Raw genomic sequence first — 53,694 nt, forward strand, 5'->3', positions numbered from 1 at the left:
CGGTCGCTGCTCTTCAACGTGTTTTTCGTATAGGCTAACTGCGTAATCGAACGTAGCGAAAGCCCTTTGGCCAACTGTGTCCCGATGTTGGCCGATAGGTTGCTCCGATCCCAGGCACCGTTGTTGATGATGTTACTCTCCTGATGGCTGTTGGAAACCGACAGACTAAAATCGGCTTTCTGGCTCCCTCCCGAAATAGCGATGCTGTTGTTGATCGTATTAGCGGGTTTGAAGAAGTACGAGAAATGATCGTGGTATTGCAGATTCGCGTTATAAGGCTTACTGTTCGTAGCCGTCGGATCGGTTGAGTTATACTGTACGTTTTCAGTATAAATACCATTCGTCGCATCGAACGCAATGGGCTTACCCGACGATCCGATGATGTTATTGCTGGCATCCGTAACGAAAGCATGATATTGTGCTTTGCTTAAGCCGCCAACGTTCAGGTACGTATTCTGGGCAATGCTGGACGAAATATCAATGTTAAGCTGACCGTTTTTGCCTTTTTTAGTAAATAACTGAATAACGCCGTTAGCCCCTTGCGCTCCGTAAATCGTGGCCGCAGCTGCGCCCTGAACAACTTCGACCCGCTCGATGGAGTTTAAGTCGATGGTTTGCAGACTGGTAGCGCCCATCTGAATCCCATCAATCAGAATCATGGGTTGCGTACCCCGGTTGATGGTGTTGATACCACGTAGCAGAATATTCACATCGGCACCAGGTGTACCGCTCCGGCTGGTAATCTGTGCACCCGGAATTTTCCCGATAAGGGCCTGATCAACGGAGGCCGATGGCGTTTGTGGAAGTTCTTTCGCACTCACCGACTCAACCGAAATGGCAATTTTTCGTTTGTCGGTAGCTACCCCTACCCCGGTTACCACAATTTCGGAAAGCTGCTTGGTGTCGGTCGTCAACTTAACATCGATTACTGAACTGGCCCCGATTTCAATTTCCTTGGTGGCCATACCAATGAAGGAATATACTAGTGTCGCTTTCGCAGGAGCAGCTATAGAATACTTGCCTTCACCATCTGTAACCGATCCTGTCGTCGTTCCTTTCACAACAACCGATACCCCCGCCAACGACGTACCGTCTTCATTTGAAGTTACCTTACCCGTAATTTTTCGTTCCTGTGCCCAGGTAAAGGCACAGGCTGAGCATACCAGCAGGAAGCTCAATAGTAAATTTTTCGCCATACAACTGCTCAAATCATATTAGGTTATACTACTTACATCATAACATTCGGTAAAAATATGTTAACCCAGATTTAATTCAATGTTTAGTCCAAAGAAAAATCGAATATTGAAGGTAAAATTAACTTAATACCAAATAAAATATAATTTCACTATATAGATTATTTCCATACTTATCTATCTATATTAGTTTATATTTAAAATAAGATACGCATAAATACAGTTTATGTAGAATATAGAAGATAGAGGCTTCTGTCTGAATTCCAGTATATAATGTATATAAATAATTCAATTTCTATAGTATACACGTAGTTCTTTTCCACCACGTGTTGACACGTATAAATACCTAATACTTCGTTGATCAGAAACGGATAAATGGACACAGGTGCAGCAGCTAACGCAGGTCAGGCGTAGACAGATGTGATAAATCCTATTGTAATCTTATAGCCCTAAACCAAGATCATCGGTTTTTTCGGTGAGATAGCGCCAGTAGCGCCTGGGCACGTGCTGAAGATGCAGTTTTTTATTTTTGCGCTCGGCAATGTTAGTACTCCGAAAATAATCGTTCCATAACGTAGCGTATAACTGTTCGTGGCCATCCAGTCCTGCTTCCAGTACGTCATGTTCAGTTAGCGCCCTGGGCTTACTCGCCAGAACGACCTCGCAAACGGTACTACCATTGTAATAAATGCCATACTTACGTCGCTCGTCGTAAATAAGCCAAGGTTGGTCGGCGTACCGATCTTTAAAATGCGGACAGATTAGCGGCAATACGTTAAAATCAGGAGCGACCACGGCCATAAACAATCCATTCCGGTGTTTTTTGAAGCGCACAAACGCTTCCATCCGATGTTTCTCCCGGTGTACTTTCTGAGCAGCCTGCGCTATAGCCAGTACGTCGGCGTTTCCATAATTTTCGGCGAAACCAGCGGGGTTGCAGAATACGTATTGTGCGTACGTAAACAGAGACTTAAACACGGCTGGCTGCTCGGACAGAAACGCCTTATAAAACTGTTGCTGGCCTTCAGTTCCTACTTTTTTTTGCAGGCCAAGCCACACGCGGTTGGCTTTTTCACGTTCGGTATGAATACGTACCGACGTGTCAAAAAAGCTCGCTTCGAAGCGGCTTTCTTCCGTCAGCTTTACCTCATATTCTTTTCGCGCAAAGGATTCAAAAATAGCTGTCAGTAGGCCCCAAAAACTTCCATCGAAAATGTAGATGACCATCAGAATAAACTCAGTTGCTGGAATTGATTTTTGAGATATTTACTCTGGCTACTACGTAAAATTATTCGCTTAACAGTGTAAGGGTCTTTCTCGTTGAGTCGAAACGGCGTATCAGCGCATCGAATAAAATACTGGGCCTTGCTGTAAGAAATGCCAATTTTTTTCAATTGATCGATACGTAGCTTACCAAACCGCCGGGCTGCCACAATTTTCTGAGCCGACCTGACTCCAATGCCCGGCACTCGTAAAATCATTCGGTAGTCTGCGGTGTTGATATCAACTGGAAACAGTTGAAAATTACGTAGTGCCCAGCTCAATTTTGGGTCGACATCGAGATCAAGGTTCTGATACGTTTCATTCAGAATTTCCTCTACGTCAAAGCCGTATACACGTAGTAGCCAGTCTGTCTGATACAAACGATTTTCCCGAATCAGTGGTGGCGGGGTGCCAATCATGGGCATTCGGTTATCGGAACTGATTGGAATATAGCCACTATAGTACACGCGCTTCAGCGAAAACGCTTTGTAATACTCATTGGCGGTCTGCATTACGTCCCGGTCGGTTTCGGCGGTGGCACCAATGACCATCTGTGTACTTTGGCCAGCGGGTACGAAGGAAGGGGTACTTTTGATCAGCTTTCGTTCATCGGCGTATTGAATGGCCTTTGCCCGAACTACTCCTAACTCACGCTTTACTTCCGTATGCGATTTATCGGGAGCCAGTAGCTTAAGTCCGGCTTCGGTCGGCATTTCCAGGTTGATGCTCATCCGATCGGCGTATAAACCAGCTTCGGTCACCAATTCCCCGCTGGCACCCGGAATGGTTTTTAGATGAATGTAGCCGTGAAAATTTTCCTCCAGCCGTAGCTTCTTTACGATACGTAGCATGCGCTCCATGGTATAGTCGGCATCTTTGAAAATTCCCGAACTGAGAAACAACCCTTCGATGTAGTTCCGACGGTAAAAATTCATGGTCAGCGCTACGACCTCCTCGACTGTAAACGCGGCCCGTTTGACGTCATTACTCGATCGCGACACGCAGAAGGCACAATCGTAGATGCAGTAATTGGTGAGTAAAATCTTCAGCAACGACACACAGCGACCATCTTCTGTATAGGTATGACAAATTCCGGAACTGGCATTTCCGATTCCTTTTCCGTCATTTTTGCGGTTGCTGCCACTCGACGTACACGATACGTCATACTTGGCGGCATCAGCCAGAATCTTTAATTTCTCCCGGATTCTATCTTCCATATTACTTATGTTTCCTGCCTCTGCTTTGCGCATTGGGCGGCTATGTTCTAATCTGATCCTGCTGCCAAATATAAGGTGGCTTCGCTTTTTATTATACAACTAAAATAGTATATATTTTTCTTATAATATAGCGAAAAAATTATTCTACCCGAATTGGCGAATTCTAACATCTCTGCTTATCATTATGTGCATTGCATACTTTTTCGATAGACAATGATTCACTATACGCATACAAGCCGGATTCTGGTAGCACTCGACTGTATTATCTTCGGTTTTGATGGAGAGGAACTCAGCTTACTGCTCATCAAACGCAACTTTGAGCCCGAGCAGGGCAAATGGTCATTGATGGGTGGATTTCTTAACGAAAATGAAGATTTAGAGGAAGCTGCTCATCGCATTCTGTTTAATCTGACAGGCATCGACAATAACTACCTCGAACAATTGCAAACCTTTGGAGCCGTGAACCGAGACCCGGTTGAACGGACAATTTCAGTTGTTTATTACGCGCTGATCAATACGCAACAGCAGGACTTAAACGCGGCCAAAACACACAATGCCTCGTGGATTAGCCTGCGCAACAAACCAGATCTGATCTTCGACCACGACCAGATGGTTAAGCAGGCGTTGCAGCAGCTACGTTACAAAGCGGCCTTACACGCCATTGGTTTTGAACTGATGCCTGAGAAATTTACCATCCCACAATTACAAAAAGTCTACGAAGCGATCTACAGCAAACCCCTTGATCGTCGGAATTTTAGCCGAAAGATACTCTCCACCGATCTGTTGATTGACACGGGCGAGAAAGACACACATTCCGTTACCAAGAAGGGGAAACTGTACCGGCTTAACACCGAGAAATACCACCAATACCTTACCGACTACGTTAGTTTCTTCCCTGAACTAACTCTGTCATAGTTTCTTTACTTTGCAAAAAAATTATTGCAACTTCTTATGAAAAAAACACCATTATGCTGTAATATTGTGTCAGATAAACACTATTCTTAAAAAGGCGATTTTTCTCCATTCTTTAACCGGGCAAAAGCCAAGACTTTCGATCTGACAAGGACATCATCAAATGAATAATCAATACGTTATAGGCATCGACTTTGGCACGGATTCGGTGAGGGCTCTAGTCGTCAACGCGCACACGGGAGAGGCTATCGGAACACACGTTCACGAGTACAGCCGCTGGAAAAAAGGATTGTACTGCAATCCAGCAACCTCGCAGTTCCGACAGCATCCGCTCGACTATCTGGAAGGTCTGGAAGCGACTATCAAAGGGGCTTTAGCAGGTGCCTCTGATGACGTTCGCCAGCAGGTTGTTGGCATCTCGATTGATACGACTGGCTCGACACCCTGTGCTGTTGACAAAACCGGGCTGCCGCTGGCACTACGTTCTGATTTTGCCGAGAATCCGAACGGTATGTTTATTCTCTGGAAAGACCATACGGCCAATGACGAAGCCGAAGAAATAAATAACCTGGCCCATCATTGGGACACAGATTACACGAAATACGTTGGGGGCATTTACTCGTCGGAATGGTTCTGGGCTAAGATTCTACGCACGCTACGTGTCGATGAAGCGGTTCGGGAACATGCCTTTTCCTGGATCGAACACTGTGACTGGGTTTCGGCCGTTCTGACGGGAAACACAAATCCACTTTCGCTACGTCGGTCGCGTTGTGCAGCTGGCCATAAAGCGCTTTGGCATAGCGAATTCGACGGATTACCTTCTGAGGAATTTCTTACCAAACTCGATCCATTGCTGAGTGGACTCCGTAGCCAGTTATTCTCTGATACGTACACCGCCGACCAGTCGATGGGTAATTTATCGGCAGAATGGGCGGAGAAGCTGGGGCTGTCGACCAACGTAGTGATTGGTGTGGGGGCTTTCGATGCGCATATGGGCGCCATTGGTGCCGAAATTGAGCCTTACGCCTTTGTCCGCATTATCGGTACGTCGACCTGCGATATTCTGATGGCGCCGAATGAGGAAATTGGTCATCAACTGATTCGGGGCATCTGTGGCCAGGTCGATGGTTCGGTCGCGCCGGGTATGTTGGGTTTAGAAGCCGGGCAATCGGCGTTCGGTGACGTTTATGCCTGGTTTGCCCGGCTGATCACCAGTCCCGTTCGCGATTTACTGGGCGACGAAGCAGCTGATACGCTAAGCCGTCAACTGATCCCACACCTGTCTACCCAAGCCGCTACGTTGCCCGTTACGGAAAACGACGTCATTGCGCTCGACTGGATTAATGGCCGACGCACCCCCGACGCCAATCACACGCTCAAAGCCGCCATTGCTGGTTTGAGTCTGGGAACCGACGCTCCAAAAATCTTCAAGGCACTGGTCGAAGCAACGGCTTTCGGTTCACGTAGCATTGTCGACCGATTTATTCAGGAAGGGGTTCCGATCAAAAAAGTAATTGCGATTGGCGGAGTTGCGAAGAAATCCCCCTTCGTGATGCAAACCCTGGCCGACGTACTGAACAAACCCATTCAGGTAGCCAGCGCCGATCAGGCCTGTGCGCTGGGCGCAGCTATGTGTGCGGCTGTTGCGGCTGGCGTTCACCCTACGATGGAAGCCGCACAGCAGGCTATGGGTTCTGGCTTCGACGCTGAATATCAACCTCGTTCGGAACAGGCCGCTACATATGAAATCCTTTACCGGAAATACCTGAATCTGGGAAGATTTATTGAAAATAAACCGGAGCTTACTTCCTCCTTCACGGTGATGTCAGCTTCTCAAAACTGACATCACAAATAGAAAACGTCAATATCAAATAATGCTTGATCTAAAACAATTTGAAGTCTGGTTCGTCACAGGTAGCCAGCATTTGTACGGCGAAGAAACGCTTAAACAAGTTGATGCTCATTCGCTCATCATTGCTGAATTTCTGAATAAGGCGCAGCCAATGCCCGTGCGGGTTGTATTCAAACCGGTAGTAAAAACGCCTGACGAAATCTACGCCATCTGCCAGGAAGCGAACGTAGCACCCAATTGCGTAGGAATCATTACGTGGATGCATACGTTCTCGCCCGCTAAAATGTGGATTCGGGGATTGAGTGTATTGAAAAAGCCGATGCTTCATTTGCATACGCAATTCAACCGCGACATTCCCTGGGGAGACATCGACATGGATTACATGAACCTCAACCAGTCAGCTCACGGCGACCGGGAGTTTGGGTTCATCATGTCCAGAATGCGGCTGAACCGTAAGGTAGTTGTTGGTTTCTGGCAGCAGCCAGACGTAGTGGCTAAAATTGCTTCCTGGACGCGGGTGGCTGTAGCGGCTTATGAATTAAAAACGATGAAATTGGTTCGGTTTGGCGATAACATGCGTCAGGTAGCCGTAACGGATGGCGATAAAGTGGCGGCCGAAATGACCTTCGGTATGTCGGTCAATACGCACGGCATCGGCGATCTGGTGGCGGTTATCAATCAGATTAGCGACGCCGAAGTTGATCAGTTGGTGGCTGACTATGCGGATAGCTATACGCTGATGGAATCGTTACGTAAAGGCGGTGCTCAACACAACTCGTTACGTGATGCGGCCAAAATTGAACTCGGAATGCGGGCATTCCTGAAAGACGGTAATTTCTCAGCTTACACCGATACGTTCGAAGACCTGCACGGGATGGCTCAACTGCCGGGCATCGCGTCGCAGCGCCTGATGGCTGACGGCTATGGTTTCGGTGGAGAGGGCGACTGGAAAACATCGGCTATGGTTCGTACACTGAAAGTGATGGCAGCTGGTTTGCCCGGCGGCAATTCCTTCATGGAAGATTATACGTACCATTTCGACCCGGCTAATCCGCTGGTATTGGGCTCGCACATGCTCGAAATTTGCCCAAGTATTGCGGCCGATAAACCAAGTTGTGAGATTCATCCGCTGGGTATTGGCGGCAAAGCCGATCCGGTTCGGCTGGTATTCAACGCACCGGCTGGTCCGGCGATTAACGTATCGCTTATCGACATGGGCAATCGCTTCCGGCTGCTGGTCAACGAAGTCGAAGCGATTGCAGGCACTGAAGCATTGCCCAAACTGCCCGTAGCCCGCGCTCTTTGGAAACCGCTACCCGATATGCAGACTGGCTGTGCGGCCTGGATTCTGGCCGGAGGAGCGCACCATACGGTCTACAGCCAGAATTTAACAACCGATCACATCGAAGATTTCGCCGATATTTTCGGGGTAGAACTGGTCGTCATTGATCGGGATACTAAGCTGCGTCAATTGAAAAATGAACTGCGCTGGAGTGAAGCCGCGTATCGGCAATTTTAAAGAGCGAATGAGCGAAAGAGCGAATGGCTGACGCATGATTTTATTCACTCATTCATTCCTTCGCTCATTCACTCTTTCGCTCATTCATTCTTTCGCTCTTTCACCCTTTAGAAACATGAAAAAACAATTCCTAACCCTCTTCTTCATTGGTAGCAGCCTGATTGTTTCGGCGCAAAACAAAGTGACGATCAACGCCAGCGAAGGCAAGCATACGATCAGTCGTCACATTTACGGCCATTTTGCCGAACACCTGGGCCGGTGCGTTTATGACGGTTTCTACGTGGGTGAGAACAACACAAAAATTCCGAATAAAAATGGTGTTCGGCTGGACGTAGTGGCGGCACTGAAGAAGCTAAAAATACCGAATTTACGCTGGCCTGGCGGCTGCTTCGCCGATACGTATCACTGGAAAGACGGCATTGGCCCAAAAGCCAAACGTCCGAAAATTGTGAATACGTGGTGGGGTGGGGTTACGGAAGATAATAGCTTCGGCACGCACGATTTTCTGAACATGTGTGAGCTACTAGGCACGGAGCCGTATCTGGCCGGAAACGTCGGAAGCGGTACGGTGCAGGATCTGAGCGATTGGGTGCAGTACGTTAACTTCCCAAGCAACAGCCCTATGTCGAATCTGCGGCAGCAAAACGGACGTAGCACGCCTTGGAATGTTCGCTACTGGGGTGTTGGCAACGAAGCCTGGGGCTGTGGTGGGAATATGAAAGCCGATTACTACGCCAACATCTACCGCCAATACAGCACGTTCATGAATTCGCAGGTGGGCAAGGAAAAGATTTTTCGGATCGCGTCGGGCGCCAGCGACAACGATTATAACTGGACCGAAACCCTCATGAAAAACATTCCAGCGTCGCTGATGGATGGCGTGGCGTTACACCATTACTCGGTGCTTTCGTGGGGCGAAGGCAAAAAAGGGTCAGCCACGCAGTTTACCGATCAGGAGTATTTCAAGACGATGCAGCAGGCACTTCTGATGGATGAATTGATTGAAAAACACATCGCTATCATGGACAAATACGATGCCGAGAAAAAAATCGCGCTGATTGTTGATGAATGGGGCGGCTGGTATAACGTAGAACCGGGCACAAATCCGGGGTTTCTGTATCAGCAAAACACCATGCGCGATGCGGTGCTGGCTGGCGCTACGCTCAACATTTTCCACAAGCACTGCGAACGCGTTCGCATGGCCAATCTGGCACAGGCGATCAACGTATTACAATCAGTTATTCTGACCAAAGGCGACAAAATCCTGCTGACGCCAACGTATCACGTACTGGAAATGTACAATGTTCATCAGGATGCAACGATGCTGCCTGTTGACGTAAAAACCGAAGATTTTACGTTCGAGAAAGAAAACCTGCCCGCTGTATCGGTTTCGGCCTCCCGCGACAAAGCCGGGAAAGTTCATATTTCACTCGTGAACATCGACCCGAAAAAAGCGCAGGATATTTCTGTTGATCTGAAAGGCTTGAAAGCCGCAGGCATAACGGGGCGCATTCTGACATCGGCCGATGTGCACGATCACAATACGTTCGAGAATCTGAATAAAATTAAGCCAGCCGCTTTTAACGGTGCCAAACTTTCCGGCGATACGGGAACGCCCGACCGCCTGACCGTTACGTTGCCGCCGGTTTCGGTGGTGGTATTAGAAATGTAATGATTGAGCGATTGAATAAGCTGACGTATACTTTCTTATTACAGCAGTGAATTTCATTCAATAATTCAATCAGTCAACAACTCAATCATTAATCATGTACACGACTTTAAAAGAAGAGTGTTTTGAAGCAAACATGCAGTTGCCGAAGTTGGGGCTGGTGTTGTTTACGTTCGGCAATGTGAGCGCCGTCGATCGCGAACAGGGCGTTTTTGCGATCAAACCCAGTGGCGTACCCTATGAAGCACTACGTCCGCAGGATATCGTCATCTGCGATTACGACGCCCGAATTATTGAAGGAACGATGCGGCCGTCGTCGGATACGAAAACTCACGCACTGCTTTACAAAACCTGGCACGACATTGGTGGAATTGTCCATACGCATAGTACGTATGCGGTTTCGTGGGCGCAGGCGGGGCTGGACATTCCTATTTTCGGAACTACCCACGCCGACCACACACACCAGGACATTCCCTGTGCTCCGGCACTAACCGACGAGATGATTCAGGGCGACTATGAGTATGAAACGGGCAACCAGATTTTCGGCATCTTCGAAAGCAAAGGTCTGTCGCACAAGGAAATGGAAATGGTGCTGCTCCAGAACCACGGGCCATTTACCTGGGGGAAAACAGCCGAGAAAGCAGTTTATAATTCGGCGGTGCTGGAAGAAGTAGCGCGCATGGCGTACCTAACGCTCCAGATCAATCCCAATACGCCCCGCATTAAAGACACGCTGCGTATGAAGCATTATGAGCGCAAACACGGCGCCAATGCGTATTACGGGCAGGGCTGCTAAGGGATAAAAAGTCGCCGGCCTTACTTTATAGTATGAATAAGCCCGACTGTTCTTTACAAGGAAATTTACATTCTCCCAAATTCCATAGTTCATGAAAGGACTAACCCCATTTTTATCATTAGCTCTACTAACAGGCCTGTTAACTATGAATGCCTGCTCGTCCAAGAAGGAAACGACCGAACAAAAAGCAAGTATCGAAAAAACGGCCTATGGTCAGTTGGCCGGTGGGCAAACCGCCGATCTCTACACGCTACGTAACGAATCGGGCATGACAGCCCAGATCACCAACTATGGTGGAATTATTGTTGGACTGACGGCTCCCGATAAAGACGGCAAATTCGAGGACGTTACGTTAGGTCAGGATTCGTTGTCTGCCTACGTAAAAAACAATCCGTATTTTGGAGCCTTGATCGGTCGATATGGTAACCGGATTGCGAAAGGGAAATTTACGCTGGACGGAAAAACGTACAACCTTGTGACGAACAACATGGGCAATCACCTGCACGGCGGCACAGTCGGTTTCGACAAAGTACTCTGGACAGCCACACCCATCGAAGGCGACGAACCTGCCCTAAAATTGACCTACACATCGAAAGATGGCGAAGAAGGCTACCCCGGAAATCTGAACGTAACCGTTACCTACACGCTGCAGAAAGATAATGCCCTGAAGATTGATTATGAGGCCACTACAGACAAGCCAACGGTGGTTAACCTGACGAATCATACGTATTTCAACTTGACGGGTGGTGCCAAGCGTGATGTTCTTGACCACGTAGTAACGCTCAACGCTGACCGATTTATTCCTGTCGATAAAACCCTGATTCCGACGGGTAAACTTCAGCCAGTAGCCAATACGCCCTTCGATTTTACACAGCCAACCGTTATTGGAAAACGGATCAACGACTCGACCGATACGCAGATCAAATACGGTGGCGGCTACGATCATGGCTGGGTGTTGAATGGTTCGGGCGACTCACTTAAACTGGCCGCTACGGTCTACGAACCGACCAGTGGACGCGTCATGGAAGTTCGTACCACAGAACCAGCCATCCAGTTTTATACAGGTAATTTCCTGGACGGAAGCGTAACAGGTCGTGAGGGATTTCCTTACAAAAAACGCTACGCTCTCTGCCTGGAAACAGAACATTACCCTGATTCACCGAACCAATCGTCGTTTCCAACCACTACGTTACGTCCGGGCGAAACCTATAAAACAACCACGATTTACCAATTTTCGACCCGCAAAGAATAAGTTCTTTTTCCGGTAAAAAATAAGGGAGATGTGTACACATCTCCCTTATTTTTTACCGGATTGGCAAGGAATACATAACCTGATTATGGCTCTTTCTTCGTTGTCAGCACGATTCGCCCGTCTGGATATTGCAGATCGACATTATCTTCGGCGGTTATAAACACATCCGTAGGCTCAGACGTAGTGGTGGCTCGTAAACTGCCCTGCAACGCTTTACCTGATGGCGAAATCTTTCCTAACTTCTGCACCGGATCGTTTTTGGACTCTGTCCAGACCAGATACGTACTTTTTGCCGGGTTAAGCTTTTGCGGATCGGCCAGATTTTGCACAGATACGTTGATCACGTAGTTTTTGTTCTTATCCTTCTTTACCGTTACGTTTCCTGTTGCGGATGGCACAATCGTGGAATTTGTAAAGGTCATTTTTGGCGTACACGCACTCAGTGCTGCGTTAATAAGGAGTGTAATGGCTATAGAATAAATCGCTTTCATCACTTAAAATAGGTCTTTATTAATGAAACAGATGAAGTTCTACAGATGTTTTCTCTTCAATGTAGCCAATTTTACCACCTTGCGGTTTTCAACAGAGTTTTACCCGTCAGATATCCTCATTTTCAGTTGCCCCTTTGCCTTCAATTACAGCACTGATGTAACCTCTGCAATGTGACACGCTTCTCTACTTTCTTACAGCAACGTAGCTTTGAAGCCGATCAGGAATACAGTGCTACGTTCATTTCTCAGCGGCATAATAGTGTTCCCAGAACGCTAGTTGAGGTTTGGTTGGCAAAGCTTGACTTCGGATGGTTTTGTCTATTACGATTACGTTCTCAGCAGTGGGTTTATAAGCTGGCCAGTTCGGCAAATTTTTGCCATTTGGATTACCAGTTTTAGCAAAATTTACCCAGTACGCCGACATGGCCGTAGCAATTTGTCGATCGACTGGCTCCCAGGGGCGGCTTAGCGTATGTAGGTTGTCGTAAGCATACACAATCTCACCGGAGTGAAAGGCCCCAAATTGTGTTTCGGGCGTACTGGCCGGTACTTTTCGGTTAAAATTGTAGACGTACACAGGCGTTTTTCCGGTTTTAGCCTGCATTTTCGCCCACTTATAATCCTGAATGCCAAAGGCTTCGTCGCGTCCGCTGGCTATCTGCGACTGAGCCGCTTCGGCATCCGTCCGGGCAGGGTACACGTTCAGATAGGCATCGGCTTTATCGCCAAAGCGCTTTTTTACCTGTTCCCGAAAAATCTCAGCTTTAACGGGTGGCCCCGAAACCCGATCGTCTTCGTTCCAGCCCACAATAACAGGAACATCGTTCTGGCGACCTTTGTCGTAAATCGCGTAGATCGATTCAGGCACTACGTATCCATCTACGATTGGGCTGCTTAGTCCGCCCGTTGCTTTGAGTAACTCATCAGCAGATTTTGCCCGCAACTCGCCAAGCGACATAGCATTTAACGATTTGGCGAACGTAATGCCCTGCTGCTCGGCGTCTTTTAGCGTCAGTTTAGGACGTATCGGACTTGTCACAAAGCTGCCACCACTTTCAGCAATAGCACGATGAAACAACCCTTTTGCCAAAGGCGAGGCCGTCAGAAAATTAACCGCAAAAGCACCCGCCGATTGTCCGGCAAGCGTTACGTTAGCAGGGTCGCCACCCATTGCGGCAATGTTTTTCTGCACCCAACGTAGCGCGGCTATAATGTCGAGGAGAGCATAATTACCAGATGCCTGATAACTCGATTCCTGCGTCAGTTCGGGATGGGCCAGAAACCCGAAAACACCGAGCCGGTAATTGATTGTTACGAATACAACGCCTTTTTTGGCCATTGACTCACCGTCGTAGATGGGGCAGGCTCCTCCCCCGCTCCGAAATCCTCCACCCGGTACGTATACAATGACTGGCTGCTTCGCGGTGGCTGATTTAGCGCTTGTCCAGACGTTCAGGTACAAACAATCTTCACTGATGGGTGATTCAGGAATCAGGAATTCAGACGACCAGTACATAAAGGGTACGGGCTTCCCCTGCATGGGACTTGGTCCAAACGTACGGCAGTTCCGAACACCGAACCAATTTGCTACGGCCTGTGGCGCTTTCCAACGTAAGTTCCCGACGGGCGGAGCCGCAAATGGCACTCCGCGAAAAATACGAACGTCGCCCGCTTTGCTCATTGTTCCTTCGATGGCTCCGTTTTCAGTTTTTACAGTCGTTGATTGACCAAAGGCCGTGAATGAAATAAGGCTGAGGAAGAAGATTAGTTTATGCATATCGCTTATGTGAATAATTTGAATTCAGCCACGCGTAGCACCACCGGGCCAATCAAGCCCGAATCAAGCAATGGTGAATCTTTACTGTAGTGTTTCCAGATTGTAAACGGAACAAGGCTGTTACGTTGCCGTTCATCCAGTGCCACCAGACCTGCGCCCGCGACGACATTGGCGGATTGACAAATGCATCGACAACAGATTCAGCGGCTTCCGATGGTTTCTGTTTATTAACAACCTGAAGGATTCCCGATGGTGTAATAAGTGCAAGTGAACCAGTCGTGGAGCTATTTTTGAGAAAGGTTCTTCGTTTCATCAATTAGATGTAATCTGAAATAACCCCATGTCTAAAGGCATGCTACACGATGAACGAAGCAAGCTTTAGACATGGGGTATTTTTGGAGATTGTAGCTAAGGAGTTACAACACCATTTCCTTTCAGGATTTTACTGAAAAACAGGACGTGGTAAGGCAGTGAATTTTCCCAATACTCCCAAGTATGAGCGCCAGGGTATTCGCTGTAATTATGGGGCGTTTTATTATAAACCAACCTCCGGTGTAACTCGCGATTGGGTTCAATCAGAAAATCGTCAACACCACAATCGATAATTAAAGGTAATCCATTGGCTTTCAACTTATCGGCCATGTTCACAACCGAATTAGCCGCATATTGATCGGGTTTTGAATCTACCGGACCCAGAATTCGTTCGAATCGGGGGGCCACCCGACTCTCAAAATCAGGTGCTATTTTCCAGTTGGATCGATTTAGATCAAGCGCTCCGCTCATACTTCCAGCCGCGCAATAAAGGTCGGGATGACGCGCTGACAGGAATAAGGCACCATGTCCACCCATGCTCAGTCCGGTGATGACCCGACCCTTCCGGTCCCGAATGGTGCGGTACGTATTATCAATTTTCTCAATAACTTCTTTGGTTATGTACGTTTCGAACTGGCTGTCTTTCTGAAACTGGCTGTCGATATAACCGCTGAGATCTTCGCCCTCTGGCGTCACGATAACCAGATTATACTGATCAGCCAGGTTTTGCAGTAACATTTTATCAGGGGTCTTGGAAATCCAGTCGCTGAACCTGCCACCACCGCCATGCAACAGATACAATACCGGGTAGGACGTCTTGCTTTTCGCATACGAGTTCGGCAGGACAACTACTGCACGGAGGTTCTTCTTCATAACTGCCGACGGTACGTCCAGAGAATCGACTTTAGCGCCGAAAGTCAGCGTCCAGCAGCCTAGCAGAACACTGGTTATAAGGAGACGAATGTTCATAGTGTTAATCGGTTTACAGATACGATTTTACCTAAAAATCAGCGATCTGGTGCGGTTACGAAACGATTAGAGCTATCGAAAAAGCAGTGGAGCGTACTCATTCAGATATTGCCGCCAGTTGATCCAGGTGTGGCCACCCTCCGTTTCTTTATACTGGTATTTAATGTTGTGTTTGTCAAGCAGTGACAATGTCTTTTTGTTAGACTCCATCACAAAATCCTCTTTGCCGATACCGACCCAGAACAGCTTTTTGCCCTTATTAAAATTGGGATCGTTCAGGACTTTGGCGTATTTCGTATCGGCTTCGTCGGCAGAAGCGCCAAAGAAACCAGAGCTAAAGACACCTACGTAGTTGAAAAGCTCAGGGCGTGTTAACGTTACGTCCAGCGTCTGAAAACCACCCATCGACAGACCGGCAATTGCTCGATTTTCGGCGTTGGTCAGGATGCGGTAATTTTTCTCTGCGAAAGGCATTACGTCTTTCAGCAGTTCACTGGCAAACAGGTCGCGCATCCGGTTCATCATGTTCATGTCAGGCATACCCGACGTAGCAGGCATGGGCATACTGCCGTTAGGCATCACCACAATCATGGGTTTTGCTTTTCCAGCGGCAATCAAATTGTCCAGGATGAAGCCTGCACGCCCTACGCTGTTCCAGCCCGAATCATCATCGCCCCCACCGTGCAGCAAGTAAAAAACGGGGTATTTTGTATTACCTTTTTCGTAGCCCGGTGGCGTGTAAACGTGCATCCGACGCATCATACCCAGCGTATTGGAAGAGTACCAAACTTCCCGTACTTCGCCATGTGGCACAGCCCGATTATCTTCAAAAGCTGTCTCCGGGCCGGGCACTGCCATTACGTTCTCTAAACTACTGATTCCCTGCTTAATAACTGGGTTCTTCGGGTCCATTGTCCGCACTCCGTCTACGCTCAGGGTGTAGGTGTAATAATCCGGTTTGAGCGGACCCAACGTAACGGACCATACCCCCTGATCGTTTTTCGTCAGTGGCATAGGTTTGCCCGACGCAAAATCGCCACCAACCATTACGTCGGTAGCTTTGGGCGCGTAAATCTGAATCACTACCCGCTTATCGTCCAGCACTTTAGGCGATTTTAACGTATCATTTGGAGTTGGTGTGCGTTGCGGCATCTGGGCCACAGCTACCGAAGCGCACAGGGTCAGGTAAAAACCCAGCCACTTTGTTAACAGAGTGTATTTTTCGCGATTCATAAAACAGAAAGGATTAGAAAATAAAGGAATAAGTCAGGATTATTTGCTCCGCCAGAGGTTCGGTAACAGTTTATAATACAACAGGTGGCGCCAGGTTGCCCAGTCGTGCGCCCCATCGCCACCCACGTAGTACTCGTGTTTGATGTTATGTTTCTGAAGAGCATCGTGTAACGCCAGCACACGTTTGCCAATGGGTGCGTTGGCTTCGTGCGGCCCCTGCCCTACCAGCAAATAATCTACTTTCTGGTTAGTCGTCGGGTCGTTCAGAAAAGCTGCGCTGACTTTTTCAGTTTCCAGATCACCGGCACTTAGTACGCCGAACGAACTGAACAAATCCAGATTCTTGAGGCCAATCAACTGTGTATGTCGTCCGCCCATCGACAAACCGGCCAGCGCACGGCCTTTCCGGTCAGCACGGGTGCTGTACGTTTTTTCAACGAAGGGAATAATCTGCGTTTTCAGCTCTTCTTCAAAAAGTGGAAACGTCTTTTGCGTATGATCCGGAGCGTTACGGTGAATAACCTGATTGTTCGGCATGGCAATAATCATCGGCACCATTTTTCCTTCTGCCAGCAAATTATCGGCGATGAAATTCGTCCGACCATCCAGACTCCAGCCAGAAGCCAGTTCACCACTGCCACCCACCAGATACAAGACGGGATATTTCTTCTTGGGTGAATAGCCGGGGGGCGTGTAAACATATATTTCCCGCTCCCCATTCAATACGTTAGAGTGATAAACATGACGCGCAACAGCTCCGTGCGGTACCGGTCTGGCATCATAATAAGCCGGTCCATCGCCATGAACAACCAGGTTGCTATAGCCTGGCTGATCGTTGAAACCCGTCAGCGTATTGTTCGGGTCGGGCACCGTTACCCCATCAACAATAAACTTATAGACATAAATATCAGGCTTAACTGGGCCGACAGTCAACGTCCAGAGGCTATCGCTTTCTCTTTTGAAAGGAATGGGATCTTTCTGATTAAGCGCCAGCAAAATTGGTCCGCCAGTCAACATTACCTGTTTAGCTTCGGGCGCTTTCATTCGAAACGTAACAGTGCGGTCGTCGCGAACATCGGGCGAGATAACATTAGCCCCGAAAGGCACCAGATTCTGCGTGTTTTTTTGCGGGTTCCAGTCCAGATTCACATGAGCCTGCTGCGCATATATCGACTGAAACCATATAAGTAAAAGCAGGATAATCAGATAAGTTGTTTGGGTGAGGGTCATCATCATTCTCTTTACGTCAAAAATACATAAAGTTCATAACGGACGAACACACGAGGCTATTTTTTGTAAGTTTTTGCGAGATATTATCACGATTTAGTGCCAGAGGCAAATCATCCAAAGTGGCTCGCATAAAAAAACGGCTGAGATTATCTCAGCCGTTCCTTATCAGTTATCTGAATCCAGAATTTTCTTTTTTTCTTTTTCGTATTCTTCCTTGGTTAAAATGCCATCGTCCAGCAGTTTTTTTGCCTCCCTCAAGCGTGTTGCTTTTGAGGGAGATACCACGGCATCGTTCGCCAGAGGTAAGGGTGTCACAAAAGGGGTGCTGCCCAACGGGGCAAGTTCGTACGTATGCTCAGGCGAGTATTTCATTGTCCATAGAAATGGGAACAGGAAGAAAATGCCACCGATAATTGCCCCAACATCAGCCTGTTCATTTCTTGAAAACGACGTACGAAGCGGAGTATAGCCTTCCTTTTCTAATCGTACCTGCGTTGTGCTGCCTATAATTTTTGTATCAGCGTAGCGATAGGGCGTAACACCAACCGGCGATTCATTCAGATAAAGTTTGGCGCCACTCGGATTCGACTGAATGACAGTATAACTCGAACAGCTTTCCAATAAGATGAGACCAGCCAGTGCCAATGGCAGCAGACGAAAGGAATGTTTCTTCATGAGTTGACTGAGCAAATACGATGGTATAGAAAAGCAATTATAAGCTTTTTCATAACTGTGTTACGTTTATCCCTTCATAAACCGAACCAGGCCTACTTCGATTAGCAGGAAAGCCAGTGCTCCCAGTAGAAAATACTTCCACAAACTCTTGCCGAGGTTTTCTTGCTCCAGTACCTGTACAAAATCACCATCCTGAATGCTGTCGAATACCTCTACGTTGGGTTGATTAGCAAATGTCCGGCGTAACTCATCAGCCGAATAAAAATCCATGGTTGATTCCTGATTACCGTGGTTAAACGCCAGCAACTGTTCTGTTTTACCCTGGCTGTTTTGCAGTTCATAATAACCCGATTCTACTTCCTGACCAGTCGCTAACTCGTTGCTTTTAGGCATTTCAATCAGAAGTTGATTGCCAACAATACGTTGTATAGGAATAATTTCCAGCTTGTTGTGTTTCAGCTTATATACGGACCGCTCCGAAGGATTACTAACGGGGATGGTCAGTAGATTATCATCGAACGAGTATGCTGCCCGTTGAGGTCGAACGCTTAGTGCGGCCATTTTATACATAATCGGTACAAAAAGCGCGTGTTCAGCCAGATTACCATAGGTCTCTCCCAACGGATTAGCCAATACGTAAACGCTTCCCTGCGACTGTCGGGCCGTGGCTCCACCAATTACTCGCGTTCGGGTTAATAACGGGCTGCCATCACGCAGGCTTAACAACCGTTCGCCTGCACTCCACCGCCACACCGGAGCAGCCGTTGGCAGATTCAACGGTTCAGACTGATAGCTCTGTTGAAACACATCCTGAAAGAACGGACTCTTTCGATCCGGATCAGCCACAGGCAATGGATTCGGCTCTATACCCGCTGTGGTAGTGACCTGCATGTTGCCAACCCCCAACGTTTGCAAAAATGGAATGTATGATGCGCTGTTCGGATTTGCGGGTGGAATAATCGTCAAGCTTCCCCCTTGCTGTACAAATCGTTCCAGTTCGGTACGTAAGGCGCCACTTATCTGCACTACGCCCTCCAGCACCACCAAATTAGTTTCCTTTAGCTGACCGACATCAAAGTTCTGGGCGTTGAAACTTCGACGCACAAACAAGCTATCGTTCGAAAAAACCGCATCGATATAATCGGCCGAACGATTAGCCGAACTGGCTTTCTGCTCGTAAAGGTGCAAAACACGAACGGCCGGTGAAGCTTCAATAACAAAGAAATATTGATTATCGAACGTAATAGGATAATCTTCAAAGACAATCCGGCCCCGATGATATCCTTTAGACGTTACGTTGAAATTGAGCGAGACCGTTGCCGAGCCACCCGGCTGCAGCGTTGCGGTTGCCGTCGATGTCTGCGCATCGTCCAGATACAACCGTACCGGCAAGTTCTTTACATTCTCCCGACCTGCATTATTCAGCTTGACGTTTAAACTATTATTCTGCATTTCGCGGATGAAAGGTGTACTAAGCCAAACCGAATCAACATATACATTTTTAGTCGGCTGTGCATCCAGCGGTACGATAAACAGACGATCCGTCGTGTCAATTTTCAGACGGGTCAGATCGCCGACAGTACTTTTCTGAAAATCAGAAAACCAGAATAATTGATTACGTCCGCTTGGATTTAGCGAGCTCAGTAAGTTACGTTGCCGTCGATAAACGGTTTCCAGCGTCCGGGGGGTGTGCGCATAACGAATCGAGGTGACACGATCGCGAATTGCTTCAGCTGTACCTGCCTGCTGTTCAGCTGTCGAAAAATCGTTTGTAAGCAGTTGCAGAGACGTAGCGTTTCGAAATAACGTCAGTAGTTCGTCTAGTTTGCTAATAGCAATATCCAGATACCGCTTGGTATTCCGTTCGTTCTGCATACTGAACGAGTTATCGACATACAAACTCGTAACGCCCTGCCGCGATAAACCCAGCTTATTTTTGCTCGGTATAAATGGTTGCGCAAAAGCCAGCACCAAACAGGCTAAAAACAAGCACCGACATGCCAGAATGAGCCAATGCTTCAGCCGCCGGAACGATTTTGTTTCGGTCTGAACGGTACGTAGCAACGCCACATTCGTGAAAAATACCCGCCGTGTGCGCCGGAAATTGAACAAATGGATCGCGATCGGAACCGACACAGCCATCAGGCCAAAAAGAAAGGAAGGATACAGGAAATTCATTCAGGCAAAATGGAGACGAAGCTTGTACATCCCTTAGATAATCACAGATAGTTGTCTGCTTTATAACACTATTCAATGAAAATTAAAGGACTATTTTATAATTAACGATTTAACGAGAGTCTTTCGTTTCTTCCGTTCTAAGTTAATCAGGGATTACGAGCTCATAAAAGGCTGTTTTAGTTTGTAATACATCGGTATACGTAATTGATCCAGCTTCACTGGTTATCGTCGTGAACGCATCAACGGGTGTGTGCCCAACAACCTGATGAAAATCCGACAAATAGTCGACTTTCGTTTCAGAACGGTCAGCCCAAACCGGCCCACCACACAAATCATATCCACCTCGTCGGGGACCAACTTCAAACAAAATATTCCGGAAGTTGACGGATCGATGAAGTTTATCAAGCAATCCGGCAACATCGTATTCAGGCGTTATAGAAAGTGTTTCATGGCCTGTTTTTACTAATAAACGCCTTAACCATCGATTCGTGACCCCTGCATGTGTAAACAGGTATGCTCCCTGCTGGTGGGCAATCTGAAATAACGATTCATAGTTAGTAAATAAATCGCTCAGCATTGATTGTGCCCACTGTCGGAAGCCTGAACAACGATAGTTTGGATAGTGCAAATATTGAGCATCATGGTTACCAATGAGAAGTACGAATTTATCCGGTACGTTACGTTTCAACTGGATGATTTCTTCCAGATTTGAGTAAATCGTCTCATCATCAACAACATAACTATCCGTATAATCGCCTAGAAAAATGACGCGGTCATAGCGATCAAAATTGGCTTCTTTCCAAATAGTTCTACCATGAATATCACTTATCGTTAAGATTTCCATAAGCGTTTGTTCGGAACAAATAAGATACGAAAAAGCCCTGACAGTTTTCTGTCAGGGCTTCGTAAACATTACTATATTTTAGCTTACAGTGTTCGCTTCACTTCTTTCAATTCGAAGCTTTCGATGACATCGCCAACTTCGATGTCGTTGAAGTTTCGGATGCTCAAGCCACATTCGTAGCCAGTCTTCACTTCATTAACATCTTCCTTGAAACGTTTCAGCGCACTTATTTCACCAGTATGAATCACAATAAAGTCGCGGATAATCCGGATTTTGTTGTTCCGTTTGATCGTGCCTTCTGTTACGTAGCAACCAGCTACAGTACCAACTTTGCTGATCTTAAACACATCACGGACTTCGATGTTACCCACAATAACTTCTTCGACGGTCGGTGCCAGTAAGCCTTCCATAGCATCTCTCACCTCGTTGATGGCGTCGTAGATAATCGAGTAGAGACGAATTTCAATCTGCTCCTGCTCTGCCAATCTGCGGGCACTTGACGAAGGACGTACCTGGAAGCCCACAATGACGGCATCCGACGCGGAGGCCAGCAGAACATCCGATTCAGAAATCTGTCCAACAGCTTTGTGAATGATATTCACCTGAACTTCCTCTGTAGAAAGTTGCAGTAACGAATCCGACAGGGCCTCTACCGAACCATCCACGTCACCTTTCACAATAACATTCAGTTCTTTGAACGTACCGATCGCTTTCCGGCGGCCAATTTCTTCGAGCGTAATATGCTTACGGGTACGTAGCGTTTGTTCACGCAGAAGCTGCTCGCGTTTGTTCGCAATTTCACGAGCTTCGCGTTCGGTCTCCATAACGTTGAACTTATCGCCCGCCTGTGGTGCTCCGGGCAATCCCAGAATCTGAACCGGTGTTGCAGGTCCTGCTTCCTTGATACGTTCACCCCGATCATTTGTCATGGCACGTACGCGACCGTAGTGCGCACCGACAAGCATGATGTCGCCCTGACGTAGCGTACCGTTTTCGACCAGTACAGTTGATACGTAACCACGACCTTTATCCAGCGAAGCTTCGATAATGGTACCTAAACCACGGCGGTCAGGATTGGCTTTTAGTTCAAGCAGTTCGGCTTCAAGTAGTACTTTTTCGAGCAGTTCATCGACGCCCATCCCCGATTTTGACGAGATTTCCTGTGCCTGGTATTTACCACCCCATTCTTCGACGAGTAGGTTCATTCCCGCCAGCTCTGTACGAATTTTCTCCGCATCAGCGCCGGGTTTATCAACTTTCGAGAAAGCGAATACAATTGGAACGCCAGCTACTTGTGCGTGGTTAATAGCCTCACGCGTCTGCGGCATGACACTATCATCAGCAGCAATTACAATGATTACTACGTCCGTTACTTTAGCACCCCGTGCCCGCATGGCCGTAAAGGCTTCGTGGCCCGGTGTATCCAGGAACGTAATCATCCGATCATCGCTGGTTTTTACACTGTAGGCACCAATGTGCTGTGTGATACCTCCAGCTTCGCCAGCCGCAACTTTGGCCCGACGAATGTAATCAAGCAACGATGTTTTACCATGGTCAACGTGTCCCATAATGGTCACAATCGGCGCCCGTGGTTGTAAATCTTCCGGATCATCTGCTGCTACGTCGATTCCGGCTTCGGTTTCGTCTTCAGCCGATACAAACTGAACATCATAGCCAAATTCATCCGCAATAACTGTAATAGCTTCAGCATCCAGGCGTTGGTTAATCGAAACGAACATACCCAGGTTCAAACAAACCGATATAACTTCGTTGATCGATACGTCCATCAGCGAGGCCAAATCATTCGCGGAGACGAACTCGGTCACCTTCAGCGTTTTAGCTTCCAGCTCCTCCTGTTCATTCAGCAGGCGACGGTCTTCTTCGCGCTGGTTCCGACGATCCCGTCGGCGATCAGCACCCCGATTTGGCGTATTACCCTGCATCCGGGCATTCGTTTGCTGAATTGCTTTCCGAACATCGGCCTGCGTTGGTGCTTCGCGACGATTACCCCCCGAACGATCTGAACGATTATTTCCACGGCCTCCCCCTGCGCGATTATTATTACCCCGATTGGCATTGTTATTATTGCTATCTGAAGTCTGGTTGTTATTACCGCGATTGGCTGGGGCCTGATTCCGATCACCCTGTGTTTGCTGGCGATTTTGATTATTATCCCGTTGTTGGCCACCTCCTGTCTGGTTACGGTCGCCCTGAGGCTGCTGACGGTTGTTATCCCTTTGGCCCTGATTCCGGTCACCCTGCGGGCGATCACCTTGCGCACGGTTTACCGGGGCACGGTCACCATCGCGGGGAGGACGATCATTTCGGTTATTATTATCGCGCTGACCTCCCTGATTGGGTTGAGAAGTGCTACCTAAAGCACCTTCACGGCCACCACGAATCCGTTTCCGCTTCTTCTTATCGGCATTGCTACCACCCCCACCCTGGCCCTGGCGTGGATTGTTAACAGGTAATTCTATCTTACCAAGGATTTTCAGGCCACCTAACTGGTGGCTACCAGCGGCCCGAATTGTTTCAGTTGGTGGTACAGGTACCTCTCCCTCATCGTTGACTTCACGCGTCACAGGCTTGTTCTGTGATGGGGGCGGAGTGTTTGGACGATTATCGGGTCGGTTATTACCTTGGTTTTCAGGCCGTCGATTCTCCTGCTTCGGCTGTAAGGGCGTTGTCGATTTAGGCGCTTCAGGACGGACGGTTGGTGCCGCCTGCTCTGGTGTCGCCTTAGCAACAGGTGCCTGTACGGGCTGTTCAGGTGCAGGTGCAACAGGCTTTGGATCCTCTTTCGGTGTTGTATTAACCGGAGCAGAAACAGGCTCAGCCGGAGCTACTTTTACCTCGACTGGCTTAACAGCTTCTGCTACTGGCTGAGGAGGAGTAACGGGTTGTGATACAACTGGTTTTGGTGTATCACTACTTGGCCGTACTTCTGGTTTATTAACCGTATCAGCCGGTTTTACTTCCTGTGCTGGTGACGGTGCCACTTTAGCTTGCGGAGTAGCCGGGGCTGATGGCCTCGCATTCAAATCAATTTTACCTAATACTTTCAAGCCCGGCAAACCCGTCTGAGCAGTTTGAGGAACTGGTTTAGGCTCAGTTGGAGCCACTTTAGGTAATTCAGCCGAAGTTGACTCTGGTATGTTTTCTGTAGCTGGACGTCTCGCGTCATCACGACGCCATGCAACGACATCCTCCTCCTGACGGCGGGGTGGCTCAGCAACCGCAACCGACGGTTCGGTACGACGAGCTCCGCTTAGGAGTTCCGTTGATTTGTATTCCTTCGCTAACACCTCCAACTGTTCCATGTTGATTTTGGTGTTAGGATTAATTTCAACCTTAAACCCTTTGGCAGACAGACTACTCGCAACAGAGGAAAGTCCTTTGTTGAGAATTTTTGCCACTTGGCTTAGGCGCATTGACTTTTCTTCTGCCATACGTTCGGTCTATATTCGGCAAATTTAATGGTTGTTGGTATGGTATGAACAACAGATTCAGGAATAAAAATCCCTTATGTGATAATGTAGAAGGAATAATGTAAAAGGAATAATGATTTTAAGGCGTTCCTTCTACATTATTCCTTCTACACAGCCATTTATTTATTCAAATTCCTGCTTAAGGATATTCAGGATTTCTTCGACTGTATCTTCTTCAAGATCTGTTCGGCGAACGAGTTCTTCTTTGCTAAGCGCCAAAACGCTCTTGGCCGTATCGAGACCAACTTTGCGAAGTTCATCAATCATCCATTCGTCAATTTCATCCGAGAATTCCATCAGGTCAACGTCTTCATCGTCTTCCTGACCTTCGTTATCGCGGAATACATCGATTTCCATATCGACCAGTCGACCCGCCAGTTTAATATTTTGTCCTCCTTTACCAATTGCCAGAGATACCTGGTCAGGCTTTAGAAAAACAGATACGCGCTTAGCTTCCCGATCAATCTGCATTGAACTGATTTTAGCAGGACTAAGTGCGCGGCTAATAAGCAGTTCAAGATTTTCTGTATAGTTGATAACGTCAATATTTTCGTTACCCAGTTCGCGAACGATCCCATGAATACGTGATCCCTTCATACCCACACAGGCTCCTACCGGATCAATGCGGTCGTCATAAGATTCAACTGCAACTTTTGCCCGTTCGCCTGGCTCTCGAACAATTTTACGAATAGAAATCAGACCATCGTAAATCTCAGGTACTTCTATCTCAAATAATCGTTCGAGGAAGACGGGGGACGTACGTGATAATACAATCTTGGGTGTACCATTTAACATATCAACCCGGCTGATGACAGCTTTTACAGCCTCACCTTTCCGGTAACGATCTTTCGGAATCTGCTCATTACGTGGTAAGCTCAGTTCATTGCTTTCACCATCAATCAGAATGATTTCATGCTTCAATAGCTGATATACCTCAGCACTAACTAAATCGCCAACCTGATCTTTATATTTTTGATAAAGGAGTTCTTTCTCCATGTCCTTTATCTTCTGAATCAGCGTTTGGCGAGCCGTTTGCACGACCCGGCGGCCAAAATCCTCAAGCTTGACTTCCTCAGCTACCTGTTCGCCCACTTCAAAGTCATCCTGAATTTTGCGGGCTTCGGCTAAAGGGATTTTATCGTAATCCCAGATATCTTCTGAATTGTCGTCCACGATTTCTCGCGTACGCCACATTTCCAGATCGCCACTTTCCGCATTAATGATTACGTCAAAATTCTCGTCTGTACCGTATTTCTTACGTATCATCGTCCGGAATACATCTTCCAGGATGGCGATCATAGTTGGCCGGTCAATGTTTTTCGACCGAGCAAAGTCAGCAAACGATTCAATTAAAAGTCCACTGGTCATTTTAGTAGTTAGTCAGAAGTCGTCAGTTTTCAGTCGATAATCGGGAGTAAGTAACGCTTCCGCTACTGACGACTATTGACTTTTGACTATCGACTTTATTTAAATGATACTTCTACGTTCGCTTTTTTAATCTGGCTGAAGGGGATCGGTGTGGGACCGACGGCTTCCACTTCTGTCATTAAATTAGCTTCTTTTTTCTTTTTACTCTTCGTTTTTTTTTCGGGCTCAACATTCAGCACAATATGATCATCCGAAACGGATTCGAGTTTACCTTTTCGAGCACTTCCATCAACCAGATTAACCGTCAGAACCCTTCCAACATTACGTATGTATTGACGTGGAAACGTCAGTGGATAGTCAACTCCAGGCGATGAAACTTCGAGTGTAAAAGGAGCTTCACCAAAAAAATTTAACTCATCCATTTGCGAACCTAATTTCCGGCTGATGTCAGCACATTCATCAATCGTAATTCCAGCGTCGCTATCGATCAGTATCGTAACTTTAATGTGGCCTCCTCTCCGCCCATTAACCTGAATATCAACGACATAAAAGAGATCGTCGTTCAGGTAGGGTTTTAGCAATTCAGTAATACGTGCTTTGTCGTCCATAAGGTCAGGCTAACAAAAAAGGGAGTGCGACTCCCTTTTTTGATCAATGCCATATGGTTTTAGTGCCACAAAGATAATACATTCCTAACTGTTCCGCAAGCCCCTCCCTGATCGTAGTTGAGGTCAATCCGGCCATTATGCCTTATTTTTGGCAGTTTGAAAGGATTTATTTCGCCCAACCATGACTGTATGACAATAAGGACGCGTATTGGAAACCTGATTGCCTTTTTTTTTCGGTCATTACTATGGTCACTTAATTTATGGCTAGTCATCTATACCTGGTTCGCCTACTGGCTCTTATACAGCCTACCTACGTACCACTGGTTAGCCGGGCTGATTATGATTACAATTCCCGTTGCTTGGATACTAAATTTGGTGGTCGTTATTTTGTGGCTTACTGACAGACCCTGGCGGAGTTGGCTATCAGGTATTGTGCTTCTGATTGGTATAGCTCTCTTCGGCTCCCGTACATTTGGCTGGAATCAAATAAAAGAATTTACCGGCGATGGGGTTCCTCTAAAGGTGTTTAGTTACAATGTGAAAACATTTGACCTTGACCTATCTACGCTTGACCAGTATCCAACTTCGCCCCGCTTTCGTCGATTAGCTAACTACGTAGTACGCGTTGATGCCCCCGTTAAGTGCTTTCAGGAGTTTTACACATCAACGATTTCTCCTGAATATGATTTTTTTAAACGATTTCGTAAAGCGGGGTATCCATACTCGTGCATTTTACACCCTGTAAACCGGAACAGCAGCGGGGGCGCTTTTGGTATGGCCATCTTCTCTATTTATCCCATCACAAAATGGGGCAAGGAAGCTTTTGAAGTACCCAATGGACTTATTTGGGCCGACTTAAAAGTTGGCAATGATACAATCCGCGTTATCAATGTTCATTTGCACTCTATGGGTATCCGGCTGGGAAAAGTGCTGGAAAAAGATCAGATGAATGAAGTAAAGCAGGAAACAAGGGGCGTAGTCAGCGCGCTACGTACCGGCTTTGTTGAGCGCAATGCTCAGGTCTCCAAGCTTCAGGAGTACGTTAAAGCGAGCCCTTATCCGGTCATTATTACTGGCGATTTCAATGATACCCCTTATGGCGTAGTGTATGAACGCATGCGTCGATTACTCCCTAATAGTTTTGAGGAAGAAGGACATGGTTTCGGCTTCAGCTATAATCACATGCCTAATTTCATTCGCATCGATCATCAGTTCCACGACCCTCGCTTACCCATTTTAAATTTTGAGACAATCAACTACGTAACCGATTCAGACCATTATCCAATCATGGGAACCTACGTAGTGAAATAATTACCCCGGTATTTATGGATGCGCATTAACCCATTGTTCGCCATCTGTAAATATTTCTTTTTTCCAGATGGGTACGGTCTGTTTAATCGTATCGATGATGTAGCGACAGGCCTCAAAAGCATCGGCGCGGTGGGCGGTTGAAACACCAATCAATACGGCAATTTCGCCAATCTGCAAGGTTCCTTTCCGGTGTATTACGGTATAACGTAGAATAGGCCAGCGTTCACAGGCAGTATCAGCAATTTTCTGTATTTCACTGATCGCCATCCGGTCATAAGCTTCGTACTCGAGCCGGTCAACTGATCGTTGATTTGTATTGTCGCGAACAACCCCCAGGAATAAATCAACAGCCCCTGCTCGTTCGGAATGAAGATCTTTCAGGGCAGACGCTACGTCAATCGGCTCAGAAGTAAGCGTAATCATATACTTATGGATAATGCTGATAATAAATGACGCGTATTTCTTTCATACTGTCCATAGATCAGCCTCCGCTAACCGGAGGAATAAGGGCAATCTCGTCACGCTGACTGAGTACCTGGTCCATTTCGGCGTATTCTCCATTAACCGCTACCAACAACGAGCGTATTCCCGCCAAGGCAGGGTAATCCTGATGCAACTGACTAAGTAAATTTTCAACGTTAGCGCCCTCTCTAAGGGGAACAGAAATAGCCGATTGCCCAGTCAGGTCGCGGCTAATACCAAACAAAAGCACCGAAACAGATGAACTCATGAGCGAATTGCTTTCAATAAAATGTAACGACTTATAAAAGGAACGTAGTAACAGCAGAGTGAAGTTCGTACATACCGATAAAAAAACTGTGCCACTGCTTTAACGTAGTGGCACAGTTCCTATTCCCAAAAAATGAAAATTACCTGGAGTTATCCATTTTACGCTCAGCTTTTTTCATCTTTCTATCGGCTTTATCGAGTGCTTTGTTGGTACCGTCTTTCACATCTTCTTTGGTATTTTTTGCAGCCCGATCAATTTTACGACCAGCTTTACGCGTTTCGCGGCCTATTTTATCACCAGCAGCATCAACGGTCCGCCCAGCCTGACGAGCTGTTTCCTTGGCATTTTCTTTTGTATCCTGCGCAAACGTAACGGCTGCCGAAAAAACCAGCGCAGTGGCCAGCATCATGAACTTTTTCATTGTGTCGAGTTTGGATTTGTTTTATTCAACAACTCCCCACCAAGGCTAATTGTTTATCAAGAATCAGCGCCCCCTAAACACTACGTCCCCGGTTATAAAATCTAATTTTATAACCGGGGACGTAGCGGAGGTAACTTTCTTTTACTCTCTGTGCTTAAACACTTTTACCTGATAAACGTACTCCTGCATCCGTTTGATCTGCTGTTTCCGGTTCAGATCCGTCAACGTATTTTTCCGGTTTAAACGAATGGGGAGCCCCTTAAGCGAATCAGCGGGAATATTGTTTAGCGCTTCCAGTAAATAGTTTGTTTTTATGGCAAAACTTACTCCCTCTGAAGTTGTTTGTTTACCACTAATCATTCCAATTACGTTTCCTTTCTCATTCAGAAGCGGGCCGCCAGAGTTTCCTGGGTTTACGCCGATAGCGACCTGATAAGCGGTCGAATCGCCCCGATAGCCCGTTCCTGAGCTAAGGTAGCCTTCGCCGTACACAATTTCTTCGCGAGGATAGCCCAGCGTATAAACGCGTTCACCAAGATCGGACGAATGCGCATCGAAGCTGTATGGAACGGGGGGTAACGTCCGGAAAGCGCTGTCGTCGCAAAGTTGCAGAACCGCAATATCATGGGCCTGATCCGTATAGACGATTCGCGCTTTATATACCTCACCTTTGGTGCTTTGCACATACACTGAATCAGCCTCCCGGACAATATGGTTGTTCGTAACAAAATATCCATCGGCCGTAATCAGGAAACCGGAACCAGCTACCTGGGCGGGATTAATACTCAGCCCACGGCCGCGTCCGTTTATGTCATTCAAAATCTGACGCTGCGATGATTTAACCGCCTGAATTTCTTTACTCAGTAAGCTATATTGCTGCTCCTGCTGTTTATGCCCCTGCTGATAAGAACGATAAAGGAAGATAGAGCCAAACGTAGTAATCAGCGCTACAGATGCGGCTACCGCCAACGTAGTACGGTACGTTTGCCATAATGTACGAATCTGTCCAGACGTCGCAGGCTCGGTATAATACGAATCAGCATCACGGCGCATACTCTCCATGTCGATATTAGCCTGGATTTTTGCCAATCGCCGTTTAAACCGAATCCGTTCCCCATAGGCACGTAATGCGTTTTCTATATCTCTTTCCTCGTTCATATTTATCTGTCGTTACGTTGGTAGTATACGCTCCGAGGAGCCGTTATTAACGTTTATTTATATTCCGAAAAGAATAGTCGCTTCAATCGCATCAGGCACTTATACTTCTGTGTTTTTGCGTTATCAGCGTTTGTATAACCAAACTTTTCAGTAATCTCCTGCATACTCAGATGCTGGATATAGAAATCGTCCAGCAAGGTCCGGCATGGCTCCCCTAGTCGATCCAGCGAGTCGGCCATCAGCGTAAATTGGCGGTCGCGCTCCTCATGATCCGTCAGATCATCATCGATCTGCTCAAGAACCGATTCATCGGAAGCTGGCGTTTCCACATCACGCACCATAAACCGACTACGTTGCGTTAACTGCTTCAACCACAAACGCCGGCCGATTGAGTAGAGGTACGTTTTCAACTGGCAATGCAATTCCAGTGAACCACTCCTTACTTTCTCGTACAACACAATCAGCGTTTCCTGATAAATATCCTTGGCATCGTCTTCGCTACCACTGTTTGTGGTCACAAAATGAAGAACCATCGGAAAATACCGGCGGTATAATTGCGCCAGTGCGTCGTCAGAGCCATCAGCCAGACCCGTCAGTAACTCGTCGTCAGTCAATACGGGCTGCCTACTTTCTTTCATTGAGTTGAGTCATTACTTAATACGAAAAGGTCTGAGACGTAACCCAAAAAAAAATTAAAAAAAGTTGGGTTACCTTTTTCTCTATCGGGTATTAACGTTGACATTGATCTATTAATCACGTAAACGAAAACATCCCCAAAACTATGAAAGCTATAACGAAATCCGCCTTCTTTTTCATGGCTATGATCGCCCTTGCTACTTCTTGCAGCTCGAAAAAGACTGAATCAACTGAAACCACGACAACGACGGATTCGACTTCGACGATGGCTACCGACTCAACGATGGCTACGGATTCTGCTTCGACGATGTCGGCTGATAGCGCGAAGTAATTTTGCTAAGGCACAACTGCCGGTACTTATTACCGACAACGCTATAAACGGTATAAAGGTCCCCTGATTCGTCAGAGGACCTTTGTTTTTTAGAGACGCTGCACCTTGCTTTGCTACGTTACGTTAATACCTCTTTCAATCTGTTCATGGCTCCGGCTGGCGCGGATTTTTCATACAAAATCTTGTATACAGCATTGGTAATTGGCATGTCAACCTCAACCTGCTGATTAATCGCATGAATACTTTTTACCGCGTAATAGCCTTCCGCAATCATGTTCATTTCGGCCTGCGCCGACTGAATCGTATAGCCCCGGCCAATCAACGTACCAAACGTTCGGTTCCGGCTGAAAGGCGAATAAGCCGTTACCAGCAAATCGCCCAGATAGGCCGAACCGCTCAGATCACGGTGCTTGGGATAAATAGCATCAACAAATCGTTTGATCTCCTGCATGGCATTCGATACCAATACGGCCTGAAAATTGTCGCCGTAGCCTAATCCCCGCGTAATACCACAGGCCAGCGCAATAATATTTTTCATCACAGCGCTGTATTCTATTCCATAAATATCATCGACAGGCGTAGTCTGTACAAAACGACAGCGAAGCAAATTGGCTACGTTTTCGGCGCAGATAGCGTCAGGAGAGGCAATTGTCAGGTACGATTGTTTTTCAAGAGCAACTTCTTCGGCATGGCACGGGCCTGCGATAACAGACATTCGCTCAGCAGGTATATTGTATTGCTCACTTACCCAGTCAGTTACCAACTGATTGGCGTCTGGAATCATCCCCTTAATAGCCGAGATAATACATTTACCGCTGAGGTGTTCCGGCTTGAGTCCTTTTAGCGCATCAGCTACAAAAGCCGCAGGAACAGCCAAAACAACGTAGTCGCTATCCCGAACAGAATCACGGATTTTTGTGCAGACTTTCACCTTACGGGTATTGATCTGAACATCACTCAGGTAACTGGGATTATGGCCGAATTTTTTGATGTGCTCGGCATCCGTTGCCTTACGGAGCCACCATTTAACACTAACGTTGTTTTCGGATAGGATTTTGACGAGTGCCGTTGCCCAGCTGCCTCCTCCTACCATCGTTACCCGAACAGGTTGGTTTACTTTCATGGGGTAAAACTACGACGTCCCTTCGAGTTTCGATACAGTTAAACGCGTTGTTGCCGATCTATACCCGGTACGCTACAGCAACGTAGCGTTACGTTATTCGTCTGTTTTTTCCTCTTTCTTCTTGTTTTTATTTGGATCACGCTTCGTTACCAACTCGCCATTCTTCAATTTCTTGGAAACGGCAATGAAGGGCCCTGAAATGATCTGTTCATCTGGTTTAAGTCCAGAAATGATTTCAATATTTTCAAAATCACTGATACCTGTTTTCACTTCCCGCTGGATTGCCTTACCGCCTTCGTTGACAAATACAATCTCTTTTAGCTTGTCCTTCTTTTCGGGTTGATTAATCGGTTTTTCATCAACTGTACCCGTAGGTCGGTCTTTTAGCTCCTCGGTATTAATGGCAGAAGAATCGGCCCCTCGCGTAGTTACAGCGGCTATTGGAATAGCTAGTACACCAGATTTGCGATCGGTAATAATTTCTACAGAAGCTGTCATCCCAGGTTTAAAAGGATAGCCTTTTTTATCTTTCTGGGCGAGTAAGTCACCGTAAGAGTTGTTGAGAATTTTCACTTTCACCTCAAACTCTGTTACGGCATCTGTGGAAACGGAAGCAGCGGCCGCTGATCCTGAAGCGCTCAGGCCATTGGCCGTATTGGCAATCTCATATACCACACCTTTGAATTTCCGACCAGCCGTTGTGTACGAGTCCACTTCAATATCTGCCGTATCGCCCAGATTCACGCGCACAATGTCGTTTTCGTTGACATTGACACGTACTTCCATATTTTGCAGATTAGCGATCCGCATAATTTCGGTTCCGGCCATCTGCGACGTACCAACAACGCGCTCACCTAACTCGATATTAAGTTTGGAAACCGTACCGTTTACGGGGCAATAAATGGTGGTTTTACGTAGGTTTTCACTGGCATCACGTAAGCTGGCTTCGGCGCTCTGAATATTGAACTTCGAAGCCCGAACGTTCGCATTGGCCGCTTCCAGCTCTTGTTTTGCTACGTTGTAATTAGCCTCGCTCGTTTCCAGGTCGGCGGCTGAGATGACTTTATCAGCAAATAGCTTCCGATTTCGATCGTAGTCTGCTTTTGCCCGGATCAGGCGTGCGCTGGACTGCGCTACCGATGCTTTCGTTTGTTCTAATTGTGCTCTACTCTGATTAACCGTAGCCCGTGCACGCGCCATCATCGACTCGTAGTTATCTGGACGAATGCGGCACAAGAGTTGACCTGCTTTGACCGGATCGCCCTCATTAACGTATAGGCCAATAATCTCACCCGATACGTCCGGACTGATTTTAACCTCGACTTGTGGCTGAACGCGGCCCGAGGCACTAACCCGTTCGGTAATATTGGCCCGTTTGACCAATGCGAAATCAACTTCGGTCGCTTTGGGCTTACCAATTATACCAGCTTGTTTGGCAGCAACTAGCCCACCCACAATTAGTACAACCAATGCCCCCAGTATCCACCAAATACGGTTTGACTTTTTCATAATGAGCGAATGAGTGAATTAATAAAGAAGTGAATTGTTGGCAGGAATTGTTCGCCCATTCACTCACTCGCTCATTCACTCACTTAATTAAAACTAAGCGATTTATTCTGGTAATAGTCTAAAATCTTTGTTCGGAATACGTAATCATATTTTGCCTGTACCAGACTAGCCCGAGCCCGGTCAAGATTGGTTTTTGCAATACTATAATCCGTGGCGTTGATAGCGCCCGCATTCAGTCGGCTTTCAGCCACTTGAAATGCCCGCTCCAGCGAAGCCACCTGTGCCTGCGTGGCTTTATAACGATTAGCACCGGCTCTCATGTTGGTGTAAGCCGTTTCTATTTGCTGACGCAACGTCAGGCGGGTGTTCAAAGCTGTTAACTCAGCATTTTGCTGCTGAATCTTAGCCGTTGTAATGCGGTTACGCGACAAATTACCCTGAAAAATCGGAACCCGCAAAAACAGCGAAACAGACTGGCTAAAGTTATTGCCTAACTGGGTGCCATACGAAATTCCACTACGGTCATATCCGGGTACTGGAGCTGTAACAGGTATTTGCGCTCCTGTTACGGGGTCAGTAATAAATCCAATGGTTGTCTGGCCGGTTTGACCATTGGGTATCTGCATACTGGCCGCACTCGAGTACAGCGTACTAAGGTTTCCGTTTAAGGATAATGTCGGGTAAAGTCCTCCTTTAGCAACCTGAACGCCCAAATTGGCACTTTTAACCCGTAAATCGGCTCCTTTTACTTCTGGAAGATTTGTAGATGCTACGTCATACAGTTGTTGTACTGAAGCGGTATAAGGGTCTAGTCCTGGGTCAGGTACATTAATTGGCTCTACGTCGAACTCCTGATTGATAGGCACATTCATGGCCTGTAGTAAGGCTACTTTAGCCAGATCCAGCGTATTCTGTGCATTAACGATGTCCACTTCATTACTGGCCAGCGTTGCCCGCAACTCAAATAAATTTGCTTCAGGTGCCGACCCGGCATTCACCAGTCGTTGTATACGTTCCAGTTGGGCCCGTGTTACGTCGGCCTGACGTTGCGCTACCGCTAGTTGTTCCGTACCGGTCAATACATTCAGGTAGTTCTGAGCTATCGTCAGCGAAACATTATTCTGTGTCGCATTTAATTCAAGCTGACTAGCCTGAAGTGCCAGATCATTCTGTTTTACAGTGCTACGTAATACCCCCCCATTAAATAGTGTAGCCGATGCATTTAACTGAAAGCTACTGGAGTTGATTGTCTGCTGGACAAATTCGTTCGACTGCGGGTTGATGCTACGTCCGCCGTTTACGGACTGATTACCCTGAAACACAGCCGTTGGTAATTGATTCAGGCGTGATTGACGCAATTGAAGATCCGAATTGGCAACCGTCAGTTTCCCTTGCCTGACCAAAATATTATTCTGCTGAGCAATGTCAATGCATTGCTGCAAATTCAACCGCGATGCGGTACTGGCAACCGTATTAGCTGACGACGTTACTGAAGCGCCAGACTGGGCAGACGTATTTTGTGCATACGTAGCTGACAAACCTGCCGTTACCAATAAGGTCATTACAACCCGTATCTGTTTCCACGCCACTTGCTTACACATAATTTTGATGGTTCAATGTTACAAACTTACCTTCGGCGCAGCTATCGTTTTAGGATAAACGGCGCAAACTAAATATGTTTCTGGTTTATAATTCGGATATACTTTCGGAAAGCGATTTTCATGTGCCGTACGCTGATCGAGCTTTTCAGTATGGCGACGGCTTATTTGAAACCATTCGTTACGAACAGCAACAGGTCTGGTTCTGGGCTGATCATTTCGACCGACTGTCGGCTGGCATGACTGCTTTACACCTTATCCTGCCCGAAAATTTCACGGCCGAGGCAATTCATCAGCGCATTTTGGCGCTTCTTACGGCTAATCATCTGACCAGACAACCCACCCGGATTAAAATTCAGGTATGGCGGCAAGCGGGTGGTTTATATACGCCTACTCAGCATACAACGAACGTACTGATTACCGCCCGGCCCGGTCAGGGTTTCGCCGTTACTGAAAAAGCCAAAACCACCATTTTTGATAGCTATCGCCTGGCGCCATCTCCCGTTTCAGTGTTTAAAACCCTGAACGCTCTTCCTTATGTACTGGCCGGGATTCACAAACAGCAAACCGCTGTTGATGAGGTTATTCTGCTCGACACGACAGGGAACGTAGCAGAATGCCTTTCGTCGAATCTGTTTTGGTTTGCAGATCAAACATTATATACCCCTTCGCTCCAGACCGGCTGTATCAACGGCATTCTCCGGCGGCAATTGTTACGTTTAGCATCCGGTTCAGGTATTTCAGTGATTCAAGGCCATTATCCCCCCAAAGACATTCTGCGGGCTGAAGCCGTATTTTGTGCCAATGTAATGGGTATTCAGTGGCTACGTAGTATCGATAACGTATCAATTCCTGCTACAGCCTCACCCGAAAGTAACGTAGTGAAATTACTCAACGCCCTCTTCGCTCAACTTCACAGTTGAAGAATCTTCCAGCCAGCCATCTTTCAACCGGATGATCCGCGAACCATACTCGGCGTTCACTTCGGAATGAGTTACCTGAACAATAGTCACGCCATCTTTCTGATTCAGTTCGCGGAACAGCTCCATAATATCACGCGCCTGGTCGGAGTGCAGATTACCCGTTGGCTCATCAGCGAAAATAACCGAAGGTTCAGCGGCCAGCGCCCGTGCAATACCAACCAGTTGTTGCTGTCCGCCCGAAAGTTGCGCCGGAAACAAATCTTTCCGGGCCACGATATTAAAACGGTCCAGCAATTCGGCCACCCGGCTTTTCCGCTCGGCGCCACTAAGTCCTTTATAAAGTAGTGGTGTTTCAATGTTTTCGTATACCGTCAACTCATCAATCAGGTGATACGCCTGAAATACAAAGCCGATTCGTGTCCGGTGGAGTTCAGTACGTCTTTTTTCTGACAGTTTCTGAACAGGCTGATCGTCAAAGAAGTATTCGCCTTCGGAGGGTTCTTCCAGCAGCCCCAGAATATGCAACAGCGTAGACTTACCCGATCCGGATGGCCCCATGATGGATACAAACTCACCCTGTGCAATATCGAGGTTAATGTTACGCAACACATAGACACGGCCAAACCCAGCGGGATAGAACTTGGAGACGTTGCGGAGTTGAATCATAATCAGTTACTTTTGAACAACAATGGTTAAGATATGTAAAATCAGGAATGGGCTTCACTAACCTATTCCAGCATGTCAATAATTAAATGGATCGAACAGATCTGATGCCTTTATTTAAAGCTCAACCGCCGTGCCAGAAACATAGCGTGCTGATTAATAGAATTTTATCGCCAATACGTTTGCCAATAACGTCCATTACCGGACAAAGCTACCATTGAAACCGGACATCTTTTTCGACCGGGTATGCAACGTAACAACCATGTTTATCATCTTCTAATAAAAAACCATCTATACCCATGAAAGCATTGATACTATCGGTTATAATGCTAACCACCAGCATAAACGCATCGGACGACGACTGGAAGAAAGATCGCTCGGTTTCGGGTTTTACAGGCCTGAGCGTCAGTAGCGGTATTGACGTTTATCTGACGCAGGGCAATTCAGAAAAGCTAACCTTCGACGTAAAAGGCGTTGACGAAGACCGGGTTATCTCGAAAGTAGAAAATGGCACCTTAAAACTGTACATTGAACGGAAGGGATTCAACGGTTTGAGTTTCGGACGTAACACGTACGTAAAAGCCTACCTGACCTTCAAGCAACTGACTAGTTTACAAGCCTCCGGCGGGGCCGATGTTTTCGGCCAGGGAACGCTGTCGTTCAACGATTTGAATGTTGACGCATCGGGCGGATCTGACGTAAAACTGACGCTCAAAGCCAACAAACTTGACGTAGAAGCCTCGGGCGGAGCCGATGCCATTTTACAAGGTTCGGCCCGGATTCTGAACGCCAGAGGGTCGGGCGGTGCTGATCTCGATGCCCGTAAATTGACGGCTGAAGTCTGCCGGGCAAATTCATCGGGTGGATCGGATGTCTACGTGAATGCTTCGCAGGAATTAGATATGCATGCTTCCGGTGGCTCGGATATTTATTACTACGGCTCAGCCAAAGTGCTGTCCAAAAGCAAATCCGGCGGCTCGGATATCAGTCGGCGCGATTAGAAAAACAGCAAACGAGCGAACGAGTGAACGAGCGGGTACTTAATTTTGTGCGCGTTTCGCTTCGGCAGCCCAGTTTCACTTTTTCGCTCTTTAATTACCTTGACACCAACTATCGGTATTCTCGGCGGAGGCCAGCTTGGTCTGATGCTTCTACAAGCCGCCATCGACTGGAACCTCCGCGTCCATATCCTCGATCCGGATACAGAAGCTCCCTGCCGCCATCTGTGTACGCAGTTTACGCACGGCTCCTTAACCGATTACGATACGGTCTATGAATTTGGGCAGACCGTTGACGTACTGACTATTGAGATTGAACGCGTTAATGTCGACGCCCTCGAAGCACTCGAACGGGAAGGCAAACGCGTGTTTCCGCAACCGTCGGTAATACGTACCATTCAGGACAAACGGCTTCAGAAACAGTTCTATCGAGATCATAACCTGCCTACCGCCGATTTTATACTGACCGAAAATCGAGCCGACGTAGCGTTAATAGAAATTGATCAGCCCGATTTTCTGCCTGCTTTTCATAAACTAGGGCGGGATGGCTACGATGGCCGTGGTGTGCAGCGTATCGCGTCGGTAGCCGATGTTGGAAAAGCGTTCGACGCACCGGGCGTACTGGAGAAAGCCGTTGATTTTGAGAAAGAACTGGCCGTTATCGTAGCACGTAACGAGCGTGGTGAGGTACAGACGTTTCCTACCGTTGAGATGGTATTTCATCCCGAACAGAACCTGGTAGAATATCTTTTTGCCCCCGCCGAAATTTCAACTGCCATTAATCAGCAGGCGCAGGATATTGCCCGACGAACAGCTGATGCGTTTGGTATTGTCGGTTTGCTGGCCGTTGAGTTGTTTCTGGACAAGCAAGGCAACGTATTGATCAACGAAGTGGCGCCACGCCCGCACAACAGCGGCCACCATACCATCCGTGCCAACGTAACGTCGCAGTTTGAACAGCACTGGCGAGCCATTCTCAACTATCCGCTTGGCGATACGTCAGCTTACCAGCCAGCTGCTATGGTGAATCTGCTTGGCGAAGAAGGACATACTGGTCCAGCGTTGTACGAAGGCCTGGAAAACCTGCTGGCAATGCCCGGTGTCTTTCCCTTCTTTTACGGCAAAGCTATCACAAAGCCTTTCCGCAAAATGGGCCACATAACGGTTATGGACGAATCGCTCGAAACGCTACGTTCGAAAGTTGCCGACGTAAAGACGAGAATAAAGGTTGTATCGAAGACGCCCTCCATCGATTAACAAGTTTACACCTGAAGCCGAAGCTTCGGCTTCAGGTGTGTTGAGTTTAAGTTCCATTAATTCCGCGTAGCCAGTCAGGTTTCAGGAATTCCCTGCCGCATAAAAACTACCGACACGGTATCTGGTTGTGTCTACATGAGAATGCGCAAAAAACAGGACTTGCCCAGCAAAACCTGCCCGGTCTGCAACCGACCGTTTAGCTGGCGAAAAAAATGGGAACGTAACTGGGATCAGATTGTCTATTGCAGTGATAGCTGCCGAAAAGCGACTAAATCAAGACAAAAATTACCCGAATTTTCTCATCACTGACTACTCCACCACGTTCGTTAACGTGCCGATTCCATCAATTGAAATGCTGATTTCGTCGCCGGAACGTAGCGTAAAGTCGTCGGAAGGAACAATGCCAGTGCCCGTCATCAGATAGCAGCCGTTGGCAAAAGAGCACTCCCGGAACAGGAACTCAACCAGTTCGGTATGCTGTCGTTTCATTTGGCTGATAGCAATGCTATTTGTAAAGGCAGCCTGCTGATCCCGAATAATTTCCAGTTTGATTTGCGTATCGGTCGAAATTGGCGTTTCGGGAACGTAGAGACATGGGCCAAGGGCTGCACTTCCGTCGTATGATTTGGCCTGGGGTAAATAAAGCGGATTTTCGCCCTCAATGCTTCGCGAACTCATGTCGTTTCCGCAGGTGTAGCCGACAATTTTTCCCGACGACGTAATGAAAAGCGTCAGTTCAGGTTCTGGTACGTTCCAGGTTGAGTCGGCCCGGATACGTACATTAGCACCGGGTCCAACAACCCGTTCAGGTGTCGCTTTGAAGAACAGTTCAGGGCGTTCAGCGTCGTAGACACGGTCGTAGAAATTATCGCCCCCCGATTTTTTGGATTCTTCCATGCGTGCATCCCGACTTCGCAGATACGTAACACCCGACGCCCAAACTTCCTGTCGCCCGATGGGAGCCAGTAAACCCGTCTGAATCCAGGTTTGGCATTCCTCCGACGACGTTGCCGACGTGAGTGATTGCTGAAGGAAACTGTAGAGGTCATCCCGGTTAATTAGTGAATCCCAATCTTCATTCGTGACGGCATAAAATTGGTCTTGAGCTTCAGCAACGAAGCCAGAACGGGTTTTGTAGAGTTTCATAGAAAAGCAAATGAATGAGCAATTTTAGCGCTACACAGCGACAGTTTTACTGTAAAAAGCGTTATATTGAATTGTTTACTCCTTTATAAAGAATGCTGCAAAAAACACAGGGAATTGCCCTTAGTTACATCCGCTACCGCGAAACATCCATTATTGCCCGCATCTACACTGAAGAATTCGGCTTACAAAGCTACCTTGTTAACAGCGTCCGCACTGCGCGAAGTAAAAACAACCGGATTGCTCTATTTCAGCCGTTGACGTTGCTGGATATGGTTGTTTATAATAAACCCGACCGCGATCTGCACCGCTTGTCGGAAACCAAAATTAGCTATCCATTTCAGAGCTTACCGTTCGAAGTAACCAAGTCGACCATTGCGATGTTCGTGACAGAGTTTCTGAACAAAGTGCTGAAAGAGGAAGCCAACAACCCCGCCCTATTTCGCTTTTTGGTGAATTCGATCCTTTTTCTTGAGAATGCCAATTCGAATTATGAGAATTTTCACCTTGCTTTTCTACTGAAGCTGTCGTTTTTCCTGGGTTTTGGTCCCGAGTCGGCCCGTGAGTTTGAAAACCAGCTCCGCGAAAATTCGTATCCGTTCCTGCCCGATACGGAAATGGAAACGGCCCTCAACATTATGCTCCGTCAACCGCTGGGTACGCCCATTACGTTAAAGCGATCGGCGCGTAACGAATTGCTCGACGCACTGGTTGCATACTACCAGATTCACATTGATTCTATCGGCGAAGTGAAATCGCTGCCTGTTCTACGGGAAGTGTTAGGGTAATATTATACCGACGCTACGTCAAATCTTCCGTTTCAGCTCGAAATGCTGACCCAGATACAGCCGCCGAACCTGTTCGTCGTTGGCAAGTTCTTCGGCGGTTCCCTGTTTCAGAATCTTTCCTTCGAACAGTAGATACGCCCGGTCGGTGATGGAAAGCGTTTCGTTTACGTTGTGGTCGGTAATGAGAATGCCAATGTTACGGTGTTTGAGCTTGGCCACAATGCTCTGAATATCCTCAACGGCAATCGGGTCAACGCCTGCAAACGGCTCATCAAGCAGAATAAACTTCGGATCTACGGCGAGGGCGCGGGCGATTTCAGTACGTCGTCGTTCGCCACCAGACAGCACTTTACCTTTACTTTTACGGACGTGTGTCAGGCTAAATTCGTCTAATAGCTCTTCGACTTTAGCTTTCTGATCCCGCTTGGGTAAATCCGTCATTTCCAGCACGGCCAGTACGTTCTCTTCGACGGTTAGATCACGAAATACCGACGCTTCCTGCGCCAGATAGCCCAGTCCGAGCCGCGCCCGTTTGTACATGGGCAAATCCGTTACGTCCGTATCGTCGATAAAAACCTTACCACTGTTCGGTTTTACCAATCCAACGGCCATATAAAATGAGGTCGTTTTACCGGCACCGTTCGGCCCTAACAAGCCAACAATTTCACCCGTCTCGACCTGATACGATACGTTGTTGTTCACAAATCGCGATCCGTATTTTTTTATTAAATTTTCTGTCCTGAGAAGCATAATTTTTAGTCGATAGCCAATAGTTGACTATTGACTAGTATTTCACATCCTTAAGCATCAACTGTAACGAAACGTTTCCGTTAAAAAAGTTCTGCTCAACATGATAACAAATCGAGAAAGGTTTCCCAGGTTGCAGGTAGTCAGCTACGTTGGCAAAGCCGAAACCAATCGCTGTAACCGTATGCCCCGTTCGTCCCTGACGCACACTCATTTTCAAGTGCTTCTCCTTCATAACAATCGGTTGACCAACCAGATACACATCGTCCGTTGTGAATACAGGTTGCATATTATGCGGCCCGAAGGGTCCCATCTGCTTGACAATCCGCACGAGTTTATCCGTAATTTCACTAAAGTCCAGCGCGAGGTCAATCTCAACCAATGGTGTTAAATGCTCTTCCTTGATCTTACGCGACACAACCTGTTCAAACTTTTGCCGAAACGCATTGATGTTATTTACAGGCATTGTCATGCCTGCGGCAAATGTGTGGCCCCCAAACTGTTCCAGCAAATCGGCGCACTCTTCAATGGCTTCATACACATCGAAGCCGGGCACCGACCGGGCTGACCCAGCGGCCTTATCATTCGATTGCGTCAGAATAATTGTTGGCCGATGAAAATGCTCGATACACCTCGACGCCACAATTCCAATCACGCCTTTATGCCAGCTGGCGTCGAATAAAACCGTACTCTTGGCATTAGTCAGCGTTTCACTCTCGCGAATCATGGCCAAAGCCTGTTCAGTCATGCTACTATCAAATTCACGGCGGCTGTTATTGTGCTTGTTAATTGCCATCGCAAATTCGTCGGCCTCGTCTTCCGATTCGGCCAGCAGTAGTTCCACCGCAGCTTTGGCATGCTGAATTCGACCAGCGGCATTGATACGTGGCCCTAGTCCGAACACTAGATTCGTGATATCTAGCTCGCGCGAAAAACCTGCTATTTTGATTAACGCTTTTAAGCCGGTACGTGGTGCCGAATTAAGATATTTTAAGCCGTAATACGCCAGCACACGATTCTCACCCGTCAGCGGAACAATATCCGACGCAATACTCACGGCTACCAGATCAAGGCAGGGATATAACTGCTCAAGCGCAATTCCTGCACGCATACAGAAAGCCTGTAGCAGTTTGAAACCCACTCCACAGCCGCTTAACTCCTTATATGGATAGGAGCAATCTTCGCGTTTTGGGTCCAGAACGGCAGCGGCATCGGGTAGTTCGGAACCGGGGCGGTGGTGATCACAAATAATAAAATCGACACCCAGCGTTTTGGCTTCGGCGATACGTTCAACGGATTTGATTCCACAGTCGAGGGCAATAATCAGCGAGAAGCCATTTTCAGCAGCCCATTCGATTCCCTGTCGCGAAATGCCGTATCCTTCTTTATAGCGATCCGGAATATAATAGTCAATGGCCGAATGATAGTTCTTCAAAAACCCATAGACCAGCGCCACCGACGTAGTACCATCCACATCATAATCCCCATAAATCAGGATTTTTTCTCGCCGTTCGGGGTGCATAGCCTGTTGCAATCGTTCAACGGCGCGATCCATATCCTTCATGGCAAAAGGATCGTGCAAATGCCCCATTTCAGGCCGAAAGAAAGTGCGGGCTTCGTCGAAGGTGTGTACCCCCCGCTGCACAAGTAAGGCGGCCAGCGCTGAACTTATATTGAGCGATTGAGTTAATGCTTCGATAGCCGCCTGCTGTTGGGTAGAATCAGGGGATGCTTTGGTGAGCCATCGTTTAGGCGAAGGGGGCGGCTGTGCTATCATATCTGCAAAATAAATTCGTTTTTACAAAAACAGTACGTTTATGTTTCATTGGTTTTCACTTTTCAGTCTATTTCTGACTACCACGCCCCTCAGCGTGTCACCTCAAAAAACGAATTTAAAGGTTGAGATTCAAAATGTTCAGACACTGACGGGTTCTGTTTTCGTTGCACTGTTTAAAGCGGGGAGTAATTTTCCCGTTGGCAAGCCGACTGAAGGAAAAAAAGTAGATGCTACCAGTCATAGCGTTCAGACGACGTTCTCTGTTGAGCCGGGCGAGTACGCCGTAGCGGTTTTTCACGATGAAAATGGCAATGGGGAAATGGACAAGCGCGTTTTCGGTATCCCTAAAGAACCTTACGGTTTCAGCAATAATTTTCGCCCCAAAATGTCGGCTCCCAAGTTCAGCGACTGTCAGTTTACGGTTGGCGATGGCGGTAAGTCAATTAGTATTGCGTTGAAGTAGTTCGAACCATATTTTTACGTATCTTTGTCCGGCAAATAACACAACCTGCTATTTGCATATGAGCTTAGATACCAGTAAGTTTCTTTACGAGGCTCTCACCTACGACGACGTACTGCTCCTCCCCGCTTATTCGGAGGTTCTTCCCCGCGATACGAAAACCGATACCCAGCTTACCCGCACGATTCGCCTGAACATTCCGCTGATTTCAGCAGCCATGGATACGGTTACGGAATCGGCCCTGGCAATTGCGATGGCTCAGGAAGGCGGGATTGGTATCATCCACAAAAATATGAGCGTTGAGGCTCAGGCCGAAGAGGTCCGAAAGGTCAAGCGCTCGGAAAGTGGTATGATCATCGACCCCATTACGCTCTCCGAAACCGCCAAATTGGCTGATGCGCACAAAATTATGCGCGAATCTAAAATCGGCGGGATTCCGGTCGTAGACGAGTCAGGCAAGTTGGTCGGTATTCTGACCAACCGCGATTTGCGCTTTCAGAATGATCTGTCAAAACCTGTTACGGACGTAATGACCCGTGAGAAGCTCATTACCGCCCGCGAGGGGCTGACACTCGAAGAAGCAGAAAGTATTCTGCAACAGTACCGCATCGAGAAGCTCCCTATCGTCAATGACGATTATCATTTGGTTGGTCTTATTACGTACAAAGACATTCTGAAGAAAAAGAGCCATCCCAATGCCTGCAAGGATGAATTGGGTCGGCTTCGCGTAGGAGCGGCTGTTGGCGTTACGCCCGACCTTTCCCGACGTATTGAAGCACTCGTTAAAGCGGGCGTTGACGTCATCAGCGTCGATACGGCACACGGCCATTCCAAAGGTGTATTGGACGCGGTGCGAGGCATTAAACAACAATTCCCCAAACTCCAGGTCATCGCCGGAAACGTAGCAACCGGCGATGGTGCCAAAGCTCTGGCCGATGCGGGTGCCGATGCCGTAAAAGTTGGCGTTGGTCCAGGAAGTATCTGTACCACACGAATTATTGCCGGTATTGGAATGCCTCAGTTAACGGCAGTCTACGAATCGGCGAAAGCGTTGCAGGGAACGGGCGTTCCGGTCATTGCGGACGGCGGTATTCGCTTCTCGGGCGATATTACCAAAGCGCTTGCTGGTGGTGCCAGTACAGTTATGATTGGGTCACTGCTGGCGGGAACCGAAGAGGCTCCCGGCGAAGTGGTGCTCTACGAAGGTCGCCGGTTTAAAACGTACCGGGGCATGGGCTCAGTAGAAGCGATGGAAGACGGTTCAAAAGATCGTTACTTCCAGGATGCCGAAGACGATATCAAGAAACTCGTTCCTGAAGGTATTGTCGGGCGTGTGCCGTTCAAAGGTAAAGTTTCGGAGATAACGTATCAGTTGGTCGGTGGCCTGAAAGCTGGTATGGGCTACTGTGGTGCTATTGACATTCCGACGCTGCAACAGGCCAAGTTTGTGAAGATTACCACGGCCGGGTCCCGCGAGAGTCACCCCCACGACATTCAGATTCAGAAAGAAGCGCCTAACTACTCATCGCGCTAAGTCTGAATCAGTACGTTGATTTGACACCATTTTCAGATCATTAATACGTAGCGGGCGTTTGTTCCGTATTGTTCCATAGAGTCTGCAATCTGTTCATTTTGATAGGTTGCAGACTCTATTTTTTGCCGAAACTTCTGCGTAGAACGGCCTTAAATTCTATTTTTTAAATATTGCTGCCGAAAAACAGTTCATCAATCGGCAATGTTGTCCAGGTATCGAAGCCTCGTTGGCGGATGATATCAAAATTAATAACCTGATGGAAAAACGTATTATTGGCCACTCCGATCTGGCGGTGGCTCCGCTGGCATTTGGCGGTAACGTGTTCGGCTGGACTGCCGATGAAGCAACTTCCTTTCAATTATTAGATGCTTTCGCAGATGCTGGCTTCAACCTTATCGATACTGCCGACTCCTATTCACATTGGGTACCCGGAAACAAGGGCGGTGAATCCGAAACGATTATTGGTAAGTGGCTGAAAAAGACCGGCAAGCGTGATCAAATCATTATTTCAACAAAAGTTGGATCGGGTTTGCCTGACAATAAAAAAGATCTTTCGGCAACGTATATTCTAAACGCAGTCGATAAATCGTTAGAGCGCTTACAAACCGATTATATTGACCTTTATCAGTCGCACTATGATGATCTGAATACACCCATTGAAGAAACGCTGGAAGCCTTCGGGCAACTGATCAAGGCGGGTAAAGTACGCTATATTGGTGCGTCAAATTTTACGCCCGAACGACTGACAAAATCTCTGGAAATAAGCCAGAAAGAAGGCTATCCCGTTTACCAGTCTTTGCAGCCAGAATACAATCTGTATGACCGGGAGAACTACGAAACAAAATATCAGCCAATCGTCAGTCAATACGGGTTGGGCGTGATTAATTACTATTCACTGGCCAGCGGGTTTCTGACGGGTAAATACCGATCAGAAACTGATTTGTCGAAAAGCCCGCGGGGACAAGGCGTAAAACGCTATCTGAACGAACGCGGTATGCGTATTCTAAAAGCACTTGATGAAGTCGCTGAAGAGTACAGGTCAACCCCTGCACAGGTTTCGCTGGCCTGGCTCATCAATCAGCCGGGTATTACCGCCCCAATTGCCAGCGCTACTAGTGTAACGCAATTTCAGGATATAGCCAAGGCCGCCGATTTGACGTTAGATCGTGCAGCACTGGAAAAACTAACAACGGCCAGCTCCTTCTAATCCAGCTTATTAACAAAGCGTAGTTTAGCCTTTCGTGGAAAAGTGCTAAACTACGGTCCTACCTGTTTGGGATCAACGTAGTGTACAGTGCTGATCGTACCGTGTGTAGTCAGATCAATTTCCCGAATACCAATGCGGTAATTATCAACGGCGAATTCGAGAGTGTCGTGCTTCATCTGGTAAAACGTAGAAGGCGACAAAAGGACCAGCAGATTACCACGCTGCACTTCTTTCTCAACATGATAATGCCCACAAACCACCGTAACGTGGCACGGAAGATCTTTTACCAGTTCTATAAATTCGGCTGACTGACGAAATGGGTAGCGTGTATCCATAAACACTACGTCCGCTGGAATAGGCGGATGGTGCATGAATACCAGTACGTTATTATCACGTAGCACATTCAGGTATTCACGAAACCAGGTCCATTGTTCGGGCGACAGTTCTCCTTTTGATGAATCTAAAAATAGCGTCGGGCGTCCTTCGAGCGGCAGCGCATAGTACAATTCCTTATTGTGCAGATCATGGGTCATCCGAAACACCTCCGCTATCAGTGTCGAGTCATCATGATTTCCCGGAACAACATAATATGGAAATGGTAGCGGGTCTAGCTGTTTCTTTACCCATTCATACGTACTTCGATCGCCAACTATATTCGAAATATCGCCACCAAGCACCAGGCAATTTGGCTTCAGCTCCTTCAGATGGGCTAACGCGTCTAGGAAATTCTGTCGCACATCAACGCCCTGAACGATTTCGCCTTCAGCGCCAAGATGCATGTCGGTTATAAAAGCTATTCGCATAATCGTTGAACTGCTCGGACAGCCCGGCAGGATTTTAACTAGATTAAGCAGATTTTCAAGATTTTGTTAGTTTTCCAGGAAAGCATCTTGCCTATCGAGTCTTTTGCTAAAACCCTGGTTTGATTTTGGCTTCGTTCCAGTAAATATCCATCTCCGCCAGGGTCATCTCGCTTAATTTTTTACCATTAGCACGGGCCTGTTCTTCCAGATACTGAAAGCGCCTGATGAATTTTTTGTTGGTACGTTCCAAAGCCGTTTCGGGATTGATATCGATGAAACGAGCATAATTAACGAGCGAGAATAACAGATCGCCAAATTCGCCTTCAGCGCGCTCATGTTCAATCGCTACGTTGGATTCAGCGTTAAACTCAGCTTTAAACTCCTGCATCTCCTCCTCCACTTTCTCCCAAACCTGCTGCTTTTCTTCCCAGTCGAAACCGGCTCCACGCGCTTTTTCCTGAATACGCATTGCTTTTACCAACGCTGGTAGCGAAGCCGGTACGCCACCTAAAACAGATTTATTACCTTCTTTTAGCTTGAGCTGTTCCCAATTCGCTTTTACCTGTTCTTCTGTCTCAGCAACTGTATCGCCATAAATATGCGGATGCCGACGGATAAGTTTATCACAAACGCTGTTCAGTACGTCGGCCATGTCGAAATGATCCGGCGATTCGGCACTGGTTTCAGACGCAATTTTAGCGTAGAAAATTAAGTGTAACTGAATGTCGCCCAGTTCCTTGCGAATCTCAGGCATATCCTTTTCAAGAATCGCGTCGGAGAGTTCGTACGTTTCTTCAATCGTCAGGTGGCGCAGACTATCCATTGTTTGTTTGCGATCCCAGGGGCACTGTTCGCGCAATTCATCCATAATGGTTAGCAGCCGATTAAACGCCATCAGCTGTTCCTGACGGCGGGGAGATAATTGATTAAAATTCATTCAGAAGACAATCAGTCACTATTTTTTGCTTTGCGTAAAGATAACACAATTAGCAGGAACAACGTTTAGAAACAGCTCGTCTAACGCGAGCTGTTTCTAAGCAGCTTCAGCGCACAAAAATATTTTTGCCCCCGTCTTGATATATACCGTTTCCTTTTATTTACTTTGCAAAACAAAGTACTTTTATTCTATGCAAAATCCCTTCTTTTCGTCGTATAATTCTGACATATTGCTGGCTCGGGATGCTCGTCCAGGCAATCGTTTAAAAGCGTTAACCTTGCTCACGATTGCAGGCTTCAGCCTGGTGCTTACGCGTGGATTAATCACAGGCAACTGGTGGTTTCTCGTTGTGCTTACCTGGAACCTGTTTCTGGCCTGGTTTCCACTCGGCGTTGTCATGGTGCTGCAGGATCTGCGGCAAAGTGGCTTTCGCAGCAAGTGGCTATTAGTGAGCGGACTAATGCTTTGGCTGGTTTTCTTACCGAATGCGCCTTACATCATTACTGATCTGTATCATTTAAAAGAAATTCCCCACCCTCTACTCTGGTTCGATACAATGGCGCTGTTTCTATTTGCTTTAACAGGGTTATTGATCGGTCTGTATTCCATTCTGATTGTTCATCGAATGCTACGTCCTCTGGTTGGCGAGGTCCAAACCTGGTTCCTGATTCTGAGCAGCCAGCTTCTTTCGGGATTTGGAATTTATCTGGGCCGATTCGGGCGGTGGAACAGCTGGGACGTATTAACGAGGCCGTCGGCGCTGGGACGCGCCATTATCCGGGCCTACGAGGATCATCTGAGCCTGAAGTTGACCCTGGGCTACGGGTTCGTTCTTATTGTGCTATACGTAGCGTTTTACTGGTACGTACAGCACGAAAACGAAGCTACTCACGCCTGATACTCGTCAACACATTTTTATCACCATCCTTTCAAATGCAACACAGTACGACTATTTTAATGATAGATTTGTCGGATGATCGATTTCCGCAAAGTGATACGTAGCTTCCGATTTGCCGGGCAGGGAATTGTCGACTTGTTTCGGTTCGAGAACAACGCCAAAGTACATTTGCTTTTCGCGAGCGCAGTGATTGTCGTTGGATTTTATTTTCAGCTAAACCGCACGGAATGGGCCATTATTCTAACACAGATTGGGCTAGTATGGGCTGCCGAAGCGTTTAACACAGCTATCGAAAAACTATGCGACTTCGTGTCGCCAGGCATCCATCCACAAATCAAAGAAATTAAAGATCTGTCGTCCGGAGCGGTATTACTGGTAACCATTATCGCCGTTATTGTTGGGTTTATTATCCTCGGTAGTCATTTGATCGATACGTTTTATTCACTTATTCGCTAATTCTTTCATCGCACCGGCGATCCGGTCAACTTACTATGTACGAATCGCGTGAACACTTACAGACCCTGACGGAAATCCGCAGCCTGATGGAGCGTTCCTCCAAATTCTTATCACTGAGCGGTTTATCCGGCATTTCGGCTGGAATAATTGCTTTAGTCGGGGCTGCCGTTGTGTACATGCGCCGACGGCAGACAGACTGGCTTAGTGATATTACTGATGCTCATCTGTACGTTGCCGACAGCGCCGACCACACAGCAGTAAAACAATTTATCATAACGGTAGCTATTTCTGTACTTATATCAGCACTGGTGGCAGGTTCTTATTTTACGATTCGCAAAGCACGGCGGCAGGGTTCAAATGTCTGGAATAAGGCGTCGCAGCGGTTACTGTGGGCAATGATTGTACCATTGATCGCGGGTGGTGTCTTTTGTCTGGCGCTGTTACATTATAATCTGCTTTGGCTGGCTTTTCCTGCTACGCTCATTTTTTATGGCTTAGCGTTACTCAACGGTAGCAAGTACACCCTCCGCGATGTAGAATCGTTGGCGTACTGTGAAATCGGACTGGGCCTATTGTCGCTTTTCTGGCCGGGCTATAATTTATTAACCTGGTCTCTTGGCTTTGGCGTACTGCACATTGTGTACGGCGCGGCCATGTACTACAAATACGAACGAAATTCGCATGAAAACCGACCTGCTGGCTCAATTTAATAAAGCGTTTGAAAGCAAAGCGCGATTAAGCATCATGTCGGTGTTGATGGTTAATGACTCGCTGAGTTTCAACGCGCTAAAAGAACTGCTCAACCTAACCGATGGCAATCTTGCTACCCATTTGCGTGCGCTGGAAGAAGCAGGGTACATAGCGGTGCAGAAACAGTTCGTAGGGCGTAAGCCAAACACTACGTACTCGGCCACGCAAGCGGGGCAACAGGCGTTTTCAGATCATCTGAACGCCCTGGAAGAGTTTATCAGAAATATGTAGAAACGTTACGCGTGATTTCTCTGACGATCACAGTTTCAACGCGTTTTTTTATATACTTTTAAACACAAAGTACTTTTATTATGAAAAATCCATTAGTTAAAATCATCGGTTTTGTCATAGGACTAGCGGGCTTTCTCCTATTGTTCAAACTATTTGCCCTTCCTCATATCCCACGTGAAGATGAGGTTGCCCCGGGCCTAGTCGTTGTTGCTGCCGTCCTGACCGGCTTAGTTATTGGGTTTGCTGGTCATTTGATACAGAATTTGCTTCTAAAAAAGAGACGCTAGACGGTTTATATAAACCATGTATACGTGAGTAGTTAAACCAGTGCCCCTGCTACGTAACCAATCAGGGCCGGTCCACCTATTTTTCGGAGATACCAGCCAAACTCCAGCTTTTCCATTCCCATTACCGCAACCCCCGCAGCCGATCCAATCAGGAGCAGGCTGCCTCCCGTACCGGCACAATAGGCCAGGAATTCCCAAAGTTTGGCATCGGTCGGATACGTCTGCAGATCATACATGCCCATAGCTGCTGCCACAATCGGTACATTATCGACTACAGCCGACATTAGGCCGATGAGTAGCACAATAACGTCAAGATTTCCTACTGACTGATTCAACATACTGGCTAATTCCCGAAGTACACCAGTTACTTCCAGAGAGCCAACTGCTAATAGGATGCCCAGAAAAAACAGGATACTTGATACGTCAATCCGGCTAAGTGCGTAGGCCGCCGTGAACTTTTGCCGTTCCGATTCGTCCTTATCACTGTGGAGTAGCTCAGATACTACCCAGATAACACCCAGCACCAGCATCATGCCCATATAAGGAGGCAGATGAGTCAGGGTTTTGAAGATTGGCACGAATAGCATTCCTCCTAACCCAACGGCCAGCATAACCCGACGATCACGACGAGCCATCGGCGTTACGTATGGGCGGCTAACTCCCTGCTTATTGGTTATTTTTTCGGTTTGCGTTTCTGCTTTAAACAGTCGGGTTAGCAGAAAAAGAGGTATAATCATCGATACCAGACTTGGCAAAAACAGGCTACGGATGATATTAACCGTCGTGATCTGCCCCCCAATCCAGAGCATCGTAGTTGTTACGTCGCCTATCGGCGACCAAGCCCCGCCCGCATTGGCTGCAACAATAATCATTCCTGCAACGATACGTCGCTGTTCAGTATTTCGAATCAGTTTGCGAGCGACAGACACCATGACAATAGCTGTCGTAAGGTTATCTAGTAAAGCCGATAAAAAGAACGCCAGCAGGCTGATAACCCAGAGCAGTGTACGAATATTACGGGTAGCAATACGATCCGTAATTAGTGCAAAGCCGTCATGCACATCGATTAGCTCAACAACGGTCATAGCGCCCAATAGAAAGAATAAGATTTCGGCGGTTGCGGCTAAATTCTCGCCAAGATGGTGTATAACGGATTCGCTTTCAGAACTCATTAACGCATAAGCCGTCCAGCACAATACGCCCGTAATCAGGGCAGTAGCGGTTTTATTGATCTTAACTGGATGTTCAAGCGTAATCAGAATATAGCCCGTGACGAAGAGAAGAATCAGTAATACGATCATAATATGGGAGGCAACTCAATACGTAATGAATATTTTTACGCTGCACATTGTTCCTTAGGTATAAAACAAATGGCATGTTGGTGGTCCGAATTGCTTCGTTACGTCCCGATGGTATGGCTCTGTTCCCGTTTATTCTGGTGCGTCAGCCGAACCCAGGTCAGGTTCTTATTAACCATGAACGGATTCATTTACGGCAGCAAGCCGAAATGGGTATTTTACCTTTCTACCTCTGGTACGTGATTGAATACCTCATTCGCAGATTTCAGTATCGAAATCATTATCTGGCCTACCGAAATATCAGTTTTGAGCGCGAGGCTTTCGCTAACGACGAGAACCTTACGTATCTTAAAACGCGGCCTTTCTGGGGATTTTGGCGCTACCTCAGGAAAGCACACTGAATAAATGTGTGCTTATCTTCTTCCGCATTGTCGCCGTTCACTCCTGATCCCGTACTAACAACAGAAAAGCGGTGCCAGTCATCGCTGGCACCGCTTTTCGATAGTCTCCAGATCAATTTTAGAACGTACTGACGTTCAGACGGCCGCCCGTTACAGTTTTACCGCTAAGTGAGGGCGTAGGCGTAACCGATGACAAAATAGCACTCTTGATCTGAGCAGCCGTGGCTCCCGGATGATACGCAGCGTATAAAGCTGCGGCTCCAGATACGTGTGGTGTTGCCATCGACGTACCGCTATAGGCCGCATAACTCGACACAACACTATTGCCAGACCGCGCAGGCACTGTGGAGCCAATATTTGAGCCGGGAGCGCCTAAATCAACTTGTGTAGCCCCATAATTGGAGAAACTCGATAAACCTCCGGCGTTTGTAATAGATGCTACTGCTATTACGTTCGGAACATTATAATTA

General features: G+C 47.4%; 53 protein-coding genes. 22 read left to right on the forward strand and 31 right to left on the reverse strand.

Annotated features, from left to right (window positions below; all coding sequences use genetic code 11):
- The 3 genes from ACOJS8_RS21610 to ACOJS8_RS21620 form a co-directional block, all read right to left on the reverse strand.
- Window positions 1-1,196, reverse strand: a 1,196-nt coding sequence (locus tag ACOJS8_RS21610; protein ID WP_420150632.1) for a TonB-dependent receptor plug domain-containing protein, incomplete at its 3' end; no start/stop codon positions are given.
- 438 nt (window positions 1,197-1,634) lie between these two features.
- Window positions 1,635-2,420, reverse strand: coding sequence for a TIGR03915 family putative DNA repair protein (locus tag ACOJS8_RS21615; RefSeq protein WP_420150633.1), 786 nt, complete (start codon window positions 2,418-2,420; stop codon window positions 1,635-1,637).
- Window positions 2,420-3,673: a putative DNA modification/repair radical SAM protein gene (locus ACOJS8_RS21620; protein WP_420150634.1), complete on the reverse strand. Its 1,254-nt coding sequence runs from the start codon at window positions 3,671-3,673 to the stop codon at window positions 2,420-2,422. The genes ACOJS8_RS21615 and ACOJS8_RS21620 overlap by 1 nt, the downstream gene beginning before the upstream one ends.
- A 213-nt stretch (window positions 3,674-3,886) precedes the next feature.
- On the opposite strand from ACOJS8_RS21620, the gene ACOJS8_RS21625 reads away from it, so the two are divergent.
- The 6 genes from ACOJS8_RS21625 to ACOJS8_RS21650 all read left to right on the forward strand — a co-directional run bounded on the left by ACOJS8_RS21625 (window position 3,887) and on the right by ACOJS8_RS21650 (window position 11,673).
- The gene (locus tag ACOJS8_RS21625) at window positions 3,887-4,588 is read left to right on the forward strand and encodes an NUDIX hydrolase (RefSeq protein WP_420150635.1); all 702 of its coding nucleotides are present in this window, start codon (window positions 3,887-3,889) and stop codon (window positions 4,586-4,588) included.
- 160 nt (window positions 4,589-4,748) lie between these two features.
- Complete coding sequence (locus ACOJS8_RS21630; protein WP_420150636.1) at window positions 4,749-6,428, forward strand: ribulokinase; 1,680 nt, start codon at window positions 4,749-4,751, stop codon at window positions 6,426-6,428.
- A 31-nt stretch (window positions 6,429-6,459) separates the two neighbouring features.
- On the forward strand, window positions 6,460-7,956 hold the full coding sequence (gene araA, locus ACOJS8_RS21635) for an L-arabinose isomerase (RefSeq protein ID WP_420150637.1): 1,497 nt from the start codon (window positions 6,460-6,462) through the stop codon (window positions 7,954-7,956).
- A gap of 115 nt (window positions 7,957-8,071) precedes the next feature.
- The gene (locus ACOJS8_RS21640) at window positions 8,072-9,628 is read left to right on the forward strand and encodes an alpha-N-arabinofuranosidase (RefSeq protein ID WP_420150638.1); all 1,557 of its coding nucleotides are present in this window, start codon (window positions 8,072-8,074) and stop codon (window positions 9,626-9,628) included.
- A 94-nt stretch (window positions 9,629-9,722) separates the two neighbouring features.
- A complete protein-coding gene (locus ACOJS8_RS21645) occupies window positions 9,723-10,421 on the forward strand; it encodes an L-ribulose-5-phosphate 4-epimerase (protein ID WP_420150639.1) in 699 nt (232 codons plus the stop codon).
- 91 nt (window positions 10,422-10,512) lie between these two features.
- On the forward strand, window positions 10,513-11,673 hold the full coding sequence (locus tag ACOJS8_RS21650; RefSeq protein WP_420150640.1) for an aldose epimerase family protein: 1,161 nt from the start codon (window positions 10,513-10,515) through the stop codon (window positions 11,671-11,673).
- Between the two features lie 83 nt (window positions 11,674-11,756).
- Here ACOJS8_RS21650 and ACOJS8_RS21655 read toward each other — a convergent pair whose 3' ends face one another.
- From ACOJS8_RS21655 to rimP, 12 genes are all read right to left on the reverse strand, one after another.
- Window positions 11,757-12,164, reverse strand: coding sequence for a hypothetical protein (locus ACOJS8_RS21655; RefSeq protein WP_420150641.1), 408 nt, complete (start codon window positions 12,162-12,164; stop codon window positions 11,757-11,759).
- A gap of 238 nt (window positions 12,165-12,402) precedes the next feature.
- Window positions 12,403-13,941 (reverse strand): carboxylesterase/lipase family protein, encoded by a 1,539-nt coding sequence (locus ACOJS8_RS21660; RefSeq protein WP_420150642.1) that lies wholly within the window; start codon window positions 13,939-13,941, stop codon window positions 12,403-12,405.
- A gap of 52 nt (window positions 13,942-13,993) precedes the next feature.
- Window positions 13,994-14,254, reverse strand: a complete 261-nt coding sequence (locus ACOJS8_RS21665) for a hypothetical protein (protein ID WP_420150643.1) — start codon at window positions 14,252-14,254, stop codon at window positions 13,994-13,996.
- 95 nt (window positions 14,255-14,349) lie between these two features.
- Window positions 14,350-15,222, reverse strand: a complete 873-nt coding sequence (locus tag ACOJS8_RS21670; RefSeq protein ID WP_420150644.1) for an alpha/beta hydrolase — start codon at window positions 15,220-15,222, stop codon at window positions 14,350-14,352.
- Between the two features lie 72 nt (window positions 15,223-15,294).
- Window positions 15,295-16,455 carry an esterase gene (locus tag ACOJS8_RS21675; RefSeq protein ID WP_420150645.1) on the reverse strand — a complete coding sequence of 387 codons (1,161 nt, stop codon included), beginning with the start codon at window positions 16,453-16,455 and terminating at the stop codon, window positions 15,295-15,297.
- A gap of 39 nt (window positions 16,456-16,494) precedes the next feature.
- Window positions 16,495-17,691 (reverse strand): alpha/beta hydrolase-fold protein, encoded by a 1,197-nt coding sequence (locus ACOJS8_RS21680; RefSeq protein ID WP_420150646.1) that lies wholly within the window; start codon window positions 17,689-17,691, stop codon window positions 16,495-16,497.
- 159 nt (window positions 17,692-17,850) lie between these two features.
- Entirely contained in the window at window positions 17,851-18,360 is a 510-nt protein-coding gene (locus ACOJS8_RS21685; protein ID WP_420150647.1) for a PEGA domain-containing protein, read from the reverse strand.
- A gap of 66 nt (window positions 18,361-18,426) precedes the next feature.
- Window positions 18,427-20,538, reverse strand: a complete 2,112-nt coding sequence (locus ACOJS8_RS21690) for a BatA domain-containing protein (RefSeq protein WP_420150648.1) — start codon at window positions 20,536-20,538, stop codon at window positions 18,427-18,429.
- 142 nt (window positions 20,539-20,680) lie between these two features.
- Window positions 20,681-21,382, reverse strand: a complete 702-nt coding sequence (locus ACOJS8_RS21695) for a metallophosphoesterase (protein ID WP_420150649.1) — start codon at window positions 21,380-21,382, stop codon at window positions 20,681-20,683.
- 83 nt (window positions 21,383-21,465) lie between these two features.
- Window positions 21,466-24,834, reverse strand: a complete 3,369-nt coding sequence (gene infB / locus ACOJS8_RS21700; RefSeq protein WP_420150650.1) for a translation initiation factor IF-2 — start codon at window positions 24,832-24,834, stop codon at window positions 21,466-21,468.
- 162 nt (window positions 24,835-24,996) lie between these two features.
- A complete protein-coding gene (gene nusA / locus ACOJS8_RS21705) occupies window positions 24,997-26,241 on the reverse strand; it encodes a transcription termination factor NusA (protein ID WP_420150651.1) in 1,245 nt (414 codons plus the stop codon).
- A gap of 95 nt (window positions 26,242-26,336) precedes the next feature.
- Entirely contained in the window at window positions 26,337-26,849 is a 513-nt protein-coding gene (rimP, locus tag ACOJS8_RS21710) for a ribosome maturation factor RimP (RefSeq protein ID WP_420150652.1), read from the reverse strand.
- Window positions 26,850-27,038: 189 nt separating this feature from the next.
- Between rimP and ACOJS8_RS21715 the strand changes: the two genes are divergently transcribed.
- The gene (locus ACOJS8_RS21715; protein ID WP_420150653.1) at window positions 27,039-28,160 is read left to right on the forward strand and encodes an endonuclease/exonuclease/phosphatase family protein; all 1,122 of its coding nucleotides are present in this window, start codon (window positions 27,039-27,041) and stop codon (window positions 28,158-28,160) included.
- 12 nt (window positions 28,161-28,172) lie between these two features.
- Here the strand turns inward: ACOJS8_RS21715 and ACOJS8_RS21720 are convergent, their stop codons facing one another.
- The 5 genes from ACOJS8_RS21720 to ACOJS8_RS21740 form a co-directional block, all read right to left on the reverse strand.
- On the reverse strand, window positions 28,173-28,583 hold the full coding sequence (locus ACOJS8_RS21720) for a molybdenum cofactor biosynthesis protein MoaE (RefSeq protein WP_420150654.1): 411 nt from the start codon (window positions 28,581-28,583) through the stop codon (window positions 28,173-28,175).
- Window positions 28,584-28,641: 58 nt separating this feature from the next.
- Entirely contained in the window at window positions 28,642-28,890 is a 249-nt protein-coding gene (moaD, locus tag ACOJS8_RS21725) for a molybdopterin converting factor subunit 1 (protein WP_420150655.1), read from the reverse strand.
- Window positions 28,891-29,029: 139 nt separating this feature from the next.
- The gene (locus ACOJS8_RS21730) at window positions 29,030-29,311 is read right to left on the reverse strand and encodes a hypothetical protein (protein ID WP_420150656.1); all 282 of its coding nucleotides are present in this window, start codon (window positions 29,309-29,311) and stop codon (window positions 29,030-29,032) included.
- A 141-nt stretch (window positions 29,312-29,452) separates the two neighbouring features.
- Entirely contained in the window at window positions 29,453-30,469 is a 1,017-nt protein-coding gene (locus tag ACOJS8_RS21735) for a S1C family serine protease (protein ID WP_420150657.1), read from the reverse strand.
- A 53-nt stretch (window positions 30,470-30,522) separates the two neighbouring features.
- Window positions 30,523-31,107: an RNA polymerase sigma factor gene (locus tag ACOJS8_RS21740; RefSeq protein WP_420150658.1), complete on the reverse strand. Its 585-nt coding sequence runs from the start codon at window positions 31,105-31,107 to the stop codon at window positions 30,523-30,525.
- A 143-nt stretch (window positions 31,108-31,250) separates the two neighbouring features.
- Here ACOJS8_RS21740 and ACOJS8_RS21745 point away from each other — a divergent pair, with 143 nt between their 5' ends.
- Entirely contained in the window at window positions 31,251-31,436 is a 186-nt protein-coding gene (locus tag ACOJS8_RS21745; protein ID WP_420150659.1) for a hypothetical protein, read from the forward strand.
- 118 nt (window positions 31,437-31,554) lie between these two features.
- On the opposite strand, the gene ACOJS8_RS21750 is transcribed toward ACOJS8_RS21745, so the two are convergent.
- The 3 genes from ACOJS8_RS21750 to ACOJS8_RS21760 all read right to left on the reverse strand — a co-directional run bounded on the left by ACOJS8_RS21750 (window position 31,555) and on the right by ACOJS8_RS21760 (window position 35,669).
- On the reverse strand, window positions 31,555-32,559 hold the full coding sequence (locus ACOJS8_RS21750; RefSeq protein WP_420150660.1) for an NAD(P)H-dependent glycerol-3-phosphate dehydrogenase: 1,005 nt from the start codon (window positions 32,557-32,559) through the stop codon (window positions 31,555-31,557).
- Window positions 32,560-32,652: 93 nt separating this feature from the next.
- Window positions 32,653-34,071, reverse strand: a complete 1,419-nt coding sequence (locus tag ACOJS8_RS21755) for an efflux RND transporter periplasmic adaptor subunit (protein WP_420150684.1) — start codon at window positions 34,069-34,071, stop codon at window positions 32,653-32,655.
- Window positions 34,072-34,151: 80 nt separating this feature from the next.
- Window positions 34,152-35,669, reverse strand: coding sequence for a TolC family protein (locus tag ACOJS8_RS21760; RefSeq protein ID WP_420150661.1), 1,518 nt, complete (start codon window positions 35,667-35,669; stop codon window positions 34,152-34,154).
- Window positions 35,670-35,743: 74 nt separating this feature from the next.
- On the opposite strand from ACOJS8_RS21760, the gene ACOJS8_RS21765 reads away from it, so the two are divergent.
- Entirely contained in the window at window positions 35,744-36,589 is an 846-nt protein-coding gene (locus ACOJS8_RS21765) for an aminotransferase class IV (protein ID WP_420150662.1), read from the forward strand.
- Here ACOJS8_RS21765 and ACOJS8_RS21770 read toward each other — a convergent pair.
- Complete coding sequence (locus tag ACOJS8_RS21770) at window positions 36,554-37,255, reverse strand: ABC transporter ATP-binding protein (RefSeq protein WP_420150663.1); 702 nt, start codon at window positions 37,253-37,255, stop codon at window positions 36,554-36,556. The genes ACOJS8_RS21765 and ACOJS8_RS21770 overlap by 36 nt on opposite strands.
- 296 nt (window positions 37,256-37,551) lie before the next feature.
- Here ACOJS8_RS21770 and ACOJS8_RS21775 point away from each other — a divergent pair, with 296 nt between their 5' ends.
- The 3 genes from ACOJS8_RS21775 to ACOJS8_RS21785 all read left to right on the forward strand — a co-directional run bounded on the left by ACOJS8_RS21775 (window position 37,552) and on the right by ACOJS8_RS21785 (window position 39,816).
- Window positions 37,552-38,253: a head GIN domain-containing protein gene (locus tag ACOJS8_RS21775; protein ID WP_420150664.1), complete on the forward strand. Its 702-nt coding sequence runs from the start codon at window positions 37,552-37,554 to the stop codon at window positions 38,251-38,253.
- A gap of 99 nt (window positions 38,254-38,352) precedes the next feature.
- Window positions 38,353-39,507 carry a 5-(carboxyamino)imidazole ribonucleotide synthase gene (locus ACOJS8_RS21780; RefSeq protein WP_420150665.1) on the forward strand — a complete coding sequence of 385 codons (1,155 nt, stop codon included), beginning with the start codon at window positions 38,353-38,355 and terminating at the stop codon, window positions 39,505-39,507.
- A gap of 141 nt (window positions 39,508-39,648) precedes the next feature.
- Entirely contained in the window at window positions 39,649-39,816 is a 168-nt protein-coding gene (locus ACOJS8_RS21785) for a DUF2256 domain-containing protein (protein ID WP_420150666.1), read from the forward strand.
- Here ACOJS8_RS21785 and ACOJS8_RS21790 read toward each other — a convergent pair whose 3' ends face one another.
- Window positions 39,817-40,653 (reverse strand): fumarylacetoacetate hydrolase family protein, encoded by an 837-nt coding sequence (locus tag ACOJS8_RS21790; protein ID WP_420150667.1) that lies wholly within the window; start codon window positions 40,651-40,653, stop codon window positions 39,817-39,819.
- Between the two features lie 92 nt (window positions 40,654-40,745).
- Between ACOJS8_RS21790 and recO the strand changes: the two genes are divergently transcribed.
- Entirely contained in the window at window positions 40,746-41,438 is a 693-nt protein-coding gene (gene recO / locus ACOJS8_RS21795) for a DNA repair protein RecO (protein WP_420150668.1), read from the forward strand.
- An 18-nt stretch (window positions 41,439-41,456) separates the two neighbouring features.
- Here the strand turns inward: recO and lptB are convergent, their stop codons facing one another.
- Window positions 41,457-42,188: an LPS export ABC transporter ATP-binding protein gene (lptB, locus tag ACOJS8_RS21800; protein WP_420150669.1), complete on the reverse strand. Its 732-nt coding sequence runs from the start codon at window positions 42,186-42,188 to the stop codon at window positions 41,457-41,459.
- Between the two features lie 34 nt (window positions 42,189-42,222).
- On the reverse strand, window positions 42,223-43,962 hold the full coding sequence (gene recJ, locus ACOJS8_RS21805) for a single-stranded-DNA-specific exonuclease RecJ (RefSeq protein ID WP_420150670.1): 1,740 nt from the start codon (window positions 43,960-43,962) through the stop codon (window positions 42,223-42,225).
- A gap of 94 nt (window positions 43,963-44,056) precedes the next feature.
- On the opposite strand from recJ, the gene ACOJS8_RS21810 reads away from it, so the two are divergent.
- From ACOJS8_RS21810 to ACOJS8_RS21820, 3 genes are all read left to right on the forward strand, one after another.
- Entirely contained in the window at window positions 44,057-44,425 is a 369-nt protein-coding gene (locus tag ACOJS8_RS21810) for a DUF2141 domain-containing protein (RefSeq protein ID WP_420150671.1), read from the forward strand.
- Between the two features lie 58 nt (window positions 44,426-44,483).
- A complete protein-coding gene (guaB, locus tag ACOJS8_RS21815; RefSeq protein WP_420150672.1) occupies window positions 44,484-45,956 on the forward strand; it encodes an IMP dehydrogenase in 1,473 nt (490 codons plus the stop codon).
- Between the two features lie 256 nt (window positions 45,957-46,212).
- Window positions 46,213-47,163 carry an aldo/keto reductase gene (locus ACOJS8_RS21820; protein WP_420150673.1) on the forward strand — a complete coding sequence of 317 codons (951 nt, stop codon included), beginning with the start codon at window positions 46,213-46,215 and terminating at the stop codon, window positions 47,161-47,163.
- A gap of 50 nt (window positions 47,164-47,213) precedes the next feature.
- On the opposite strand, the gene ACOJS8_RS21825 is transcribed toward ACOJS8_RS21820, so the two are convergent.
- Complete coding sequence (locus tag ACOJS8_RS21825) at window positions 47,214-47,966, reverse strand: metallophosphoesterase family protein (protein WP_420150674.1); 753 nt, start codon at window positions 47,964-47,966, stop codon at window positions 47,214-47,216.
- Window positions 47,967-48,072: 106 nt separating this feature from the next.
- The gene (gene mazG / locus ACOJS8_RS21830) at window positions 48,073-48,903 is read right to left on the reverse strand and encodes a nucleoside triphosphate pyrophosphohydrolase (RefSeq protein ID WP_420150675.1); all 831 of its coding nucleotides are present in this window, start codon (window positions 48,901-48,903) and stop codon (window positions 48,073-48,075) included.
- A gap of 190 nt (window positions 48,904-49,093) precedes the next feature.
- On the opposite strand from mazG, the gene ACOJS8_RS21835 reads away from it, so the two are divergent.
- From ACOJS8_RS21835 to ACOJS8_RS21855, 5 genes are all read left to right on the forward strand, one after another.
- Entirely contained in the window at window positions 49,094-49,801 is a 708-nt protein-coding gene (locus ACOJS8_RS21835) for a DUF1361 domain-containing protein (protein ID WP_420150676.1), read from the forward strand.
- Window positions 49,802-49,876: 75 nt separating this feature from the next.
- The gene (locus ACOJS8_RS21840; RefSeq protein ID WP_420150677.1) at window positions 49,877-50,257 is read left to right on the forward strand and encodes a diacylglycerol kinase family protein; all 381 of its coding nucleotides are present in this window, start codon (window positions 49,877-49,879) and stop codon (window positions 50,255-50,257) included.
- A gap of 35 nt (window positions 50,258-50,292) precedes the next feature.
- Complete coding sequence (locus tag ACOJS8_RS21845) at window positions 50,293-50,967, forward strand: hypothetical protein (RefSeq protein ID WP_420150678.1); 675 nt, start codon at window positions 50,293-50,295, stop codon at window positions 50,965-50,967.
- On the forward strand, window positions 50,939-51,238 hold the full coding sequence (locus ACOJS8_RS21850) for a winged helix-turn-helix domain-containing protein (protein ID WP_420150679.1): 300 nt from the start codon (window positions 50,939-50,941) through the stop codon (window positions 51,236-51,238). The genes ACOJS8_RS21845 and ACOJS8_RS21850 overlap by 29 nt, the downstream gene beginning before the upstream one ends.
- A gap of 80 nt (window positions 51,239-51,318) precedes the next feature.
- The gene (locus ACOJS8_RS21855; RefSeq protein WP_420150680.1) at window positions 51,319-51,525 is read left to right on the forward strand and encodes a hypothetical protein; all 207 of its coding nucleotides are present in this window, start codon (window positions 51,319-51,321) and stop codon (window positions 51,523-51,525) included.
- A 32-nt stretch (window positions 51,526-51,557) separates the two neighbouring features.
- Here the strand turns inward: ACOJS8_RS21855 and nhaD are convergent, their stop codons facing one another.
- A complete protein-coding gene (gene nhaD, locus ACOJS8_RS21860; RefSeq protein ID WP_420150681.1) occupies window positions 51,558-52,826 on the reverse strand; it encodes a sodium:proton antiporter NhaD in 1,269 nt (422 codons plus the stop codon).
- Between the two features lie 74 nt (window positions 52,827-52,900).
- Here nhaD and ACOJS8_RS21865 point away from each other — a divergent pair, with 74 nt between their 5' ends.
- Window positions 52,901-53,224, forward strand: coding sequence for a hypothetical protein (locus tag ACOJS8_RS21865; protein WP_420150682.1), 324 nt, complete (start codon window positions 52,901-52,903; stop codon window positions 53,222-53,224).
- 118 nt (window positions 53,225-53,342) lie between these two features.
- Here the strand turns inward: ACOJS8_RS21865 and ACOJS8_RS21870 are convergent.
- Window positions 53,343-53,694: S8 family serine peptidase (locus ACOJS8_RS21870; protein WP_420150683.1), on the reverse strand; the 352-nt coding region annotated here is incomplete at its 5' end.

Origin of the sequence: Spirosoma sp. (genome assembly GCF_048594605.1) — a bacterium.
GTDB lineage: Bacteria > Bacteroidota > Bacteroidia > Cytophagales > Spirosomataceae > Spirosoma.

What these genes read in the sequence shown, in the direction of transcription:
- ACOJS8_RS21685 (WP_420150647.1), bottom strand. Translation starts at nt 18,360, where the DNA reads ATGAAGAAACATTCCTTTCGTCTGCTGCCATTGGCACTGGCTGGTCTC.
- ACOJS8_RS21620 (WP_420150634.1), bottom strand. Translation starts at nt 3,673, where the DNA reads ATGGAAGATAGAATCCGGGAGAAATTAAAGATTCTGGCTGATGCCGCC.
- ACOJS8_RS21695 (WP_420150649.1), bottom strand. Translation starts at nt 21,382, where the DNA reads ATGGAAATCTTAACGATAAGTGATATTCATGGTAGAACTATTTGGAAA.
- ACOJS8_RS21825 (WP_420150674.1), bottom strand. Translation starts at nt 47,966, where the DNA reads ATGCGAATAGCTTTTATAACCGACATGCATCTTGGCGCTGAAGGCGAA.
- guaB (WP_420150672.1), top strand. Translation starts at nt 44,484, where the DNA reads ATGAGCTTAGATACCAGTAAGTTTCTTTACGAGGCTCTCACCTACGAC.
- ACOJS8_RS21715 (WP_420150653.1), top strand. Translation starts at nt 27,039, where the DNA reads ATGACAATAAGGACGCGTATTGGAAACCTGATTGCCTTTTTTTTTCGG.
- ACOJS8_RS21820 (WP_420150673.1), top strand. Translation starts at nt 46,213, where the DNA reads ATGGAAAAACGTATTATTGGCCACTCCGATCTGGCGGTGGCTCCGCTG.
- lptB (WP_420150669.1), bottom strand. Translation starts at nt 42,188, where the DNA reads ATGCTTCTCAGGACAGAAAATTTAATAAAAAAATACGGATCGCGATTT.
- ACOJS8_RS21855 (WP_420150680.1), top strand. Translation starts at nt 51,319, where the DNA reads ATGAAAAATCCATTAGTTAAAATCATCGGTTTTGTCATAGGACTAGCG.
- ACOJS8_RS21835 (WP_420150676.1), top strand. Translation starts at nt 49,094, where the DNA reads ATGCAAAATCCCTTCTTTTCGTCGTATAATTCTGACATATTGCTGGCT.
- ACOJS8_RS21840 (WP_420150677.1), top strand. Translation starts at nt 49,877, where the DNA reads ATGATCGATTTCCGCAAAGTGATACGTAGCTTCCGATTTGCCGGGCAG.
- ACOJS8_RS21680 (WP_420150646.1), bottom strand. Translation starts at nt 17,691, where the DNA reads ATGATGATGACCCTCACCCAAACAACTTATCTGATTATCCTGCTTTTA.
- ACOJS8_RS21730 (WP_420150656.1), bottom strand. Translation starts at nt 29,311, where the DNA reads ATGAAAAAGTTCATGATGCTGGCCACTGCGCTGGTTTTTTCGGCAGCC.
- ACOJS8_RS21665 (WP_420150643.1), bottom strand. Translation starts at nt 14,254, where the DNA reads ATGAAACGAAGAACCTTTCTCAAAAATAGCTCCACGACTGGTTCACTT.
- ACOJS8_RS21630 (WP_420150636.1), top strand. Translation starts at nt 4,749, where the DNA reads ATGAATAATCAATACGTTATAGGCATCGACTTTGGCACGGATTCGGTG.
- ACOJS8_RS21745 (WP_420150659.1), top strand. Translation starts at nt 31,251, where the DNA reads ATGAAAGCTATAACGAAATCCGCCTTCTTTTTCATGGCTATGATCGCC.
- ACOJS8_RS21675 (WP_420150645.1), bottom strand. Translation starts at nt 16,455, where the DNA reads ATGAATCGCGAAAAATACACTCTGTTAACAAAGTGGCTGGGTTTTTAC.
- mazG (WP_420150675.1), bottom strand. Translation starts at nt 48,903, where the DNA reads ATGAATTTTAATCAATTATCTCCCCGCCGTCAGGAACAGCTGATGGCG.
- ACOJS8_RS21845 (WP_420150678.1), top strand. Translation starts at nt 50,293, where the DNA reads ATGTACGAATCGCGTGAACACTTACAGACCCTGACGGAAATCCGCAGC.
- nusA (WP_420150651.1), bottom strand. Translation starts at nt 26,241, where the DNA reads ATGACCAGTGGACTTTTAATTGAATCGTTTGCTGACTTTGCTCGGTCG.
- araA (WP_420150637.1), top strand. Translation starts at nt 6,460, where the DNA reads ATGCTTGATCTAAAACAATTTGAAGTCTGGTTCGTCACAGGTAGCCAG.
- ACOJS8_RS21850 (WP_420150679.1), top strand. Translation starts at nt 50,939, where the DNA reads ATGAAAACCGACCTGCTGGCTCAATTTAATAAAGCGTTTGAAAGCAAA.
- rimP (WP_420150652.1), bottom strand. Translation starts at nt 26,849, where the DNA reads ATGGACGACAAAGCACGTATTACTGAATTGCTAAAACCCTACCTGAAC.
- ACOJS8_RS21765 (WP_420150662.1), top strand. Translation starts at nt 35,744, where the DNA reads ATGTTTCTGGTTTATAATTCGGATATACTTTCGGAAAGCGATTTTCAT.
- ACOJS8_RS21615 (WP_420150633.1), bottom strand. Translation starts at nt 2,420, where the DNA reads ATGGTCATCTACATTTTCGATGGAAGTTTTTGGGGCCTACTGACAGCT.
- ACOJS8_RS21640 (WP_420150638.1), top strand. Translation starts at nt 8,072, where the DNA reads ATGAAAAAACAATTCCTAACCCTCTTCTTCATTGGTAGCAGCCTGATT.
- ACOJS8_RS21735 (WP_420150657.1), bottom strand. Translation starts at nt 30,469, where the DNA reads ATGAACGAGGAAAGAGATATAGAAAACGCATTACGTGCCTATGGGGAA.
- recJ (WP_420150670.1), bottom strand. Translation starts at nt 43,962, where the DNA reads ATGATAGCACAGCCGCCCCCTTCGCCTAAACGATGGCTCACCAAAGCA.
- infB (WP_420150650.1), bottom strand. Translation starts at nt 24,834, where the DNA reads ATGGCAGAAGAAAAGTCAATGCGCCTAAGCCAAGTGGCAAAAATTCTC.
- ACOJS8_RS21625 (WP_420150635.1), top strand. Translation starts at nt 3,887, where the DNA reads ATGATTCACTATACGCATACAAGCCGGATTCTGGTAGCACTCGACTGT.
- ACOJS8_RS21645 (WP_420150639.1), top strand. Translation starts at nt 9,723, where the DNA reads ATGTACACGACTTTAAAAGAAGAGTGTTTTGAAGCAAACATGCAGTTG.
- ACOJS8_RS21770 (WP_420150663.1), bottom strand. Translation starts at nt 37,255, where the DNA reads ATGATTCAACTCCGCAACGTCTCCAAGTTCTATCCCGCTGGGTTTGGC.
- moaD (WP_420150655.1), bottom strand. Translation starts at nt 28,890, where the DNA reads ATGAGTTCATCTGTTTCGGTGCTTTTGTTTGGTATTAGCCGCGACCTG.
- ACOJS8_RS21775 (WP_420150664.1), top strand. Translation starts at nt 37,552, where the DNA reads ATGAAAGCATTGATACTATCGGTTATAATGCTAACCACCAGCATAAAC.
- ACOJS8_RS21690 (WP_420150648.1), bottom strand. Translation starts at nt 20,538, where the DNA reads ATGAATTTCCTGTATCCTTCCTTTCTTTTTGGCCTGATGGCTGTGTCG.
- ACOJS8_RS21660 (WP_420150642.1), bottom strand. Translation starts at nt 13,941, where the DNA reads ATGCATAAACTAATCTTCTTCCTCAGCCTTATTTCATTCACGGCCTTT.
- ACOJS8_RS21790 (WP_420150667.1), bottom strand. Translation starts at nt 40,653, where the DNA reads ATGAAACTCTACAAAACCCGTTCTGGCTTCGTTGCTGAAGCTCAAGAC.
- ACOJS8_RS21670 (WP_420150644.1), bottom strand. Translation starts at nt 15,222, where the DNA reads ATGAACATTCGTCTCCTTATAACCAGTGTTCTGCTAGGCTGCTGGACG.
- ACOJS8_RS21865 (WP_420150682.1), top strand. Translation starts at nt 52,901, where the DNA reads ATGTTGGTGGTCCGAATTGCTTCGTTACGTCCCGATGGTATGGCTCTG.
- ACOJS8_RS21720 (WP_420150654.1), bottom strand. Translation starts at nt 28,583, where the DNA reads ATGATTACGCTTACTTCTGAGCCGATTGACGTAGCGTCTGCCCTGAAA.
- ACOJS8_RS21655 (WP_420150641.1), bottom strand. Translation starts at nt 12,164, where the DNA reads ATGAAAGCGATTTATTCTATAGCCATTACACTCCTTATTAACGCAGCA.
- ACOJS8_RS21750 (WP_420150660.1), bottom strand. Translation starts at nt 32,559, where the DNA reads ATGAAAGTAAACCAACCTGTTCGGGTAACGATGGTAGGAGGAGGCAGC.
- ACOJS8_RS21760 (WP_420150661.1), bottom strand. Translation starts at nt 35,669, where the DNA reads ATGTGTAAGCAAGTGGCGTGGAAACAGATACGGGTTGTAATGACCTTA.
- recO (WP_420150668.1), top strand. Translation starts at nt 40,746, where the DNA reads ATGCTGCAAAAAACACAGGGAATTGCCCTTAGTTACATCCGCTACCGC.
- ACOJS8_RS21785 (WP_420150666.1), top strand. Translation starts at nt 39,649, where the DNA reads ATGCGCAAAAAACAGGACTTGCCCAGCAAAACCTGCCCGGTCTGCAAC.
- nhaD (WP_420150681.1), bottom strand. Translation starts at nt 52,826, where the DNA reads ATGATCGTATTACTGATTCTTCTCTTCGTCACGGGCTATATTCTGATT.
- ACOJS8_RS21650 (WP_420150640.1), top strand. Translation starts at nt 10,513, where the DNA reads ATGAAAGGACTAACCCCATTTTTATCATTAGCTCTACTAACAGGCCTG.
- ACOJS8_RS21740 (WP_420150658.1), bottom strand. Translation starts at nt 31,107, where the DNA reads ATGAAAGAAAGTAGGCAGCCCGTATTGACTGACGACGAGTTACTGACG.